51 protein-coding genes (2 of these 51 cut by a window edge) are annotated in these 57,671 nt (G+C 57.2%); 15 read left to right on the forward strand and 36 right to left on the reverse strand.

The features are described from left to right. The 3 genes in view from HMPREF1628_RS01880 to HMPREF1628_RS08805 are tightly spaced (at most 42 nt apart) and all read right to left on the reverse strand, a layout consistent with a single transcriptional unit that may run on beyond the window. Nucleotides 1–537: the 5' portion of a DeoR/GlpR family DNA-binding transcription regulator gene (locus HMPREF1628_RS01880; protein ID WP_156956821.1), read on the reverse strand. It extends 276 nt beyond the left edge of the window; 537 of the gene's 813 nt are visible here — the first part of the coding sequence; its start codon is at nt 535–537; the stop codon falls past the left edge of the window. Next, the gene (locus HMPREF1628_RS01885) at nt 534–1,238 is read right to left on the reverse strand and encodes a histidine phosphatase family protein (RefSeq protein ID WP_232219351.1); all 705 of its coding nucleotides are present in this window, start codon (nt 1,236–1,238) and stop codon (nt 534–536) included. The genes HMPREF1628_RS01880 and HMPREF1628_RS01885 overlap by 4 nt, the downstream gene beginning before the upstream one ends. A 42-nt stretch (nt 1,239–1,280) precedes the next feature. Next, a complete protein-coding gene (locus HMPREF1628_RS08805; RefSeq protein ID WP_005504750.1) occupies nt 1,281–1,379 on the reverse strand; it encodes a 30S ribosomal protein bS22 in 99 nt (32 codons plus the stop codon). A gap of 222 nt (nt 1,380–1,601) precedes the next feature. Between HMPREF1628_RS08805 and HMPREF1628_RS01890 the strand changes: the two genes are divergently transcribed. Beyond that, nucleotides 1,602–3,062, forward strand: a complete 1,461-nt coding sequence (locus HMPREF1628_RS01890; RefSeq protein WP_034507169.1) for a TrkH family potassium uptake protein — start codon at nt 1,602–1,604, stop codon at nt 3,060–3,062. 79 nt (nt 3,063–3,141) lie between these two features. Continuing rightward, nucleotides 3,142–3,813, forward strand: coding sequence for a potassium channel family protein (locus tag HMPREF1628_RS01895; protein WP_034507172.1), 672 nt, complete (start codon nt 3,142–3,144; stop codon nt 3,811–3,813). A gap of 119 nt (nt 3,814–3,932) precedes the next feature. Here HMPREF1628_RS01895 and ppk2 read toward each other — a convergent pair whose 3' ends face one another. Beyond that, nucleotides 3,933–4,817, reverse strand: a complete 885-nt coding sequence (gene ppk2 / locus HMPREF1628_RS01900; RefSeq protein ID WP_034507175.1) for a polyphosphate kinase 2 — start codon at nt 4,815–4,817, stop codon at nt 3,933–3,935. A 159-nt stretch (nt 4,818–4,976) separates the two neighbouring features. On the opposite strand from ppk2, the gene radA reads away from it, so the two are divergent. Together radA and disA are read left to right on the forward strand one after the other, a co-directional pair. Then, the gene (gene radA / locus HMPREF1628_RS01905; RefSeq protein WP_034507177.1) at nt 4,977–6,389 is read left to right on the forward strand and encodes a DNA repair protein RadA; all 1,413 of its coding nucleotides are present in this window, start codon (nt 4,977–4,979) and stop codon (nt 6,387–6,389) included. Next, complete coding sequence (gene disA / locus HMPREF1628_RS01910) at nt 6,386–7,465, forward strand: DNA integrity scanning diadenylate cyclase DisA (RefSeq protein WP_084703155.1); 1,080 nt, start codon at nt 6,386–6,388, stop codon at nt 7,463–7,465. Before radA ends, disA begins: the two co-directional genes overlap by 4 nt. Before the next feature lie 28 nt (nt 7,466–7,493). Here the strand turns inward: disA and HMPREF1628_RS01915 are convergent, their stop codons facing one another. The 9 genes from HMPREF1628_RS01915 to dacB form a co-directional block, all read right to left on the reverse strand. Then, nucleotides 7,494–8,144, reverse strand: a complete 651-nt coding sequence (locus tag HMPREF1628_RS01915) for a hypothetical protein (RefSeq protein WP_156956823.1) — start codon at nt 8,142–8,144, stop codon at nt 7,494–7,496. 239 nt (nt 8,145–8,383) lie between these two features. Further along, entirely contained in the window at nt 8,384–8,845 is a 462-nt protein-coding gene (locus HMPREF1628_RS01920; protein WP_034507182.1) for a DUF3180 family protein, read from the reverse strand. Continuing rightward, on the reverse strand, nt 8,842–11,001 hold the full coding sequence (folK, locus tag HMPREF1628_RS08585) for a 2-amino-4-hydroxy-6-hydroxymethyldihydropteridine diphosphokinase (protein ID WP_198030381.1): 2,160 nt from the start codon (nt 10,999–11,001) through the stop codon (nt 8,842–8,844). Before folK ends, HMPREF1628_RS01920 begins: the two co-directional genes overlap by 4 nt. Before the next feature lie 28 nt (nt 11,002–11,029). Next, on the reverse strand, nt 11,030–11,875 hold the full coding sequence (gene folP, locus HMPREF1628_RS01930) for a dihydropteroate synthase (RefSeq protein WP_034507184.1): 846 nt from the start codon (nt 11,873–11,875) through the stop codon (nt 11,030–11,032). Next, nucleotides 11,875–12,444, reverse strand: a complete 570-nt coding sequence (gene folE / locus HMPREF1628_RS01935; protein WP_034507186.1) for a GTP cyclohydrolase I FolE — start codon at nt 12,442–12,444, stop codon at nt 11,875–11,877. The genes folP and folE overlap by 1 nt, the downstream gene beginning before the upstream one ends. Before the next feature lie 2 nt (nt 12,445–12,446). Beyond that, nucleotides 12,447–14,474 (reverse strand): ATP-dependent zinc metalloprotease FtsH, encoded by a 2,028-nt coding sequence (ftsH, locus tag HMPREF1628_RS01940; RefSeq protein WP_034507189.1) that lies wholly within the window; start codon nt 14,472–14,474, stop codon nt 12,447–12,449. 35 nt (nt 14,475–14,509) lie between these two features. Further along, a complete protein-coding gene (gene hpt, locus HMPREF1628_RS01945; protein WP_016444230.1) occupies nt 14,510–15,061 on the reverse strand; it encodes a hypoxanthine phosphoribosyltransferase in 552 nt (183 codons plus the stop codon). Between the two features lie 50 nt (nt 15,062–15,111). After that, entirely contained in the window at nt 15,112–16,251 is a 1,140-nt protein-coding gene (tilS, locus tag HMPREF1628_RS01950) for a tRNA lysidine(34) synthetase TilS (protein WP_052038767.1), read from the reverse strand. Nucleotides 16,252–16,254: 3 nt separating this feature from the next. Beyond that, nucleotides 16,255–17,535, reverse strand: coding sequence for a D-alanyl-D-alanine carboxypeptidase/D-alanyl-D-alanine endopeptidase (gene dacB, locus HMPREF1628_RS01955; protein ID WP_198030382.1), 1,281 nt, complete (start codon nt 17,533–17,535; stop codon nt 16,255–16,257). A gap of 197 nt (nt 17,536–17,732) precedes the next feature. Here dacB and HMPREF1628_RS01960 point away from each other — a divergent pair, with 197 nt between their 5' ends. Continuing rightward, nucleotides 17,733–18,221 carry an inorganic diphosphatase gene (locus HMPREF1628_RS01960; protein ID WP_034507196.1) on the forward strand — a complete coding sequence of 163 codons (489 nt, stop codon included), beginning with the start codon at nt 17,733–17,735 and terminating at the stop codon, nt 18,219–18,221. Between the two features lie 128 nt (nt 18,222–18,349). Here the strand turns inward: HMPREF1628_RS01960 and HMPREF1628_RS01965 are convergent, their stop codons facing one another. After that, nucleotides 18,350–19,747, reverse strand: coding sequence for a C40 family peptidase (locus tag HMPREF1628_RS01965; protein WP_034507200.1), 1,398 nt, complete (start codon nt 19,745–19,747; stop codon nt 18,350–18,352). Nucleotides 19,748–19,984: 237 nt separating this feature from the next. On the opposite strand from HMPREF1628_RS01965, the gene HMPREF1628_RS01970 reads away from it, so the two are divergent. Then, nucleotides 19,985–21,139 (forward strand): alpha/beta hydrolase, encoded by a 1,155-nt coding sequence (locus tag HMPREF1628_RS01970; protein ID WP_034507203.1) that lies wholly within the window; start codon nt 19,985–19,987, stop codon nt 21,137–21,139. A 33-nt stretch (nt 21,140–21,172) separates the two neighbouring features. Here the strand turns inward: HMPREF1628_RS01970 and HMPREF1628_RS01975 are convergent, their stop codons facing one another. The 4 genes from HMPREF1628_RS01975 to HMPREF1628_RS01990 all read right to left on the reverse strand — a co-directional run bounded on the left by HMPREF1628_RS01975 (nt 21,173) and on the right by HMPREF1628_RS01990 (nt 27,757). After that, a complete protein-coding gene (locus HMPREF1628_RS01975; RefSeq protein ID WP_052038768.1) occupies nt 21,173–22,420 on the reverse strand; it encodes a hypothetical protein in 1,248 nt (415 codons plus the stop codon). Nucleotides 22,421–22,482: 62 nt separating this feature from the next. Continuing rightward, nucleotides 22,483–25,551 (reverse strand): FAD-binding and (Fe-S)-binding domain-containing protein, encoded by a 3,069-nt coding sequence (locus HMPREF1628_RS01980; RefSeq protein WP_034507205.1) that lies wholly within the window; start codon nt 25,549–25,551, stop codon nt 22,483–22,485. A 113-nt stretch (nt 25,552–25,664) separates the two neighbouring features. Then, nucleotides 25,665–26,096 carry an NUDIX hydrolase gene (locus HMPREF1628_RS01985; RefSeq protein ID WP_198030383.1) on the reverse strand — a complete coding sequence of 144 codons (432 nt, stop codon included), beginning with the start codon at nt 26,094–26,096 and terminating at the stop codon, nt 25,665–25,667. A 107-nt stretch (nt 26,097–26,203) separates the two neighbouring features. Continuing rightward, entirely contained in the window at nt 26,204–27,757 is a 1,554-nt protein-coding gene (locus HMPREF1628_RS01990; RefSeq protein ID WP_034507209.1) for a hypothetical protein, read from the reverse strand. 199 nt (nt 27,758–27,956) lie between these two features. On the opposite strand from HMPREF1628_RS01990, the gene HMPREF1628_RS01995 reads away from it, so the two are divergent. From HMPREF1628_RS01995 to HMPREF1628_RS02020, 6 genes are all read left to right on the forward strand, one after another. Beyond that, a complete protein-coding gene (locus HMPREF1628_RS01995; RefSeq protein ID WP_034507212.1) occupies nt 27,957–30,182 on the forward strand; it encodes an alpha-galactosidase in 2,226 nt (741 codons plus the stop codon). A gap of 32 nt (nt 30,183–30,214) precedes the next feature. Further along, a complete protein-coding gene (locus tag HMPREF1628_RS02000) occupies nt 30,215–31,486 on the forward strand; it encodes an ABC transporter substrate-binding protein (RefSeq protein ID WP_034507215.1) in 1,272 nt (423 codons plus the stop codon). A 68-nt stretch (nt 31,487–31,554) separates the two neighbouring features. Then, nucleotides 31,555–32,457, forward strand: a complete 903-nt coding sequence (locus HMPREF1628_RS02005; RefSeq protein ID WP_052038769.1) for a carbohydrate ABC transporter permease — start codon at nt 31,555–31,557, stop codon at nt 32,455–32,457. Next, nucleotides 32,457–33,290 (forward strand): carbohydrate ABC transporter permease, encoded by an 834-nt coding sequence (locus HMPREF1628_RS02010; RefSeq protein WP_052038770.1) that lies wholly within the window; start codon nt 32,457–32,459, stop codon nt 33,288–33,290. The genes HMPREF1628_RS02005 and HMPREF1628_RS02010 overlap by 1 nt, the downstream gene beginning before the upstream one ends. A 21-nt stretch (nt 33,291–33,311) precedes the next feature. Next, entirely contained in the window at nt 33,312–34,334 is a 1,023-nt protein-coding gene (locus tag HMPREF1628_RS02015) for a LacI family DNA-binding transcriptional regulator (protein ID WP_034507219.1), read from the forward strand. Next, a complete protein-coding gene (locus HMPREF1628_RS02020; RefSeq protein ID WP_034507221.1) occupies nt 34,334–34,972 on the forward strand; it encodes a sugar O-acetyltransferase in 639 nt (212 codons plus the stop codon). Before HMPREF1628_RS02015 ends, HMPREF1628_RS02020 begins: the two co-directional genes overlap by 1 nt. A 47-nt stretch (nt 34,973–35,019) precedes the next feature. Here the strand turns inward: HMPREF1628_RS02020 and HMPREF1628_RS08955 are convergent, their stop codons facing one another. The 10 genes from HMPREF1628_RS08955 to HMPREF1628_RS02065 form a co-directional block, all read right to left on the reverse strand. After that, nucleotides 35,020–35,271 carry a hypothetical protein gene (locus HMPREF1628_RS08955; RefSeq protein ID WP_156956827.1) on the reverse strand — a complete coding sequence of 84 codons (252 nt, stop codon included), beginning with the start codon at nt 35,269–35,271 and terminating at the stop codon, nt 35,020–35,022. Further along, entirely contained in the window at nt 35,268–37,493 is a 2,226-nt protein-coding gene (gene feoB / locus HMPREF1628_RS02025) for a ferrous iron transport protein B (protein WP_034507223.1), read from the reverse strand. Before feoB ends, HMPREF1628_RS08955 begins: the two co-directional genes overlap by 4 nt. After that, nucleotides 37,490–37,714 (reverse strand): FeoA family protein, encoded by a 225-nt coding sequence (locus tag HMPREF1628_RS02030; protein ID WP_083309375.1) that lies wholly within the window; start codon nt 37,712–37,714, stop codon nt 37,490–37,492. The genes feoB and HMPREF1628_RS02030 overlap by 4 nt, the downstream gene beginning before the upstream one ends. Nucleotides 37,715–38,005: 291 nt before the next feature. Next, a complete protein-coding gene (gene ppdK / locus HMPREF1628_RS02035; protein WP_034507225.1) occupies nt 38,006–40,708 on the reverse strand; it encodes a pyruvate, phosphate dikinase in 2,703 nt (900 codons plus the stop codon). Nucleotides 40,709–40,915: 207 nt separating this feature from the next. Next, complete coding sequence (locus tag HMPREF1628_RS02040) at nt 40,916–43,381, reverse strand: ATP-dependent Clp protease ATP-binding subunit (RefSeq protein WP_034507227.1); 2,466 nt, start codon at nt 43,379–43,381, stop codon at nt 40,916–40,918. A gap of 91 nt (nt 43,382–43,472) precedes the next feature. Next, nucleotides 43,473–43,901 (reverse strand): D-aminoacyl-tRNA deacylase, encoded by a 429-nt coding sequence (gene dtd / locus HMPREF1628_RS02045; protein ID WP_034507230.1) that lies wholly within the window; start codon nt 43,899–43,901, stop codon nt 43,473–43,475. Beyond that, on the reverse strand, nt 43,898–45,097 hold the full coding sequence (gene ygfZ, locus HMPREF1628_RS02050; RefSeq protein WP_034507233.1) for a CAF17-like 4Fe-4S cluster assembly/insertion protein YgfZ: 1,200 nt from the start codon (nt 45,095–45,097) through the stop codon (nt 43,898–43,900). The genes dtd and ygfZ overlap by 4 nt, the downstream gene beginning before the upstream one ends. A 2-nt stretch (nt 45,098–45,099) precedes the next feature. After that, nucleotides 45,100–45,675, reverse strand: coding sequence for a heme-binding beta-barrel domain-containing protein (locus HMPREF1628_RS02055; protein WP_034507235.1), 576 nt, complete (start codon nt 45,673–45,675; stop codon nt 45,100–45,102). A 97-nt stretch (nt 45,676–45,772) separates the two neighbouring features. Then, nucleotides 45,773–46,789 carry a hypothetical protein gene (locus tag HMPREF1628_RS02060; protein ID WP_156956829.1) on the reverse strand — a complete coding sequence of 339 codons (1,017 nt, stop codon included), beginning with the start codon at nt 46,787–46,789 and terminating at the stop codon, nt 45,773–45,775. A 249-nt stretch (nt 46,790–47,038) separates the two neighbouring features. Then, a complete protein-coding gene (locus HMPREF1628_RS02065) occupies nt 47,039–47,614 on the reverse strand; it encodes an Lrp/AsnC family transcriptional regulator (RefSeq protein WP_052038772.1) in 576 nt (191 codons plus the stop codon). Nucleotides 47,615–47,952: 338 nt separating this feature from the next. Between HMPREF1628_RS02065 and HMPREF1628_RS02070 the strand changes: the two genes are divergently transcribed. From HMPREF1628_RS02070 to HMPREF1628_RS02080, 3 genes are read left to right on the forward strand one after another with little or no spacing between them, the layout of a single operon-like run. Next, nucleotides 47,953–48,573, forward strand: coding sequence for a DUF47 domain-containing protein (locus HMPREF1628_RS02070; protein ID WP_034507239.1), 621 nt, complete (start codon nt 47,953–47,955; stop codon nt 48,571–48,573). A gap of 3 nt (nt 48,574–48,576) precedes the next feature. Then, nucleotides 48,577–49,629: an inorganic phosphate transporter gene (locus HMPREF1628_RS02075; protein WP_034507242.1), complete on the forward strand. Its 1,053-nt coding sequence runs from the start codon at nt 48,577–48,579 to the stop codon at nt 49,627–49,629. Between the two features lie 7 nt (nt 49,630–49,636). After that, nucleotides 49,637–50,092, forward strand: a complete 456-nt coding sequence (locus HMPREF1628_RS02080) for a septum formation family protein (protein WP_034507244.1) — start codon at nt 49,637–49,639, stop codon at nt 50,090–50,092. Nucleotides 50,093–50,181: 89 nt separating this feature from the next. Here the strand turns inward: HMPREF1628_RS02080 and pstB are convergent, their stop codons facing one another. From pstB to HMPREF1628_RS02120, 8 genes are all read right to left on the reverse strand, one after another. Next, nucleotides 50,182–50,961: a phosphate ABC transporter ATP-binding protein PstB gene (pstB, locus tag HMPREF1628_RS02085; RefSeq protein WP_034507247.1), complete on the reverse strand. Its 780-nt coding sequence runs from the start codon at nt 50,959–50,961 to the stop codon at nt 50,182–50,184. Between the two features lie 12 nt (nt 50,962–50,973). Beyond that, nucleotides 50,974–51,927 (reverse strand): phosphate ABC transporter permease PstA, encoded by a 954-nt coding sequence (gene pstA, locus HMPREF1628_RS02090; RefSeq protein WP_034507250.1) that lies wholly within the window; start codon nt 51,925–51,927, stop codon nt 50,974–50,976. Next, nucleotides 51,927–52,856, reverse strand: a complete 930-nt coding sequence (gene pstC / locus HMPREF1628_RS02095; protein ID WP_034507253.1) for a phosphate ABC transporter permease subunit PstC — start codon at nt 52,854–52,856, stop codon at nt 51,927–51,929. Before pstC ends, pstA begins: the two co-directional genes overlap by 1 nt. Then, complete coding sequence (gene pstS, locus HMPREF1628_RS02100) at nt 52,857–53,972, reverse strand: phosphate ABC transporter substrate-binding protein PstS (protein WP_034507256.1); 1,116 nt, start codon at nt 53,970–53,972, stop codon at nt 52,857–52,859. It lies immediately after the preceding gene. A gap of 155 nt (nt 53,973–54,127) precedes the next feature. Beyond that, nucleotides 54,128–55,165: an NUDIX hydrolase gene (locus HMPREF1628_RS02105; protein ID WP_232219352.1), complete on the reverse strand. Its 1,038-nt coding sequence runs from the start codon at nt 55,163–55,165 to the stop codon at nt 54,128–54,130. 191 nt (nt 55,166–55,356) lie between these two features. Then, on the reverse strand, nt 55,357–56,592 hold the full coding sequence (locus HMPREF1628_RS02110; protein WP_034507258.1) for an Nramp family divalent metal transporter: 1,236 nt from the start codon (nt 56,590–56,592) through the stop codon (nt 55,357–55,359). A gap of 103 nt (nt 56,593–56,695) precedes the next feature. Further along, the gene (locus HMPREF1628_RS02115; protein WP_034507259.1) at nt 56,696–57,601 is read right to left on the reverse strand and encodes a glycine betaine ABC transporter substrate-binding protein; all 906 of its coding nucleotides are present in this window, start codon (nt 57,599–57,601) and stop codon (nt 56,696–56,698) included. Between the two features lie 54 nt (nt 57,602–57,655). After that, on the reverse strand, nt 57,656–57,671 hold the 3' portion of the coding sequence (locus HMPREF1628_RS02120) for an ABC transporter permease (protein WP_034507261.1). The gene runs 659 nt beyond the window's last position; only the last 16 of its 675 coding nucleotides appear in the window; its start codon lies beyond the right edge, outside the window; its stop codon occupies nt 57,656–57,658.

Consider the following 57,671-nt stretch of genomic DNA (forward strand, 5'->3'; position numbering starts at 1 on the left):
GGCCTCCAAATTGCTAATGGTTACGGGCCCCATGGTGGCAGCGGCCCAAGACTGGTATTCACCGCCCAGCACGAGCAGAGAATGACGTGATTCCTCTTCCAACTCACGGGCAACAAGTAAAGAGTTGGTGATAACCGAAATCGGGGCGCTTTCTGCCAGCTCTCGCAATACCCACACTCCAGACGTCGAATCGTCTAGCATCACCGAACTGCCCGGGGGAATAAGCGCCACAACCGCCTTGGCAATCTGCTTTTTTGAGGTGGCTTCCTGCTTCAAACGATACGAGGCCGTGGCCTCATGCAAGCCCGAGGCTGCCGCCACAACCTTCCCGCGATGCTTATGCAAGATCCCAGCGCCCTCAAGGGCCGCCACATCGCGGTACACCGTCATCAGTGACACACCGGTGTAGGTGGCAAGGTCTTCAACCGAGACTTCACCGTGCTCAATGACGCGTTTCGCTATCGCGCGCCTGCGCTGACTCTGATCGCCCAGGTGCCGGTTCATCTTCGAAATCAGCTTCGATTCGCCCTCGCTCACTTTTGTCCTTTTCCTGTTGCAACCCCAGCGTCGGAACTGCCCGGAACCATATCCGCGGCCCGCTTTAGAAGTTTGCCAGCTGGTTCCCAGTACGTCACTGATTTCAAAGTTGCATCTTCGAACTGCAGGCTGGTTAGCGAGGCCAACGAGCATTCACGCTTTCGCGGATCGTGCCACAGTGGGCGTCCCTCCACGAACGAACGCAGGGTCCAAATCGGAAGCTGATGAGAAACCATCAGCACCTCCCCACCCTCGAACTGCGAAAGCACATCCGAGGTGGCGGCACTCATGCGAGAAACCAAATCCGAATACGGTTCTGACCAAGAGGGCTTCAACGGGTTCACGTAGCGCTTCCAATACTTCGGATGAGCCAGAATCAGACGGTTACGGTTCACAGCCTCGCCCTCGAACGTATTCCACGCCTCCACCAGACGCTGGTCGCTCAAAATCGGCAGATCGTACGCGCGGGCCGTGGGCAGAGCCGTCTGCTGCGCGCGAAGGAGCGGCGATGAGACCACGCCCGTAATCTCGTGGCCACTATCCACAAGAACTCTGGCTACCTCACTTGCCATCTGCCGGCCAAGTTCAGTCAAACCAAAGCCGGGCATCCTCCCGTACAAAATCGCTTCGGGATTATCCACTTCCCCGTGGCGCATCAAATGAATAACGGTTCGCAAAGCCGGCCTCCGATATCGTGACATATAGAAAAGGCCCCGCAAGTCGGGGCTTTTTCAAATGAAGAACTACTTCTTGTTGCGGCGCTGGTGGCGCGTCTTGCGAAGCAACTTGCGGTGCTTCTTCTTCGACATACGCTTGCGACGCTTCTTAATCACGGAGCCCATACGGCCCTCCTAAAACTATGGCCTTACCTTTAACCAAACATAGAGAATCTATAGAAAATTCGCCCAATTTGTCAAACAAAGCCCACCCGTTATGACCCAGCTAACGGTAATCAGGCAAAAGCGCGCGCGATTCCCCCGCTCAATAACTGGTTTTCAACGGCGTGTGAACATTCCTCCTATAAATTAGTAAAGTTAGCGCATAAGTGTTTGAAGGAGGCAGCCTTGGATCCCTTTGCGCCTGGCGGCGAAACCGCCCCGCGGGACACCCCTGCCCCCAGCTATCCAAACATTGCGCCAACCGCGATCTATCAGGCGCACGAGCCCACACTCCGCGAGCGGTTTCGAGGCAAAATCGACCATTGGGCGAAAGCCTACCCGGCGCGCCTGGCGATGATAGTTTTTGCCTCCATCATCGCGGTAACTACCGCGTTGCTCAGCCTGCCAGTCGCAACCCAATCCGGGCAGCGCGCCCCCTTCGCAGACGCCCTGTTTAACGCGACGTCTGCAGTTGCCGTTACCGGACTTGCCAGCGTAGATACTGCGAACTACTGGTCACTATTTGGCCAGATCGTGCTGGCAACCGCGATCTCAATCGGTGGCATGGGAGTTATGACCATGGCATCGATACTTGGCCTCGCGGTGTCTCGCCACCTTGGCCTCACCCAACGCATGCTGGCCGCAACAGAAACCAAAACAGCTGCGCTTGGCCAAGTTGGTTCGCTACTCCGCATGGTTATCCTGACCGCTTTCGCCATGGACTTCCTACTATTCGCAGTACTGTTCCCCCGCTTCCTCGCCCTGGGCTACGAGTTCACCGAGGCCCTCTGGTACGCCATCTTCATGGCCATCTCAATCTTCAACAATGCCGGATTCGTAGTCATTCCCGAAGGCCTGGAACAGTTCACCTCGGACCTGTGGGTCATTGCGCCGATCGTCGTAGGAACCGCGGTGGGCGCGCTTGGCTTCCCGGTCATCATGGATCTGACCCGAAACTGGAAGCAGCCCCGCCACCTCACGCTTCACAGCAAGCTCACGATCACCACCTACATCACGCTTGCCATCGCCGGATCACTGATTATCGGGGCTCTCGAATGGAACAACACAGGCGGCATGGGCGTGCTGTCCGTGCAAGACCGGATCGCGCACTCCGTGCTCGCCGGAGTAAACGGACGCTCCTCGGGAATCTCCATTTTGGACGAGGGGCAAATGCGCGCGACCACCTGGTGGATTCAAGACGCGCTCATGTTCATCGGCGGCGGCTCCGCATCAACGGGTGGCGGCATCAAGGTGACCACTCTAGCGGTCCTCGCCCTCGCCGTCCTCGCAGAAGCGCGCGGTGACCGCGACATTGAAGCATTCGGACGCCGCATCTCCTCTTCAACTGTGCGTCTCGCAGTTGCGGTCACAATGATCGGCGCATTCCTCGTTGGCGTCGCCACGATGATCCTCCTAGCCATCACGCCATACTCGCTGGACCGCCTGCTATTTGAAGCCATAAGCGCATTCGGTACGTGCGGCCTATCCACCGGCATCACCGCGAGCCTGCCCGACGCGGGCAAACACACCCTTTCTGCGCTCATGTACCTGGGGCGAACCGGCCCCATGACCATTGCTGCTGCCCTAGCCCTGCGCGAACGCCGCCGCGTGATTCGCCAACCGCAAGAAAACCCGATTATCGGCTAGAAGCCCCTTCACGCCTTACACTTGAGTGGAACTGATATGAACTTGCGAAACTGCAAACGCAAAGTTTTAGGGAGGAAACGTGGCTGAATCCGATTGGAAACAATCGTCCGGCACGCTCGTAATCGGCCTAGGGCGCTTTGGATCCGCTGTAGCGGCCACGCTTGGGCGGCTGAAGCGTGAGATCATGGCCGTCGAATCAGACCCGCGCAAAGTGCAGATCTTCGCCGGCCGTATTCCACTTGTGGAGGCCGATGCCACCAACATGGAGGCGCTTGAGCAGCTCGGCGCACGCGAGTTCTCCTCCGCCGTGGTCGGCGTGGGCTCCTCCCTCGAAGCATCGGTGCTTATCACCGCTAACCTAGTGGACCTAGGGATCCCCTCCATCTGGGCAAAAGCAACCTCGCGCGAACACGGCCGCATTCTGCGCCGCATCGGCGCCCACCACGTTGTCTACCCCGAGTTTGACGCTGGCCAGCGCACCGCCCACCTAGTTGGCGGCCGCATGCTTGACTACATCGAAATGGACAAGCAGGGCTTTGCCATCATGAAAATGCGCCCGCCAAAAGAAGTGCAGGGCTTCACCCTGGAAGAATCTGACGTTCGCGCCAAGTACGGCGTCAACGTACTTGGAGTTCTGCGCCCCGGCCGTGCTTTCGAATACGCGTCCTCCGACACGCGTATTGACCGCGAAGACATCATCATCGTCTCTGGCGATGGCTCACTTTTGGAGTACTTTGCCAACCGGCCGTAGAGCTATTTCCCCGGCTAAAGTAATCACCTCGTAAATGAAAGTGGCGGCTTCCCTCGAAACCCTAAGGAAACCGCCACTGTTCTTAATGCCTCTAACCCATCGCAGATAGCCGGCGCTGGCTAGTCCGCATCTTCTTTGGCTTTTGCCTTCCGGGCCTTCACGCGATCCTTTTCAAGATTCGCAGCCACGTCCTCCACGTAAATGTACTTGCCGCGGTCAAGACGCTCATATTCCTTCTGCCCTGCCGGATTTGGTCGAGGTGGAATCTCCACCGGATCGGGCTCAATACGCTTCCACGGAATCTCATTCAACAGATCGTTAATAACGTTGATGCGCGAACGCTTCTTATCTTCCGACTCAACTGTGCGCCAACGCGCCCACGGCGTATCCGTTGCTGCAAACATAGCGTCTTTCGCGCGCGAGTACTCCTCCCACCTCGTAATCGATTCCACGTCAATCGGGGAGAGCTTCCAGCGCCGCATCGGATCGGATGAACGGGAGCGGAACCGCGCCTCCTGCTCATCTGCGGACACCGAGAACCAGTACTTAATCACGCGAATACCATCATCTACCAGCATGCGTTCAAACTCGGGAGCCTGACGCAAGAACCGGTGGTATTCCTCCGGCGAGCAAAAGCCCATCACGCGCTCCACGCCCGCACGGTTATACCAGGAGCGGTCAAAAATAACGATCTCCCCAGCTGACGGCAGATGCTGAACGTAGCGCTGGAAGTACCACTGCGTACTCTCTCGCTCCGTCGGCTTTGGAAGTGCAACCACGCGCGCGTGGCGCGGATTCAAGTACTGGGTGACGCGCTTAATCGCAGAGCCCTTGCCCGCGGCGTCGCGCCCCTCAAACAGGATGATGATGCGTTCACCCTTTGCAATAACCCACTGCTGCATCTCAACAAGTTCAGCCTGGAGCCGCTTCAGCTCCTTCTCGTAAGCCTTCTTATCGAGCTTAGGCAGATTATCGTTTCGCGAAATACTATCGGTGCTTGACATGCCTCAACTCTAACGCGCGCAGCCCACGCCCTGTCCGGTTTGGCAAGATTACATAGCCCTGCCCCTTGTTTTGGTGGTTTCAATCCACAAAGTAAGAGCGGCCAGATTTCTTGTCCGTACCCACTGCTAACCTTTTATTAGCGAAAGAAAGAAGAGGCCGTGGCGAAGAAACCTACCGAACACTTTGAGTGCAGCGAATGCGGCTGGACCACCACCAAATGGGTGGGCCAGTGCCGCGAGTGCAGCGCGTGGGGCACCTTGGAACAAACCCAAGTTTTGGAGGCTGCGCCGCAAGCTGGAGGCGCAAAGGCACTCACCCCATCTTCTCCCGCTGCTCCGATCTCGAAGGTATCCGCCGAGGTTGCGCGCTACCGCTCCACCGGGGTTTCCGAGTTCAACAGGGTTCTTGGGGGCGGCATTGTTCCCGGTGCCGTGGTTCTACTGGCAGGCGAGCCAGGGGTTGGTAAGTCCACGCTCCTGCTTGACGTCGCCGCTCGTTCCGCTGCAGATGCCGTGGGCAATGGGCCCGTTCTCTATATTTCTGCAGAGGAATCAGCATCTCAGATTCGCCTGCGCGCCGAACGCATCGGGGCGCTTCACGACAACCTGTTGCTGGCTGCAGAAGCAAACCTTGAGACCATCTTGGGACACGTCGACTCCACAAACCCCTGCTTGCTGATAGTGGACTCTGTGCAAACCATTTACACGCTCGACATGGAGGGCTCTGCGGGCGGGGTATCTCAAGTGCGCGCGGTTGCGGCCCGTCTCATCAGAGCCGCAAAAGAACGCAACCTACCCGTCATCCTGGTTGGCCATGTCACCAAAGACGGCGGCATTGCCGGCCCGCGCATTCTTGAACACCTGGTGGACGTAGTCTGTCAGTTCGAAGGTGACCGCCACGCGCGACTACGCCTACTTCGCGCAGTCAAGAACCGCTACGGACCCACCGACGAAGTGGGGTGCTTTGACCTGCGTGACTCCGGAATCGTGGGCCTGCCCGACCCGTCCGGCCTATTCCTTTCCCACACCGAAACAACTACGCCCGGCACGTGCATCACCGTCACCCTGGAGGGGCGCCGCCCCATGCCAACCGAAGTGCAAGCCCTAGTTGCCCACACCAACGCGGGCAGTCCGCGGCGAACCACCTCAGGAATTGACCATTCGCGCGTAGCCATGATGCTTGCCGTGTGCCAAGCCCGCCTGGGCGTGGACACCTCCACCACCGACGTGTACGTGTCCACCGTCGGCGGGGCAAAAACCTCCGAACCGGCCGCCGACATGGCCACCGCTCTCGCCATCATGTCCGCCGCGTGGAACAGGCCCATCAAAACCGAGCTTGTAGCCATCGGAGAAGTAGGACTGACCGGCGAGATTCGAGCAACAGCCGGCGTGCAACGCCGCCTAACCGAAGCTGCGAGACTAGGATTTAAACAGGCCATCGTTCCCAGCACTGGAAGCGAAGACCTCAAAGCAGTTAATGGACTCATCATCTATCCGGTGACCGATCTGGCAACGGCCGCCAAAGTCGGACTCACCCCACCAGACAACGCAGGGCGCAAAAGAAAAGAATGACCATGACAACCGCAGAACACGAAACCATGCGCAAAGCCCTTAAGGCACTCGCCCCTGGCACCGACCTACGCGAAGGCCTTGAACGCATCCAACGCGGGCACACCGGTGCCCTCATCGTGCTCGGCTATAATAAAGATGTAGAAGCCCTATGTTCGGGCGGCTTCGAACTCGACGTCGCATTCTCCGGCCCGCGCCTGCGTGAACTTTCAAAAATGGATGGCGCAGTCATCATCTCTTCCGACTACAAACGCATCCGCCGCGCCAATGTGCAACTAATCCCCCACGCCGCCGTACCTACCGTGGAATCTGGCATGCGTCACCGCACCGCTGAACGCACCGCGCGGCAAACCGGACTGCCCGTCATCTCCCTCTCCGCCTCCATGCGCGTCATCACCGTCTACGTGGGCTCGCTCAGGCGCAGCCTAGAGGAACCCGAAGCCCTGCTCTCACGCGCCAACCTAGCCCTTGACACGCTAGACCGGTACTCGCAACGCCTTGAGGAAGACCTGGCCACCCTCACCGTGCTCGAGCAACGCGAAACCGTTACGGTTCGCGACGTCGCCACCACCCTCCATCGTATGGAAATGATCAGGCGCATTCACACTGAGATTTCTGGCTACCTTGAAGAACTGGGCACCGAAGGCCGCCTCATCGAGCTGCAGCTCGATGATCTCCTCCGCGGTTCCGCATCCGAACGCGCCCTCCTAATACGCGATTACATCCGCCAGCCCGAACGCATCAGCGAAGCCGAAACGGAACTGTCCAACCTCGATAGCGAAGGCATGGTTGACCTCGCCCGCATTGCTGCAGCAATCGGCCAGCCCGTAGTTGACGCATCCGACTTTGACCGTGTTGTATCCCCCCGTGGCTATCGTTCCCTCACCATGGTTCCGCGCCTGCCCTGGAACATCATCGAACAGCTCATTAAAAAGTGGGACACGCTCACTAAACTGCGTGAGGCCACCGTAGAAGAACTGCAAACCATCGAGGGCGTCGGCCCCTATCGAGCCAGCCTCATCTGCAAGTCACTCAACAGGCAACATGCAGCGGCATCAGCCGAAGCCGTCGGCTGGTAACTACAGGCCCATCGGATGGTAACTGCGACTATTCTTCTTGCGGCTCCACAACCTGCACCAGCAGGTCGGCCTTAGCAACACCCAAGTAGCCCACGTGCAACACGTACGTGCCCGCGGCGCCCACACTGCCCGCCTCACAACTCTCATAATCGTGGCCATCCCAGGACAGCGTTGTATTCCAGCTACGGTTCGGGCCAATCAAAAGTGGAAGCGACGCGTCCGGCGAAGCACACTTCAAGGTGTCAACCAACTCATAGGAACCCGATGTTACCCGCACGCCAAGTGACTTCGCTGACCCATCTGCAAGACACGCGTCCGCGCCCCGATTCGTCACCGTAACCGCTGCATTCCACGGGCCGCCAACGGGGATAGACCGATCATAATTAGTGATCTTAAAGTCCAGATCCGCAGCGCGACACTCTGCAATGGGCTTCACCGCGTCCTGTTCTTGCACAGCCTGCAAGCTCTGCTGGCGTTGCTCCAAGCTCTTCGTAGCCGAAGCACTCAGGAAATAGATTCCCAATCCCAAAGCCGCCAAAATTAGGAGCACCACAGCGATCAAATGCCCCCGCGTCAGCGCCACACCGGGCCGCGCAACCCGCGCCGAGCGCGATCCCCCCTTAGCGCTACGAGTAGTGGCCTGAGACTTGTTCGACTGCGCGGGTAGCTTTCTCGACACTGCGGGGCGTTGGCCAGCGGCCGCGCCACCTTTAGCACTCCGCGGCGTTCCACTCGCGGGCCTGCGAGCCGAGGAGCTACCGCTCCTGCCAGACGAGGACTGGGACCTCGAAAATGAATTACCGGACGGAGACCTGCGCGAGGTTGAGGGGCGTGAGGATTTTGCGGACCTGCTACCACTACTTTGGGGCCAAACTTCCCAGTCGCCTCGGCCTTTGCCGTTACCATTCTTTGGAACCACTAGCTAACACCCTGCTCTACACCAGACGAACCCGCATCTTCGTCATCATCCAAATGACACCAACGCTCAACCACGAACGCCACCACCAGTAACGCCGCGGCCCCTAAGGCCGACAAAATAGCGCCCAACATTGACGTTTGCACGTACTCGGCGTGCGCGTTACGGAGCATCGCCAGCACCGCTCCAAAAAAGAATCCGATCGCGGCGGCAGATACCCACGCCGCCGAATACGCGAACATCGCAACGTTCATCGCTCCCGTGGCACTAATGCGCCGAGGCTCTCCCTTTCGAAGCGCGTGCACCCGGCGTCCAAAATAGAACAGCACCGCGGCAATGCCCAAGAAAAGAAGTCCCGTGTACGCAGTGATCATGAGCGTTGGGAGTATCACCGCTACCGCCGCCCCCACGGCCGTGGCAGCGGCAAATAGGATGACGATACTGGATACACTCAGCGGCTTCACGACGTCTCATTCTCTTCGCCTCGCTTCACAATCGGGATGGTGCCCGTAACTGTTGGGCGAACGATCGTGCGACGCGACGGTCGGACAGGCTCCTCAGACAACGGGATGAGGCCAGATGCGAAATCCTCTGCCAACCCCGACTCAAGGCGTGGCCTGTGCGCAGAAGCGTCATCCTCCTGGCGCTCATCAGCGCGGTGTAGCTCGTCAGGCTCGTCGATAGTCCTCTGCTCAGGTATCCGATCCCAGTGAGGCAAGCCGATATCGCGGTCATTAACAGACCTCATCTGTTGTGCACTATCACCAGAGATTTGATGCTGACCCGCAACAGGAGTTGACGCAGATGGAGCGGACTGTGCTTCTCTTTGCTTTAGTGAAGGTCTCGTTGCTGACCCTTGGGAGGGGGCACGCGGAGGTAGCGGCATCCAGCGAGGTTTCGCCTTTGGTGCGGATTCCTCCTCCTCTAGAGAGGACACCCAAGCGACATGCCCATACATCTGGCCATCAGTTGGCGTGGCATCCTCTTGGTTCACCTCGTTCCTTCTGCCCCCGGTGGGTTTGTGGGTTATATCCGCCTTCTTCCGAAAACCCATTTGCGGCAATACACGCGTCCTGCCGTTATTCTCCTCACGCCCAACGCTAACGCCCAATACGGTTGCGCGGAAGATCGCATCATCACGGGCAGCGTCTTCAACCCACTGGGTTGCAACCTGTTCAATGTCCTGATCCGCGATTTCCGGCACCAAAACGTCCACGCGGCCATAGCGACCAACACGCGCATTCGGGTCGATCTGAAGCCAAGGCACCAGCACAAATGCACGCTCGTGGGCACGCGGATGCGGAAGTATAAGCTTTGGATCATCACTACGGAGCGATCCGTACGTGATGATGTCGAGGTCCAGGGTACGCGGCCCCCAATGCTCGGTGCGCACGCGCCCAAATGCGTTCTCGATCATCTGCGTAGCATTGAGCAGATCTAGCGGAGCCAGCGCGGTGCGTACCTGCGCGACGGCGTTGTAGTAGTCGGTCTGCGCCGCCTGACCGGGCGCGAGCATAGGCGCGGACCGGAACAGCGCCGACAAGCCAGTCACAGAAATATCCGGCATGGCATCGAGCATGAGGACGGCCTCTGCGAGTGTCTTCCACGGCGTTCCCAAGTTGGCGCCCAGAGCAATTATGGCAGTAACCGGCTCCGCCGGAGTTTTCGTCAGCCCCTCGTGATCTACATACGAGTTCATGAGCGTGGCGTGCAGCGGTGACGACAGGGCAGGCAGCGATGGTTTAACCGATTTCGATACCGGACGCGGATCTCCTACCTGCCAATCTTGCATGGACCGAGCAATGGGAGTGCAAGCTGGATTTTCCAGGTTTTGTTCCAGCTGCTTACGATGAGCGGCAAGCCACTGTTCGCGCTCCGCGCGGCGTTTCGCTGTGTTCATCATCTGCGCGTGCAAGGGAGAATCCGAGTCTGTCAGCCGCGGTTCAGCCGCTACTGTAGTTTCAACCTTCGGCGTGCGCGTATTGGTGGGGCTACGCTTTGCCTCGTGCTTCGCACTCCGAGCAGGCCGGGGAACCTTTACCTCATTCTTTGACTTATCTGCCTTCAACTGGTCGTACACGCTACCTGGACATTTAGGCAACGCGCTGACCTGGTGTTCTCGACCCACCTGGCCCGCAGAGTGCGCGTCAGCTCCGCTGCGCGCAACCGTTGGCTTAGCTTTTCCGCTCATAGCAAGCGAGCCGACCGCAGACATTGCTAATCCGGGCTCAGAAGAAGTTTTTCGCGTGCGGCTGATGGTCACGGAAACGTCAGAAAACTCAAGACCTATCGGAGCGTCAGGCTTGTGCACCACGACTTCAACAATTTGCACCACCTCATACATCAGCACAACTTGAGCGATCCTCTGCGCGAGCGTCTCAATTAGCGAAACCGGCGGCCCGGCAAGGACTGCGCTCACTTCGGCGGCGACCTCGGAATAGTCAACCGTTTGGGTCAAATCGTCGCCACGCGCTGCGCGCCGTGTGTCCAGGTACATGATCACGTCAACAGTGAACTTCTGGCCCTCGCGGCGTTCAAACGCATAAACGCCATGCCGCCCAGTGGTGGTGAGGCCCAAGATTTTGATTACGTCAAGGTCGCTCTTACCGCGATCCATCATGAGCCTCCCTTCTACCAATCGTTCCAAATTATTTCACAGATGCGCGATTCCACTGCTCGGCCGCGCGCAGGGCGGCCAAATTTCCTCTCGCTTCGTGAACCCGCACAGCCCACGGGCGCCACTTGGCGATCAGCGCGGTGAGGGCAACCGTCAGCTCATCCACATCCGCCAACTCGTCTGCACAGCTCTTAATGAAACGTTTCCGCGAGTGTCCAATCAGAAACGGAAATGGGGATCTGGCAATCATTTCGTCAAGGCCGCCCAGCAGCTGCCAGTCAGCCTCCATAGTTTTCGCAAACCCGAGGCCGGGATCCAGCACGATCCGCTCCGGCTTCACTCCGGCGGCCAACACGGCCTCAACCTGGCGGTCAAGCTCGCCAAGCACCGTATCAACGCTACCAGTTTCGAGGATGTCCTCATCCGGCGCTCCCGGAAGACCGCGCCAATGCTGAATAATGCACACCGCGTCCGTATCCGCCATAATCCGCGCCATCTGTGGGTCCCAGCAGGCACCGGACACGTCGTTAATGATGTGCGCACCGGCCTCACACATTGTTTGCGCAGTTGCCGCGTGGACCGTATCTACAGACACCACCACGCCCTCGCCTACCAGCGCGCGCACCACATCCGCGATGCGTGAGATTTCTTCACCGGCGCTGATGCGCTTCGAGTTTGGCCGGGTTGATTCACCTCCCACATCGATAATGTCCGCGCCCTGGCTTACCAGTTTCAGACCGCGCGATACCGCCCGGTCTGTAGCAAACCACTTTCCGCCGTCCGAGAACGAATCCGGCGTTACATTCACAATGCCCATCAGTAGCGTGCGGCCCTCAGGTAGCGAAACGCCGTGGAATTGGGGAGCTAGAAAGCTCATTACTTGCGTCCTTCCATCACCAAGGTCATGATTTCCTGGCGGGTTGCCGGCGAGTTCATCACGCCGCGCAATGCCGACGTGACAGTCCACGAACCCGGCTTGCGCACGCCGCGCATAGTCATGCACATGTGTTCGGCCTCAATAATCACGCAAGCGCCCTGTGGCTTCAGCTTAGTCACGAGAGCGTCCACGATCTGCGACGTGAGGCGCTCTTGCACCTGCGGGCGACGCGCGTAGCCCTCCACGAGGCGCGCGAGCTTAGACAGCCCCGTCACCGTGTTGTTAGCCGGGATGTAAGCCACATGCGCCTTGCCGTAGAACGGGAGCAGGTGGTGTTCACAAACCGAATAAAAATCGATGTCGCGAACCAGCACCATCTCTTCGTGTTCCACCCGAAAATGCGTCTCCAAGTGTACGGACGGATCCTCTTCCAAACCACCCACGATCTCTGCCCAAGCCCGGGACATGCGCGCCGGGGTGTCAACCAAACCCTCGCGGGAAGGGTCTTCCCCGATCGCTACCAGCAGGTCACGCACGGCACGCTCAACACCAGCCGCGTCATAAGCCATGGCTATTCGCCCAGTCTTTCCTGCGGACTCGCCTGCTGCGGGGTTTGCGGCTTCGCGGATGAATCCGAAATCCCCACCGGATCTCCCCACTTCGTCCCCTCAACCGCAGCATCCGCCTGGTAGTTCCACACGGGGCGTTCGGCTTGCTTAATGACGTCCTTGAAAATCTCTTCAAGCTCGTTCTCACTCAGCGTCTCTTCATCCAGTAGGCGCTGGGCCAGCGTGTCAAGCACGTGCCGGTTCCGCGTGAGGATCTGCCAAGCCTCGCGAGCCGCGTGGTCAAGTAGCGTCCGCACCTCCTGGTCAATCATCGCAGTGATCGCATCGGAAGTCTCGTGGTTTTGGCCTCCGGCCTGCGTAGCAAACGGCTCCGTGTCAGCAGCGCCAAGCTTCACCAGGCCCAAACGTTCAGACATGCCATAGTCCGTAACCATTGCGCGAGCCGTAGTCGTGGCCTTCTCAATATCGTTTGACGCGCCCGTAGATGGGTCTCGGAACACCAGCTCTTCCGCAACGCGGCCACCCAACGCATACACGAGGTCATCCAACAACTGGTTGCGCGTCTTCGAGTAGCGATCTTCCGTGGGCATCACCATCGTGTAACCGAGCGCGCGCCCGCGCGGCAAAATCGTCACCTTCGTCACGGGCGCCGTGTAACGAAGCGCCGCAGCACACAGGGCGTGACCGCCCTCGTGGTAGGCCGTGACAGCCTTATCGTGTTCGTTCATCACGCGCGTGCGCTTTTGCGGGCCCGCGATCACGCGATCGATGGCCTCATCCAAGGCCCGGTTATCAATCAGATCCGCATTTGAACGAGCCGTCAGCAACGCCGCCTCGTTAAGCACATTCGCCAGGTCAGCGCCCGTGAACCCCGGCGTGCGCTTCGCAATCTGGTACAAGTCCACATCCGCAGTCAAAGGCTTACCCTTCGCGTGAACCTTCAGAATTTCAAAGCGGCCTCGCATATCGGGAGCCTCAACCGCGATCTGACGGTCAAAACGACCCGGACGAAGCAAAGCTGGATCAAGAATATCGGGACGGTTGGTAGCCGCAATCATGAGGACGTTAGTGCGGTCATCAAAACCGTCCATCTCCACCAGCATCTGGTTTAGTGTCTGCTCCCGCTCATCATTGCCACCGCCAATACCGGAGCCACGGTGACGGCCCACCGCGTCGATCTCATCGACAAAAATGATTGCCGGAGCGGCCTTCTTCGCCTTATCAAAAAGGTCACGAACGCGCGACGCGCCCACGCCCACGTACAGTTCCATGAACTCAGAGCCAGACATTGAGAAGAACGGCACATTAGCTTCGCCCGCAACCGCCTTTGCCAGCAGCGTCTTACCCGTACCCGGAGGGCCATACAGCAGTACGCCGCGTGGCACCTTTGCCCCCACCGCCGTGAACTTCTCGGGGTGAGCCAGGAACTCGCGGATCTCCTGTAGCTCCTCCACCGCCTCGTCCTCGCCCGCAACATCTGCGAACGTGACCTCGGGATTCTCGCGGTTAAACTCCTTTGCCCGCGACTGGGCAAAACCGCCCATCATCCGGCCGCCCGCCGCTCGCGTAGTCAGCCAATAAAAGCCCGCCAACAACAGCAGGATCGGGATCATCAGCTGCAAAAGCGAACCAAACAGGCTTGGCTGCGGGTTCAAAACGTTATAGCCGGCCTTCGCATCTACTTTCTCCACCAGGCGGAGCATGCTCGGGCCCTGATCCTTTGAATACACGAAAGTGACCTGCTTACCGTGGTTCACTTCCCTGTCATCCTTTGAAGTCGGCTTATGCACGAAATCCTCAGTCAGCTTGAGCTCCACGCGTTGCGCCGGGTCATTCACCACCACGCGCTCAACCTTGTCAGAGCGCAGCAACTCCACGCCCTCATAAGTCTCAATCTGCGCCGGCTGGAACAGTCTCCACACCATCCAACCAACCAGGAAGAAGATCAACAACGGCACCGCAATGGCAGCCCAATTCGGCGAATCTTTCTTCTTCGACTTCGAATCCTTCTTGTGCACCGGTCGCTTCACGTAAGGACCCTTTCAAATAGCTTCGAGAAATTCTCTTAATTGTAAACGTGGGGAGCAAGAGTCCCAATGAACGGCAGGTTGCGGTACTTCTCCGCATAATCCAGGCCGTAACCAATCACAAACTCGTTCGGAATATCAAAGCCCACGTACTTCACATCAACTTCGACCTTAGCCGCCTCCGGTTTACGCAGCATCGTGGCGATCTCCACCGACGCCGGACCGCGCGAGGACAGGTTCGATTTCAACCAGGCAAGCGTGAGGCCCGAATCAATAATGTCTTCAACAATCAACACGTGCTTATCCGTCAGATCCGAATCAAGATCCTTCAAAATCCGCACAACACCCGAAGACTTCGTGCCCGAACCGTATGAAGACACAGCCATCCAATCCATTTCCAGCGGCGTAGAAATAGCGCGCGAAAGATCAGCCATCACCATAATCGCGCCACGCAAAACACCTACCAGAAGAATTTCCTTACCCTCGTAATCGCGATCAATCTCCGCCGCCATTTCTACCAGACGCGCATCGATCTGCTCCTTTGTGAACAAAATCTTTTCGAGGTCAGAACCCATGTCGGATGCTTGCATTTTCATCTCCCGTGAAAAGTTAGTGATTGGTACTTCCAGTCTTGCACAAATCAGCTGGTTTTCATTATTTTTATCAGCCGGCGAACACGGCCTTCTCGCTTGCAATCCGCGCCCCCGTGTGCTTGCGGTTCGCGACTGGGGGCACTGCCCGGATGTGACTGCTGAACGCCCTGGGAACCCGGTTGGTTACATCCCGATTCACGCTCGCGCCAAGCCTTGACACCGCCGGGCAAATCAATCGGATCGCCCCCCTCGAAACCTACAACCAACTTATCGAGAGCACTAATGTGGGCTTGCGTGAGCGGCGCCGCACCCGCGCGTTGCGCCGCATCCTTCAACACCCGCGAGCGCACCGCCAGCGGTAAGCCCGCTAAATCTTCAACCACTAGATCTTCACCCGGAAGCCAGCACCGGCCCGCCCACTCTTCCAGCGCGCTCGCATCCGCATCCAGAAGCTGCGCCGACCGCGCCAGTAGCGGCACGACATCGCGTCCGAGTGCTTCCCCCAGCGCGGGGATCACGCGATGGCGTACCGCTACCCGAGGCAGAGGCCCCCCATCCGCGCGCGCCCAACCACCCTGCAGACGGTTTGACGGATCCTGCACCGGCTCCAAACCGAGCTCGGCGCACATCCCCTCCGTGTCCCACCGCCGCACTCCGAGCAACGGGCGAACCCACGTGCGCGAGGACGGCGCGCCCTCGCGCACTACCTCCCGCATTCCCGACAGCGACCGCGCGCCCGAACCCCTGCCTAACCCGAGCAGCACAGACTCCGCCTGATCGTCCATCGTGTGACCCAAAAACACCACCGCGCCCGCGCCCGAGTTTTCCCGCAGCGCCAAGTAGCGTGCCTCGCGCGCTGCAGCCTCCACGCCCCCCTCGCTACCAACGTTTACGGTCACCACGCGGGCCGCGATCCCCCAGCGTGCCAACACCTGTCGGGTTTGCTCCGCCTCCGCCGCAGACTCCGCACGCAACCCGTGATCCACAATCACCGCGCGCACCTCAGCGCCCATCCGACCTCCCAAATCTGCCACTGCAAACGTGAGCGCCAAGGAATCCGGACCACCCGAACAGGCAACCACCCACTCGCCCGGTGTTAAACCGTTACGCTTCACCACATCCCGAAGCGCCAACGTCACCGCCCTCGTATGTTTAGGCGGCGTAGAACCAATCAACTGAGAAACCATGAACTATAACTTCGCGAGCGCAAGGGCAAAATCGTCAATTGCCGGGCGAGTAAACACCGCACCGTCCTCCATACCGCTTGACTGCACGTGGAATGCCAACACGCGACCCCGCTTCGTCATCACAAAACCGGCCAATGACGAAACCTCATCGAGAGTACCCGTCTTCGCATTCACCTGAGCCCCCGCGAGATCCCCCTCGAATCGCTTATTCAACGTTCCCGAAAAATGACCCACAGGTAAATCACGCACAATGTTAAAAGCGGCTGGCACACCCGTATCCTGCAGGTACAGCAGGGACTCCACGAGCGTTCGCGGACTCACCTTGTTCGCCACGTTCAACCCGGAACAATCCACCACGCTCAGCCCGCCGGCGTACACGCCGGTCTTTTTCACCTGCTCCACAAGATTTCGCGCGGCATCCTCCAGTGTTGATCCCGCGCCCTGCGCCACGCTGCTCAACCGACACAACTGTTCAGCAAGCGTATTATCCGAATCCATCAGCATCATGCGGGTCATCTGCGAGATTGGAACGGAATGCACCTGCGCAAGCAGCTCACCCTTCCCGTCATACGGCTCGCTCGACGCCTCCAGCTCCACCTGCACGCCCGCACTGTTCAGCGCCTCCTGAAGCGCCTGCGCCACCTGCGTTGCCGGATCATCGTAATAAGGCTGGTACCCGCCCCCCGGTATCTGTCCGCGATCAATCGCGAAAGGAGCAACATGCCCCACCCAATCCTCCAAGCCATTCGTCAAAGCCAACTCGCGCGTTGGCCCCTCAAAAATGTGCTCGTGAAACACCAGTTTTCCCGGGAAACGCTCGTTGCCCTCCAACGCCTTAACCGTGGCGGCAGCCAAATCAGCCACACCGGCCCTACCATTCGCCTTCGGCCCCCCAACGCCCGCAACTAGAAGTAGATCACCCTCACCCACTAGGTGAAGCGCTCCGGCCTCGTCAATGAAAACACGTGTGGAAAGAGTGGCGGCTGGATCCAAACTTTGCGCCGCGTTAATCGCCGTCAAAATTTTAATGGTCGAGGCCGGGGGCATCGGTGTCTGCCCATTTTCATCAAGCATAACCTCGCCGGTTAAAACGTCCGCAACATACACGCCCGGTGTGAATTTTTGCTCCTTACCAGCCCGCTCCAACGCCTCCCATGCGGGTGCAAGTTCACGAGGATCAACAGGTGGCGCATCCGCGGCCATCTGTGCGCTAATAGCATCGCTGAGCTGCACAGATTCCCTCAAAGGAGGCTCTTTACCAACAATCGGTTTTGTCTTAGTCAAAAAACCGGGCACAACATCGTTAAGATCGGCATAAACATATCCGGCTATGCACGCAATAGCTATGAAAACGCTTAGAATCACGGTAACAGTTCTTTTTAACACGTGCCCTCCAGTCACTTGACACCCTAAGTGTAAAGCGTTTTTCACGGCCCCTAGTCAGGTAATCTGGAGATCACACTAAGCGAAGGGAAGAAACAGTGGAATTCGACGTCACTATTGAGATTCCAAAAGGCAACCGTAATAAATACGAAGTTGACCACGAAACAGGGCGCATCCGCCTTGACCGCATGCTGTTCACCTCAACACGCTACCCCGATGACTACGGCTTCATTGATCACACGCTCGGCGAAGACGGCGACCCGCTAGACGCACTAGTCATCCTTGAAGAACCCACCTTCCCCGGCTGCGTAATCCGCTGCCGCGCACTCGGCATGTTCCGAATGCGTGACGAGGCCGGTGGCGACGACAAGGTCATCTGCATCCCATCCGGAGACCAGCGCGCATCATGGCGTACGGAAATCGATGACATTTCTGAATTCCACCGCCTTGAAATCCAACACTTCTTCGAGGTCTACAAAGACCTCGAGCCCGGCAAATCCGTTGAGGGCGCACACTGGGTTGGCCGTCAAGAAGCAGAAGCGGAGATTCGCCGCTCCTACCAGCGCGCCAAAGAAGCCGGCTTCTAAACCCGGCCGCGCGCAAAACAATTAGTTGGAGGTTCGCCCCAAGGGCGAACCTCCAACTAATTGTCTATAGAGCCACTTAGCAACCTCTGCGCTTGCCGCGCGGTATTACTAGCGGCGTAATCTGCTAATTATGGGCGTCCACCATACGGTACAAGGTCACCGTAACGAAGCGGATTCAACCGAACGTAGTCACCTGGAACCGTTGCCTCAACCATCATGCCTCCACCGGCATAAATCGCCACGTGGTAGATACCACTGGTTGAACCACCGGGACCATAGAACACGAGGTCACCCGGCTGCAGATTATTAATAGAAACGCGCTGGGTAGCCCAGTACTGCTGTTGGGACGTACGCGGCAACGACACACCTTGGCTGGCCCAAGCCGTCATGGCAAGACCCGAGCAGTCATAACCGCCAGAACCAGTTCCACCCCAGAGGTAAGGCACTCCGATGCGGGCCTTCGCAAAGGCCACAGCACCCGGGCCACCTGAGCTGGCCTGAGCAGCCTCAGCCGCACGACGAGCCTGCTCCGCGGCCTCGGCTGCACGACGAGCCTGCTCTGCAGCCTCGGCCTGGCGACGAGCCTCCTCGGCTGCACGCGCCTCCGCGGCACGCCTTTCCTCTTCAGACTTACGCTTAGCTTCGGCCTCTTCACGCGCACGCTGCGCAGCCGCTTCCTCTAGAGCCCTGGTGGAGTTTTCACTGGCCTGATCGCGCGCGGAGCTCTGATTAGCGTTCTCTGCTTGACGGGCAGACTCAGCCTGATTCACCAAGCCCTGACTGCGCTCGACGCGAGCCCTGTTAGCGGCCTCCTGGCGCGCATTTTGTGAACGCTCGATCTGCGCCTGTCGCTCTTGTTCCGCCGCAATCGAAGTGCTACGACGCTGCGCCAACTGCGCAATCAAACCATCACGACGCTGCTGCACCTGCGCAACCGCGGCCTGCCTATCATCAGCGAAAGCTTGGATCTCCTGCGAACGCTTCTCTACCTCAGCCTGTGCCTCCTGCACACGCTTCTCCGTAGCGGCTGCCTGATCTTCCATCGCCTTCGCAACCTGGTGCATAGCAGCCACGCGCTGGAGCTTCGCATCCGTAATCTGCGACACCGTGTCAACGATCTTGCCGCGGCGCTCCATGTCCGCCAGGCCATCCTTGGTCAAGAACGGAGCCAGGCGCTGGGCATTACCAGAGCCAGAGCGATAAGTAGTCTGGGTGAGGGCCGCGAGCGTTTCACGCTCGCCCTTGTATTTGTCCCACGAAGACGCCACAGCGTCTTTCGCGGCCTTCGCATCGGCCTGCGCCTGAGCCAACTGCGACTGAGCAACAGCAAGTTCTTCAGCAACCTGCTGCACCCTCACGTTAGCTTCGGCAGATTCGGCAGATACCTTTGCAAGTTCTACCTCGAGCTGCGCAACCGACAGATCGCTATAGTCATCGTCAGCGACAGCCAAACCCGGCAACACCAACACGAGACTTGCAGATACCGTAAGCGCAATCACCGCGCCTTTACCAAAGTACTTACTCACTGAACACGATCTCCAGTTACAAAACCCATCCACGAATGCAGACTGCTAATTACTCTTACCCAAGTTACCGCAACACCGCCCCTCATTTCCACAAATCGTAGCCGCAGTTACACAAATCCTCGGCGTGTCGCCTTGAATCTCAACATTTTTCGCTTTGAAAAGTTTGTTACATGACCGTTTCGAAATTGCCTAGCAGGCACCCACGTATTTTACGGAGTAAGAGTTTAAGCTCGTTGTATGGGCGATATTAATCCGAAAGCCGGTTTTGGCAAGTATCCTGTTCCCCGCGCGGGCCAGTGGAGCCCCGATGTGCTCGGTCCCGGCTTTAAAGCACAAACCCTGCAGCTTCTACCCGATGATGAGGGCGAAGTCCTCGCCACCATCGTGCGACATGACGCAGGCCGCGACCCCCACGCCCTCGAAGGCACCCCGAAAGAACCAATATTCAAAGCACTCTACATTCACGGGTGGAACGACTACTACCACCAGCGCGAACTCGCCCGGCAAGTAGCCCTAGCAGGGGGACAGTTCTTTGGCCTTGATCTGCGAAAATACGGACGATCTTGGAGAAAGAACCAAACCTTTGGCTGGACGCAAAACCTGGCTGACTACGACGAAGACATCGCCGAAGCCCTACTAATCATGGGCGAAGACCTGCCCATAGTTTTGATGGGGCACTCCACGGGCGGCCTCACCGCAACGCTGTGGGCGGCGCACCACCCAGGGCGCCTGGCAGGACTGTGGCTTAACTCAGCCTGGCTAGAACTCCAAACTTCCTCTATAGCGCGCGTGCCCACAAAACAAGCAGTACAACTAATTGCATCGCGCGAGTCCCGCCGGGTTCTTCCCACGGGTGGTAACGACTTTTACGGTATTTCTCTACGAGGGTGGAACAAAGACGACGGAGAGATGCCAAGCGACCTCGTGCCCTACAAAGATGATCCATCACTAGCCGGCTGGGGGCTTATTCCCGAGTGGAAAGCCACTGGACGGTCCATATACGCCGGCTGGCTTGCAGCCGTCATCACCGGTCACCAAGAAGTGGCAGGCGGGCTCGATATTGACTGCCCTGTTATGAATATTTCTTCCACGCACACTTATGAGGGCTCTGAATGGAGTTCCGACGTGCGCTACCAAGACACTGTGTTAGACGCGGACTTGATTGCCGAGCGCGGAGCGCGACTGGGCAAGAACGTCCTCATTCGCCGGTTTGGAGGCGTGCATGATCTGGCGCTTTCGATTCCTCCCGTTCGCCGGCAGCTGTGGAGCGCCACGCTCCAGTGGATTCGTTTCGCCGTTTTAGGGCAAGAAACCTTTGCGCAAACCGAATCAGCCGACCTGTTTCGCCTGCGAGTGCCAAAGCCTTCGGACGTGCAGATAGCACCAAAATAGGGCGTGGCACGAAAGGCCGCACACTAACGGAGATTAACCGCGACGGCGGCGACCCCGCCTGGGCTTACCCAAATGTAGATATTCGTCTCGAATCTCACGGTTGATCTCTTCAAGAGACTCCGCAAGCGTTGGGCCAAGCGCGTCACCTAGGCGCCAGTTTTGCCACCCGTCAAACCTACTATAACCGCTGACCATTGCTGCGGCCTCGTTTGGATCTTTTGTTGACCATCCCAGTGAAGAAATAAGACCACTTGGCGCCAGTGTTGCCGTGTGCAAACCGTTTTCGCTCTGACACACGAGCGCGGTGTCCTGCCCAAGAATTCCAGCAATCACCTCGAGGCCATCCACGTCCGGTTGAAGCTGTGGGACCTCTTGTGCAGACGGTTGCGGCTCGACTTGGCTCACCTGCGCCGATTCAGCCTTGAACGCAGGTTCCGGCGCGATCTCTGCCTCTGCTGTCCCGTGAGCAGACTTGACCTCTGGCTCTACAGGCGCTGGTCCCGCCTCTACTTCCGGTTCTACAGATTCGCGCGTAGCTTCTGACGAGGCAACCTCTTGTGAGGTGCCCTCCTCCCACGGGTCAAAGGACCGCGGGTCGGCCGAATGCCTACCGGTTGCTCCCTCAGCCTCCTCAACTGAATCCGTTTCATTGTTCTTGCGTTCAAGCTCCAGTGACTGCGGGGTGGATCTCAGAAGCAGGTTCGGGTTGTGCCCGTAAAGCCGCGGGCCTACCGCCTCAACGTCGATGAACTTGCGCCCATTCGACATTTCGCGCACCGAGATTTCGTGAACCTCCACGCCCGACGACGCCAACACGTCCAGTGCGGGGCGCACAGAATCACTAATTTTCCCAGCCACGAGGATCAACCGCGGGCCGGGCGCGGGAGACGGCGGCATGGCGTCGCGAAACTCGGTCCACCCAGCGCGAAAACCCGGCATACCCGACGGGTATTGCGCGGCAAGATCGTTCCACCCCAGCGAGGCGGTGTCAGCCAGACGAGACAAGGAATCGATCATGGTTTGCGAATCCAGTTGCTCAACCACCTCGATAGAGACAACCTGCCCGGACGCGTCCAAAGCCGTAAGACGCGGCTCGCCCCCATCTCGGCCTGCTCCTACCCCGCCGGCATCTTGCCAAAAAATGGGGAACAGCGCACGGCCAACGATCTGAAGCACCTGCTCGCGCACCGACGCCAAAATGTCGCTAGCTATTTCACCGGGCACACTTCGGCCGAAGTGGGCAGGGATCAAGTGACCGTCATCAAATTCGAAAAGCGCCATTATCGTTCCGTCCTAGTCTGAGCTGATTCTATTGTGTCATGAACGCGGTGTGGTTTGACACCTCATTTCTTAGCTTGCAGACATTCCGAGCTGGTCCATGGACCGTTTTGGTTTTGTCTGATTAAGGACGCGAGGTGCACTCCGCCGCGCCCCGCCAACTGCCCTGCCTGGGTGCGGCAAGAAAAACCGTCGGCCAAATAAATCGCATCCGGGTGCTGGGCGAGGGTGGGGAGCAAAGACTGCTGCGCTACCTTTAGCGAGGTCTCATAGTGGCCCGCCTCCATTCCAAAGTTTCCAGCCAGACCGCAACATCCAGAGAGCTTGATCAGTTTGGCACCCGCGCGGTTTAACAGGGTCTCGTCCGCGTCCCATCCCATCACCGAATAGTGGTGACAGTGAGGCTGGGCCACCACCTCTTTACCCATCAAGTTAGGCATCCAATCCGTTGAATCAGGTCCGATGGGAGCAGGCGCCGTGAGGAGTTCTGCCAGTGTGTAGACAGCTGAGCTCACTGCTTCTACCTCTGCGTCAATGTTCAGGTCCAAAGCGTCATCGCGAAGTACCGCAGTGCAAGACGGCTCCACCCCAACGATCGGGATGCCGCCCAGTGCAAACGGGGTTAGCTGCTCGACAAGCGCGGTGATTTTTTCGCGTGCCGTATCGAGCTGCCCAGTTGTAATCCAAGTTAAACCACAACAAAGATCCTGCGGTGGTAACAGCGGCGTGTATCCGGCTAATACCAAGACCTCAATCATGTCTCGGGCACCCTCGTCATTAATGGACTGCGAGAACGAATCTGCCCACAGCACAACATACTTCTTCCCGTTATCGGATCGAGGTACGGAGCTGGTTTTACGCGCGCAAGTATGCTTTGGCGCCCAGTTGTTAAACAGATGGCTTTGCAAATGCGGCATCTGCCTGCGAGCGTCAATGCCGGCAATTTTGAATGCGAGATTTCGTATCGGAGGAATCTTCATTGCGGTATTAGATATCGCCGCCATTCCGGGGATGGTGGCGGTTAGCCTGGTCCACACCGGCAGGCGCCCAAGAAGATAGTGCGAGGCGGGGCGCACCTTTCCCCGATAGCGCCGGTAGTAGACCTCGGACCGGTATTTCGCCATGTCAATCCCCGCCGGGCAATCCGCCGCACACGCCTTGCAAGCAAGACACAGGTCAAGAGCGCGCGTCACGCGCGGATCATCCCACGTTGCGATGAGCTCACCGTTGGCTAGTTCTTCGAGGACCCGCGCTCGGCCCCTCGTGGAATCAATTTCATTCTTGGTTGCATTGAACGAGGGGCACATGAACTCCCCGCCCCCACTGTTGTCCGCGCGGCATTTAGACACGCCAGTACAACGGTGCACTGCAGTGGTGAAGTCCGCATCGTCGTGACGGAACTGGAATCCGGTTGCCGCTGGAATCGGTTTAGCAGCGGGGCGGCGCAACCCGATCTCAAGATTGTCAGGCGCTATCTCTTTTTGTAGTTGTTCAAACGCATTGTGATCCGGGTGTGAACCCGCAGGCCCCACCAGAGGTTGCGGCCGCGTTAATACTCCCGGGTTCATCAAGTTCTCCGGATCAAACAGATGCTTTACAGCCGCAAAAAGTTGGAGCATCTGCGGGCTGTACATGTATTTGAGTAGCTCGGACCTCGAGCGCCCATCCCCGTGTTCGCCGGACACGGACCCTCCGTATTTGCCCAGCAGTTTTGCACTGTCGATCAAGAACTTTTTGGATTTGCCAACTCCGGCCTGCGAACCAAGCGGCATATCTAGCCGAACGTGTACGCAACCATCACCAAAATGCCCGTACAGCAGCCCGTTAATCCCGTAATTATCCATGAGGGCGGTGAAGTCCTCCAGGTAGTCACCTAGGTTTTCTGGAGGGACAGCCGCGTCCTCCCAACCGGGCCAAGCCTGCTCATTTCCGCCCACAACGTTGCCGTCACTGTCCAGTTCAACGGGCGTGCGGCCACCAAGGCCCGCGCCGTCAGCACGAATGCGCCACAACCGAGCCGCATCCTCCCCGGGTGGATAGATTGCAACAGCACTCGAGTTTGCACTACCAGCCATGGCTTGGGCACGCCTCATCGCATCATCGAGGTCTGCGCCGCCGATCTCGCACATGAGCCACCCCTCGCCCGCGGGAAGCTCAGGCACGGCGCCGGGGCCCTTGTGTACGCGCACAACATCAACGAGGCGCTTATCCAGTCCTTCAACAGCGAGGGGCTTATGCGCAAGGATTGCGGGCACGTCCCGCCCGGCCTCGATCATGTTCGAGTACCCGATGGCCACGAGGACGGGGGCGCGCGGAATATCTACCAGCTTTACCTCTACCTCAAGCACGCACGCAAGCGTGCCCTCGGTTCCAACCAGCATGCCCGCTAGGTTGCCATCGTTTTCGGGTAGCAGGTACTCCAGGGAATAGCCGGATACTTGCCGTCCAAACCGACCCATCTCGGTGCGGATGGGAGCCAAGTTCGCCTCGATCAATTCTTGCAGGCCGGGAACAACGGCGAGACTTCCTTGACTTGCAGTGAAGTGGCGACCATGCCCGTCCACAACTTCCAAAGACACAATGTTTTCGGACGTCTTACCCCACGCGGTAGCGTGCGGACCACACGCATTGTTGCCCACCATGCCGCCGATTGTGCACCGGTTTTGCGTGGACGGATCCGGCCCGAAACGTAGCCCGTATTGCCCGGCCGCTTTCTGTAGCGTTGCCTCAATGCAACCCGGCTCTACAATCGCCGTCTTCTTTTGCGGATCAACCGAGATCACGCGGTTCATATGACGCAAGAAATCGATCACGAGGCCTGGGCCAATCGCATTACCCGCGCATGACGTACCCGATCCGCGGGGCGTAATCGGCATGCCCAGCTCCCGCGCAGTGTTGATAGCCAGGATGACCTCCGCCTTATCTACCGGGGCAAAAACTACGCTAGGAACCACACGGTAATTGCCGGCGTCCGTCGAATACAGGGCCCGCGCCGTGGTAGTGAAGTCGAGTTCGCCGCGGACGCGTCCAGACAGGTGGGAAGCAAACTCGCGCAAAACTTCGGTATCCGGCTGGTTAGGATCCGGATTATTCGGATAAAGCGTTTGAAACGACGAAGCAGGAGCAGTAGGCATACCTTCAGTGTGTCATGACCTTGCCTTCTTTTGAGGAAATGTCCAGCCACAGAAAAGCATCGCACCTTACCTCTGGTAATCCGGCGCCTTTACAATCCGGGCCCTTTACACGGCTAAGCCCGCTGAGCCACCACCGCCAACGCACTCAAACTAATCGAGTCGCGCAGCTCACCTTCTCGGATCAGCTCCCCCAACTGCCCTTTCGAGAACCAGCGCTGCGCCTGAACCTCACCATCACAGGCATCTCTAGCTACGTCCTCGCCCGCCACTTCTACTAGCACAACAGCCACCTCGGACGCTAAGAAACCAGAATCTGGAAATACCATTCCCAAGAACTCGCCGGCCTCAGCGCGAATTCCTGTTTCTTCGTGTAACTCCCGCAAAGCCGTTGCGACCGGATCAGGGTCCGAAACCTCCGCCATGCCGCGAGGTAGCTCCCACAGCACTCGCCCAACCCGGATGCGCTCTTGGTGTACTAAAAGCACGCGGCCCGTATCGTGAGCAATCGGAACCGCTACAGCGCCAGCAAAAGAGGCCTCGCCCACGCTCACGCGGTAGTGCGTCTGAGGTTCCCCTGTGGGCGTACTGCCGCTCCTACTGTCAACACGGACCGGGAAATCCGGCGCACTCCACTCCAGTTTCCAGTCCGGCATTAATGCTCCCCCTCGTTACTCATCGTCAAAGTAGCCGTCATCGCAGATCCGCGAAGCCGGAAAAGTTCTGCCAAATCATCCCACGGTAAACCGGCAACAACACCCAAAATACCGGCAACCGCAACCGCAACAATCTGCGCGCCCGTTGACATATCCGTCATGTCCGTCATCAAACCCAACGCAGAAATCACAACCGCCAACACGGACATAGACAAAACACGCATGAGCGTCACGAACTTCCTATGCGAATGCGTATCGGGCGTACTCACAGCCTCGCGCACCGCATAGGCCATGTCAAACATTGCCTGCCGTTCACCGCGTTGAATCAGGTCTCGCGCAGACTCACGGGTTAGCGGATATAACTGCGCGAACACGGGAGGCGCAATCACAAGCATATGGTCAAGCATTTCTCCCTCAATACGAATCGTCTCTGCCCGACGCGAAGAGAAAACGCGGTCACGCACCCGCTGTAGCCGCGAGCGGCCCGGCAGTGTGAGGCCGTAGCGCGCGGCTAAGTCCTCGTTACTAGCATCGAATGAGTTGTCATAAAACGACAGGTACATTGCGCCGTCCTGGTTAGCAATGGCGCGATAGTAGGCGCGCGACCACATGTCCATCGCCATGCGCGCCTCGTGCCACGTGGTGTCCGTGGCGAGTGCGCGCGCGGAGCGGTCTCGCGTGCTTGGAGCCGGCTCGGCCTGTCCCTCATTCGCGGTCATCCACGCGAAAACATTGCCCGTCACTTCTTTGCGGAAATTTGACGTTTGTTCTAGGACGAATCGTGCCAAAGGCCTTGGTTGTTCATCCCCCAGTTGCTGCGCAAGCGTCTGCCGGAGCGTGCCCGGCACATCCAGAGTGACAGTACCCGTCCCTCGATTCCAGCGGTCAACCGCCACGAGGCCGTCAACGATGGCCTGCGCCCACTGATCTTGCACGCGGCGAATTAGCGCTTCAATGCGCTCATCTTCAAGCTCGTTCGCATAATTCGTGAGGCCCGCACCGCGCACCCATTGTTCACCAATCGCGTGGCACAGCCAGTCATTTGGAGCGGCATCGGCCATTGTTGCCATGCGTGCGGACGATGCCTGCAGGAACGCCGGCTCGCGCACTTTTTGAAGTTGCAGATCAACGTTGACGAGGTCACCTTGGCCGGCCTTTGTTCCCCGCATCGCCGGAACCCTCCGGTCATTGTCTTTGCCAGAGCTACTGGTAGCTTGGTCAGGCTCGGGCTGACATTTCACTTTGAGAGGAAGTACGGTTTCGGGACCTAGTCCCAGCTCCCTGGCAATGCCCTGCGGCCCGAGTGAGAGAAAGAAGATCCCGTCAAACAGCTGATTGCGATCGATCGTGAGGACGTCTCCGAGCAAGATCGCGGTCCGCAAAACTGCGATTAGGCGCCGCGTGGCTTCCACGCTGCCATGCTGGCGCCACATGCTGGCTTGGCGAACCGAATCGAAGTCCGCCACCTGGATTTGTCGGGGCTTCTCACTGGCCATGCCGCCAGTGAGCCCACCTCGAATATCTTTTTCATCCTGCACGCTTGTGTCGCTCACGTAGCAATAATGACAGGCCTAACAATCCGGCTCAAGGTGTGCCGGCACGTGGGATCAGGCGTGAAGCCTTTAAAGGAACTTGAGACTGAGAACAAACATAACGGTTTGGTAACTACTCTCTGAGGGCTGGTCTACGCGTGTAGATCGTGTTAGCTTTGTCACTGCAGAAGCGCTTTAACGCAGTTCAAAGGAGACCCGCGTGAAAGATAAAACAATCGACGCCGTTTATATGTGCGCCGGAGATACCGGATTTATTCTGGACAATTCCTTCGGCGGAATCCCCCAGGTTTGCTATTGGGGCCCAGCCTTAGGCACTCTCACCCCAGCTGACGTGAAAGCAGCGGTAATAAGCAACCGAGAGTCTTTGGACGGAAACGCCCCCGATGATCACGTTTCCTCCACCCTCATCCCACTTGAATCCGACGGCTGGCTGGGACGCCCCGCGCTTGCAGGACACCGCGCCGATGGAACTAGCTGGTCGCCCCGCTTTAAATGCGCGGCCATAGAACTCCCTGAGAATTGCCATATTGAAGACGGAGTCGCATTCGTCGACAACCAGCCCGTTGCGTTCTCTGCAACTTCAGAAGGTTCACAGCTCGCTCTGAAGATTTTCGTGGAGCCGTTCGAACAGGGCCCACTGCGTATCCGCGCGGAGCTAACCAACCTCTCTGAGTTCGATTACCACTTGGAAGAGCTGAGCATCTCACTTAACTTGCCACTCGAGGCTAATGAAATTTTCGACACCACCGGAAGGTGGGGCAAGGAACGTGTAGGTCAGCGTCGCCCGGTGGTTCTCGGTTGCGACCTGCGCGAAGGACGCCACGGGCGCACCGGATTTGACGCCCCAGGCTTCACTTTCGTTGGTCCCAAAGGCTTCTCGTTCCGCCAGGGCGAAGTTTGGGGCCTACACACCGCATGGTCTGGCAACCACCGCACCTGGGTAGAAAAGTCCATCGGCGCTCAGCAGATCATTGCCGGTTCGGAAGTACTCATGCCCGGTGAAATTACGCTGGGCAAGGACGAAACGTACTCAACTCCTTGGTTCTACGCCGTGCACGGTTACGGCCTAGATGACGTTGCCCAGCAGGTACACCGCTGGTTCCGCAGCCGCAAGAATCACCCTCAGACTGAGCGCCCCGTAACCCTTAACGTATGGGAAGCGGTCTACTTCAACCATGATCTTCCGAAGCTCCAGAAGCTCGCTCAAAAGGCTGCCGAAATTGGCGTGGAGCGCTTCGTCCTCGACGATGGCTGGTTCCTTGGCCGCCGCGATGACTTTAAGGGGCTTGGCGACTGGTACGTAGATGAAGATGTTTGGCCATACGGACTAACGCCACTGGCTGACATGGTGCACGACCTCGGAATGCAATTCGGACTCTGGTTTGAGCCGGAAATGATTAACGAGGATTCTAACCTGGCCCGCAAGCACCCGGACTGGATCATGGCCGCACAGGGTAGCACCGACGCGAAGGACCTACCGTTACAGTGGCGCCATCAGCAGGTTCTCAACATCGCAATCCCGGAAGCGTTTGAGTATGTTAAAGACCGCGTTGTGTCGCTAGTGCGCGAGTATTCGATCGACTACATCAAGTGGGATCACAACCGTGACCTGATTGAAGCGGGTAACACTCAGCTTGGCGGACGCGCTGGCGTATCTGCTCAAACACATGCTGTTTACCGCCTGTTTGATGAGATCAAGGCGGAATGCCCTGGCCTCGAAATTGAAAGCTGTTCTTCTGGAGGTGGCCGCGTAGATCTAGAGGTCCTACAGCACACCGACCGATTCTGGGTATCGGACTGCATCGATCCGGTTGAGCGTCAGGAGATGACCCGCTGGTACAACCAGGTGTCACCGCCGGAGCTCATGGGCACGCACGTGGCATCAACTGAATCGCACACCACTGGGCGCCACTCCACTATGGCCATGCGCGGTGGCACCGCTCTTTGGGGCCATTTTGGAATCGAGTGGGACATTCTTGAAGCCACCGACAGCGAGATGTCCGACCTGAAGGATTGGATTGCGTTCTACAAGCTGAACCGCGATTTCCTCCACTCTTCGGATATTGTTCGTTGCGAAACTCCCGATGAAACGATTTGGCTACACGGAGTAGTTGCAAAGGACAAGTCTCGCGCACTGTTCCAGATGGTTACGCGAGGACGCTCTGCTATCTCTCCGCGCGGAAGGCTACGCTTTAGCGGATTGAATGATTCGCGTACCTACACTATTCGTCCGGTAATCGTCGGCAATGAGCCTTCAGGGCTGGTCCCACCGCTATGGTTTGGGGAGCTTAGCCAAGCCGATAAAGATGGCCGGCGCTACTTTGATGGAATCACCACCACCGGTTCCATTCTCCAAAATTCTGGTGTGCAGACGCCCCGTCTACACACTGACCAGACGCTACTTTTCGAAATAGTCGAAAAGTAGGAAACCAATAAAGACGAAGGAGTCTTTTCACGATGAGAAAAGGGAAAATTTTCGTTGCAACCGTGGCAGCGTCAGCGCTGGCTCTTGGCCTAGCTGGCTGTTCGGGAGGCTCTGGCTCTGAGGCAGGCGGCAGCACTGACGGCGGATCCATCGACGTGTTCTTGAACATGCCTACCGGTTCGCCTCAGGAATCCAAGATCAAGGAGCTAAACGCCAAGTTTGAGAGCGAAACGAACTCAAAGGTAAATCTCACCATCGCGTCCTCTTCATTCGAAGATGACATGAAGGTCAAGATGGCTTCAGATTCAGTTCCAGACGTATTCTCAACGCACGGCTGGTCTGTTAACCGCTACAGCCCCTACTTGCGCCCATTGAACGACCAGCCTTGGGCAGAGTACGTCAGCAAGGGCCTCGACAAGGTCATGTACGACGCGGACGGAAACATCTACGCCCTTCCTCTTGAGTACTCAACCACGGGTCTCTTGGTCAACTACGAAATCCTCGACAAGGTAGGTGTTGACCCGGATTCGCTAAAGACCTGGGATGACGTCGACGCCGCAATGCAGAAGATCAAGGACGAGCTCAACATCTCTCCGATCACCGCATCCGGTAAAGAATCGAACGCTGGCGACATTGGCAACTACATTGCTTCTGGTGCATTCACGCCCGAGCAAAACGAAGCGTTTAAGAATGGCGATTTCAGCACCGAGCTTTGGGCTCAGGGCGTAACTTCGCACGTTCAGAAGTGGCAGGAAAAGGGATTCTTCAACCCTGACTACGTGTCCGCGACGCTTGACGACATGTCGCGTCAGCTAGCTGACAACACCGCAGCTTTTGCGATCTCGTGGCCGTTCGTTCTTTCCACGGCTTACGAGTACAACCCGGATGCAAACCTTGGCTTCATGCCGATGCCCGGCGTTGACGGACCGTACATGGTTGGTGGCGAAGGCGTGAGCGCATTCGGCGTTTCCAAGACCAGCCAGAACGAAGAGCTTGCTTTGAAGTACGTTGACTTCCTTGCACAGCCAGAAAACGCAAAGCCATTCCTTGAGGCCATGGGCGCTTACGCTGGCCTAACCAACGTTGAAGTAGACCTGGGCAACCTGCAGCCGAGCTTCGACAAGTACGTTGCTGGCGGCGAGATTCCGACTATGCCGTTCTTCGACCGTCTCTACCTGCCTAACGGCATGTGGAACACCATTATTACCACCACCGATGGCGTGATCAATGGTCAAATGACAGCGGAAGTTGCTGCCCAGCAGATGGCAGACCAGTACCAGACGCTGTACTCACAGCAGAAGTAAGCATCTGCTTAGAGGTGGGGTAAAATCGCCAGATTTTACCCCACCTCATTACCACGATTAGGTGAACCATGAGTGATACAAAAACAGCGGTGCGCAGATTCCTTAAAGGTTCTTCTGTGAACCTAATGTATGTTCCCGCTTTAACAATCTTCGCTATCTTCCTCGTATGGCCCGTGCTCCAGGGCGCATACCTTTCCACCACCAGCTGGGATGGATACTCTCCCACTCTTTCCAGTGCAGGATGGTCTAACTACACGAGGCTAGTAAGCGACCCCAACTTTCTTGTAGCAGTGCGCAACACGTTCATTTACGGAATTGGAAGCACGATACTGCAGCAGATCATTGGCCTCTTTCTAGCAGTGTTGCTAGAGCGTTCCGGCAAGATTTCCAACAGCGTGCGAGCCATTATCTACCTGCCGGTCCTCATCTCACCGGTCGTTATGGGCACCTTCTACTACCTCGTATTCCGATTCCGCCAGGGAGCGTTGAACGGGATCCTGGAAGCGTTTGGTGGTCAGCCCGTCGCATACCTTGCAAACTCTAACTTTGCTATCGCCGTAATCGTCTTCATCAACTCGTTCCAGTTCGTTGGTGTCTCCATGATCATCTACCTATCTGGACTGCAGTCGATCCCAACAGAGGTTCACGAAGCCGCCCAACTTGACGGTGTTAACGGCTGGCAACAGTTCAAAGACATCACCTGGCCAATGCTCCACCCGGCATTCGCAGCTTCCGTCGTTATCAACCTAATCGGCGGACTCAAGCTCTACGACATCATTAAGGTTCTAACCGATGGAGGTCCGGGCTTTGACACCAACTCCGTTTCAACGTTGATTGGACGCACCTACTTTGGCAGTCAGGCCGCCGGCTACGCAGCCGCGCAGGGCGTGGTGCTGTTCTTCATAATCGTTCTATTCACGGTTATTACAAACCGCTGGCTTGATAGGCGCGCTACGAGGGTGGGTCTGTGATGAGTGAAAATAAGAATTCTTTAAAAACTCCTAAGTTCATACTTTTCCTCCTGGTACTGGTCTGCCTTGTACAGTTAGTACCTTTCTACCTAGGCGTGGTTGCATCCTTTAAAGGTTCGCGAGATCAAAGCTCTGCGTGGGCGATTCCCTTTGGAGAATCCACATTTGAGAACTTTGTCATCGCCTGGGAGCGCGGACACGTAGGCCAAGCCATTTTAAACTCGGCCATTGTTACTATCCTTGCTACAGCCATCGTGGTAATTGTTGGCGCACTGGCCTCCTACCCGCTTGCGCGACGCCGGACAAAGTGGAATCAAACTATCCTCATGCTGACGCTTACCGTTATGATGATTCCCCCGCTGTCTATCCTTGTTCCCTTGATCCGTCTGCTAAAGAGCTTCGGCATGATGAACACCTACATGGGCCTGGTTTTGCCGTTGGCAGCTTTCGCTCTTCCCCAGGCGATCTTCCTGTACACGCAGTCCTTGCGCGGTATCACTGGAAGTTTGGAGGAAGCCGCGAAGATCGATGGAGCGGGAACGCTGCGAACCTTCTTCTCTATCGTTTTGCCGCTACTAAAGCCCGTGACAATCACGGTGGTTATCCTTACCGGCACTAACGTTTGGAACGAGTTTGCGCTGAGTAGCTACATCATGACTACAAATGAGATGCGCACGCTGGCTCCCACTATCGCATCCTTCTTCGGCGCGGCCGGATCCAACGTGAACGCAGCAATAGCCGGATCGTTCCTGGGTGTAATCCCCGTGCTAGTGGCATACCTGTTCTTGCAAAAGTACTTCATGAAGGGCATGCTTGCAGGCGCAGTAAAGTAAAGATTTCAAGGTGGTGGCAACGTGCGGGCTGGAACAAAAGGCCGAGTAACTCGAGATGAGGTGGCCGCTCGAGCCGGCGTCAGCTCCGCCGTTGTCAGCTACGTTGTAAACAACGGGCCCAGGCCCGTGGCTGAGAGCACCCGGCTCAGAGTGCTTGAAGCTATCCAAGAGCTTGGCTACCACCCCAGTGGCACGGCACGAGCACTACGGCTTGGAGCTAAGCAGACGTGCGGCGTTGTTATTCCCAACGTAAAGCACCTGTTTAACTCCGCCGTTGTGCACAGACTGGACCAAGAACTGTCGCGCCACAACCTCTCCATGCTGCTTTCCAACACGCATAACGATCCCGAAACTGAAAAAACCGTTATCAGCGAAATGCTCTCTTGGGGAGTGGACGGTCTTATCGTTATGGTCTCAGCGCTCGACGACGACGACTGGCGCCACCAAAAACTTCCCGTTCCAGCAATTCTTTTGGACCGCCAGATTGGCTTGGAACACTTCACCACCCTTGGCCCCGATTTTGCCGAGGGAGGCCGAATCGCTACCCAGCACCTCATCGACCATGGGCACGAACAAATCCTCGCAGTATTCGGAGGCTTGTTCCCCGGCGATAACACTAGGTTGGCCGGCTACCATCGGGCACTATCCGATGCGGGATTGCAACCCCTCACTCCCATCATGACGTCGTGGTCACTAGAGGGCGGATATGAGGCCGGAAAGCAGTTCCTACAGCTAGACTCGCGCCCATCAGCCGTATTCTGTTTTTCTGACGCACTAGCTATTGGCTTCCAAAAAGCCGTAACAGAAGCTGGCGTGCGCGTCCCTCAAGACGTTGCCATCATGGGCTTCGATGGCACGGACACCGTTAAGTATGTTCAACCTCGAATCACCACTGTAAGACAGCCCATTAACGAAATGCTTACCACCGCAGTCGAAACCCTCGTTAAGGAACCTTACGAGCCTTTACCAGAGCACATGATCTTCCCTGTGTCACTGGTGCCAGGAGAATCTTGCGGCTGCCCAAGAATAGAAGGAATAGACTAATGTCTACTTATTTTTCAGAAGAAGAAGTTCGCAGGCGCATTGAAGAGCGCGAGCTGTACTGCGATGCCTACGAGGGCTTGGAAGGACTCAAGAGTGAGCGGGACCGGGCTAAGCGCCTGGTTGCGCGTTTCAATCGAACAACCGTAGATGATGAGGCCCTACGTAAAGAACTCATTGCGGAACTGTTTGGGGAAAGTGCTTCAAATGCGTTCCTCGAGCCGCCTATTTCGGTTGCTTACGGGCACCGCACAACTTTTTCTGGCAACGCTTATGCCAATACGGGTTTGACGCTTGTAGACGACTATGAGATCAACATTGGCAAGAACGTTATGTTTGGTCCCAACGTGACTCTAACGTCCACTAACCACCCGATTCACCCTAAGTTGCGTGAGGATGGCACGCAGTTTTCTGCTCCCATCAACATTGAGGATGACGTGTGGATCGGTGCGCACGCTGTTGTACTTCCCGGAATCACCATTGGTAAGGGCTCTATTGTGGGCGCCGGAGCCGTGGTGACCAAGAACGTGCCGCCCATGTGCGTTGTGGCTGGGGTACCCGCAAGAATCATCAGGCGAATCACCGATGAAGACCTGGAGTGGGGGTACAGGGAGCCGGGAACTTTGGAGTTCGACGACTAGCTGCAACGCAGACTTATTCTGCCACGGCTAACGGAGCCGGCCACCTTCTAACCGACGGACAGCGGGCAACCTGCGCAGTGGACCTTCACCTCTTCGGAAGTTCCACCGCCGCAGGCTCCCAAGCCGGATGAACACAGCGATCCTGCGCTTTGCAAGCGCCCCGACCGGTTCAAGTGGTCGACCATCACTTGCGCAATCTCAACTCGCAGCCCCGCCCGCTGGGCGGCAGCCTCCAAAGTTGCACCTTGCCTAAGCTCATCCATCAGCCGGTAAAGAGGCGGCTGGTTCCGGACAATCACCAGAACAGCCTACCAACTTGGAACACCAGCACTGCCAGCAACCAGGCTGCAGCCAGCTGAACGATCATTGCCCCGATCGTCCAGCGCGCCCCAATTTGACGCTTTTGCTCCGCAACAGTAGCCAAACACGGCGTGTAGGTCAGAACGAACACCAGGAAGCCAAACGCTGCCAAAGACGCGTACTGCTCGCCCGCAGTCCTCTCAAATGATGCTGTTACCAACTCGGGCAGCGAACCAAGATCGTCGCCCCCGTCCTCCGCATCACCTGCCGCGGACTCATCCAGGTTGTAGGAAGTAACGATCGAAGAGATCAACGTTTCCTTCGCTACAAAGCCCGTCATCAACGCGCCAGTCATGTGCCAATCACCAAAACCAGCGGGCTGGAATACAGGTTCAAGAACGCGCGCGGTGGAACCGTACAAGGAGTTCTCCATCGGCAACTCCTCATCGGCAAAGGAGTAGCCCCTTGCCATCGGGATTGCGCTCATCAACCACACCACAAGAGTCATAACCACGATGATCTTGCCGGCGCCCTTCACAAACGCCCAAGCCCGGTTCCAAGTATTTTGCAAAATCACGAGAATACGCGGCATCTGGTAAGCCGGCAACACCAGCATCAGTGGCGCCCTCGACTCCCCCTTCGTGATGAACGGCTTCAGCACGAGCGCTCCGAGCACCACCATGAACAGCGACAAAACGTACATCAAGAACACGACATTGCCAGCGTTATCTTCAAAGAAGATTCGCGCGATCATCAAATAGATCGTGAGCCTAGCCGCGCAAGAGGTATAAGGAATGATTAGCGTTGTAACCAAGCGCTGCTTGGCGTTTGGTAGCGTACGAGTTGCCGCAAGCGACGGCAAGTTGCAACCAAAGCCCATAATCAGAGGCAAGATTACGCGCCCGTCCAGACCAATCATACGCATCACGCGATCCCCCAGGAACGCTGCGCGCGCCATGTAGCCAGAGTCTTCCAAGATCGCGATCGCCAAGAAGATCACGAACATAAGAGGAACGAACGAGGCAACTACGCCCAGACCAACTGCGAGGCCGTTAACAAACAGCGACTCAACCCAAGTGCCGGACAAGCCCACGCCTGCGAACGCAAACTTCAAGAGGTTAGCTAACGAGAAGGCACCCTCGTCGGTGCTGGAGAACAGCCCGTCGAAGAAGTCTTGCACGGGGCCGACCCAGCTGCCCGCAGCCTGGAACAAAAGCCACATGAGCAGGAAGAATACTGGGATACCAACCAGCGGATGAAGAAGGAGTGAATCAATCTTGTCTGAACGAGACGGTTTACGCGCAGAATCGCGTTTGCGTCCCGCCTGTTCCTCAACCCGCTCAACCCAGGCAAACAGTTTTGCCGCGCGATCGAACTCGGACGTATCAGCCAAGCGTGCCGCTTCCGCGGAAGAATCAGCCGGGCCCATACTTGTATTCTCTGCACGAGAGCATCCGCAATCTACCGCACTCGAGACCGGAGCGCCCTCACCAATACCCAAAATCTTCGGGGACTTCGACTTATCAATCTGTTCGAACGCCGCCTGTGCCGCCACCTGGTTAAAACCGGGAGCAGTTGGATCGGGCAGAATCGACTTTACGCGAGGCCGAGAAATCAGAGCGGAACGGATCATGTCTTCAACCGCGCGCACTCCCTGCTTCGTGCGCACATCCGCCGCCAGAATCGGGATGCCGAGCGTGTTTGAAAGTGCGGCCGCATCAACTACCTCACCCTCGTGCTCGACAACATCCGCCATCGTTATAACGCCAACCATCGGGCGCCCCGTTTGTGCTACCTGGCCAAGCAGGTACAAGCTACGCGTCATTGCCGAGGCATCCAGCATCATGACCACAAGGTCAATAGACTGGCCCGACGCCATGTCCGTAGCAGACCCTGTTGCACCTGCCAAGGTATCGACGACGACTTGTTCGTCCTCAGAATTGGCCACCAGCGAGTAGGTGCCGGGAAGATCAATAACACGTGCTCCCAGCGCCGTAGAACGACCCTGCATGAGCTCCACGGTTGTACCCGGAGCGTTCACAACCGCCTGATGAGCACCCGTAACCGCATTAAAGAAGGTGGACTTACCAACATTTGGGTTACCAACCAGCACCACGGTGTCACGGGGATGGCGAACATCCTTGACGTCTAAGAGAACAGACCTGGCCTGCGGGTTATCGCAAGACTGCGGATTTTTGGGCGAACACTTTGGGCAACTCACTTAACTAACTCCACGTCAATCAATTTTGAAGAACGATGGTCTACCGCGACTCGAGTTCCTCCGATATTTAGGACCATGCCTCCAAAGGCGGCGCGGTTTACGACTGTGAAATGCGCTCCTGAACGCAAGCCCAGTTCTTGCACCCGTAGCTGATAACACGGTTGGATTTCAACATTTTGCAGCTGGCCAGTATCGCCGCGCTTACACTCAGAAAGTTTCACACCGAAAAGATTAGATACGGCATACCTAACCTGCAACGACCGTTGCGTAAATCAACCCACCTCAAGAACGCCAAAATCGCTTTTTCGCGTGATTGCGGGCAAATTTATCAATGCTCCAAATGCCCATAGCCGTAACAATGCATGAACTACGCAACAATATACGATCGTAAATGCCTGTATTCATGAAACGTTTATGTTTCATAAATAGTGTTGGGGCTGGAGAAAGGTTTTAAAACTCTCTCCAGCCCCAACTACAAAGAAGCTGTCAGTTAAGCTCGTTAGAAGCCCTGATTAGCCCTCCATTACCGCTGCGCGGCCGGCCTCTAGACGAGCTACCGGAACGCGGAACGGCGAACAGGACACGTAGTTCAGATCCGTCTTGTGGAAGAAGTGGATCGAATCCGGGTCACCGCCGTGTTCACCGCAAATACCGAGCTTCAAGTTCGGCTTAGTGCTTCGACCGCGCTCTGCACCCATGCGAACGAGGGCGCCAACACCCTCCTGGTCAATGGTCTCAAACGGGGAGGCACCGAACACAGAATCCTGGATGTAGGTCGGGAAGATCGTGCCCTCCACGTCGTCACGCGAGAAGCCCCACACCGTCTGCGTGAGGTCGTTAGTGCCGAACGAGAAGAAGTCAGCCTCGGTAGCCAAGTCAGCAGCGGTGATAGCCGCGCGCGGAAGCTCAACCATGCAACCAAGCGGGAAGTCGTGCTCAACCCCGGCGGCAGCAATCTCGGCACGGATCAAAGCCTCAGCTTCTTCACGAACCTTGTGCAACTCGCGAACCGAACCAACGAGAGGAACCATGATCTCGGGACGAGGATCCAACCCCTCCTTCTTCAGCTTCAACGCGGCCTCAACAAGAGCGCGGATCTGAAGTGCGAACAAGCCCGGCAGCAAGATACCTAGACGAACACCGCGGGTACCGAGCATCGGGTTGGTCTCATGCAGACGACGAACCGCCTCAAGAATCGTGCGATCCTCGGGGGAAAGTTCCTCGCCCTGGGCGCGCTGCACCGCAGCCTTCACCTCAAGCTGGGTGAGGTCCGGAAGGAACTCGTGGAGTGGCGGGTCGATCAAACGAACCGTCATCTCCCGGCCATCCATCACGCGAAGCATGTCTTCAAAGTCAGCAAACTGGAGGCGTTCTAGCTCTGCAAGAGCGTCAGCGCGATCCTGCGAATCGGCAGGTGACAAAATCACGCGCTCCACCAGGGCGCGACGCTCACCGAGGAACATGTGCTCCGTACGGCAAAGACCAATGCCCTCCGCACCGAAGCTCAGCGCGCGAGCTGCATCGTCTGGCGTATCCGCGTTGGCACGGACAGAGAGGCGGCGCTTCTCATCGGCATGCGTCAAAATGCGGTCCACCGACTTAATCAGGTCTGCAACCATCTCGTCATCTGCGGCCGCTGCTAGACCAGCCTCAAGCCCCTCAGCAAGGTAGGTGGTCACAGCAGAATCCGTAACCGGAACATCACCGACGAACACCTCGCCGGTCATGCCATCAATACCAATCACATCACCATTGCGCAGAACCTGGTCCCCAACCCGGATGAACTTCTTCTTTTCCTTAACAACCAGTTCCTCAGCGCCAACAACAGCAGTCTTACCCATGCCGCGAGCAACCACGGCCGCGTGCGAGGTCTTACCACCGCGAGCGGTCAAAATACCCTCTGCGGCAACCATGCCCGGAAGGTCATCCGGGTTGGTCTCACGGCGAACCAAAATGACCTTGCGGCCTTCCGCAGCAGCGGCAACGGCGTCCTCGTTATTGAAAACAATCTCGCCAACAGCAGCGCCCGGCGAAGCAGCCATAGCCTTCGTCAGCAAGGTCTTCTTAGCCTTCGCGTCGAACTGCGGGAACATCAGCTGCGTAAGCTGTTCACCCGTCACGCGAGTAAGAGCCTCATCCATATCGATCAAGCCCTCGTCAACCAGCTGGGTGGCGATACGGAACGCGGCGGCAGCCGTACGCTTACCAACACGCGTCTGCAACATCCACAGCTTGCCGTGCTCAATCGTGAACTCAATATCGCACAGATCCTGGTAGTGCTTCTCGAGCTTATCCATGATTGCAATCAGCTCGTCGTAGGACTTCTTGTCATGCGTTGCAAGCTGAACCAAAGGCTCCGTGTTACGGATACCCGCAACTACGTCCTCGCCCTGGGCGTTCATCAGAATGTCGCCGTACACACCCGAGTGGCCGGTAGAGGGGTCACGCGTGAAGCAAACACCCGTGCCCGAATCCTCGCCCATGTTGCCAAACACCATGGTCTGAACGTTCACAGCCGTACCCAGATCGTCAGAAATGCGTTCGCGACGGCGGTAAATCTTTGCGCGCTCCGTGTTCCAAGACAGGAACACTGCCTCAATACAAAGATCAAGCTGCTCGCGCGGATCCTGCGGGAAGTCACGGCCCGCAGCTTCCTTAGTGATCTGCTTAAACTCGGCGACGAGCTCCTTCAGATCCTCTGCGGAAAGCTCGTGGTCAAAGTGAACGCCGCGCCTTTCCTTGATGTGGTCAAGCGCATCTAAGTAAAGAGCTCCATCGACGCCAAGCACGGTGTCGCCAAACATCTGCACCAGGCGACGGTAGGAGTCCCACGCAAAACGCTCGTTACCCGAAACCTTTGCAAGCCCCAGCACCGACTCATCGTTGAGACCGATGTTAAGCACCGTGTTCATCATGCCCGGCATCGAGAACTTAGCGCCGGAGCGAACTGACACCAGCAACGGGTTGTCCGGATCGCCGAGCTTGCGTCCCATCTTCTCCTCAACAGCAGCCAGATTCTCCGTGACTGCTGGCGCGAGCTCCGCGGGGACGCCACCCTGCTTCATGTACTCACGGCAAGCGTCCGTGGTAATCGTGAACCCAGGAGGAACCGGGAGTCCGAGCTTGGTCATCTCAGCAAGGTTTGCGCCCTTGCCGCCAAGCAAGTCCTTCATGTCCTTATCGCCTTCGGAGAAGCGGTAGACGTACTTGACCATTCGTGGCCTCTACTTTCTATAACCAATTTTCTACATAGCCACACCATTGCGGCTAGTGCTCGCACACTGCTTCAAGGGTAACAACTTGGGGCCAAGTTGCGTTAACTGAGCCGAAGCGCTGCAAAAATGCCCACCCCTTATGCAAGAATGACCTCCCGGCATTAATACCGGGAGGTCACGCGCATTATTTTGCTACCTAGTTTTGCGTTAGCGAACCGGAGCGAAAGTGAAGTGGCGCTCGCCTTCCTCACCTTCGGCATCAACGCGCACGGTATCGCCGCTCTTGATTTCGCCAAACAGGATCTTCTCAGACAGCATGTCTTCAATCTCGCGCTGAATAGCGCGACGTAGCGGACGAGCGCCGAGCACCGGGTCGAATCCCTTATCGGCAAGCAGCAAGCGTGCAGCCTCAGTCATCTCCAGCTTCATGTCCTGCTCGCGCATACGCTCATCAAGCCTTGCGATCATCAGATCAACGATCTTGACGATCTGATCCTTCTGAAGCGGCGGGAACACGATCGTTTCATCCACGCGGTTCAAGAACTCGGGGCGGAAGTGCTGCTTCAGTTCCTCGTTGACCTTCTGCTTCATGCGATCGTAATCATTCGCCTGCGTGCCCGTAGCCTGGAAGCCCGTCAGCACGCCCTTATTAATGTCGCGCGTACCGAGGTTCGTGGTCATGATGATGATCGTGTTCTTGAAATCAACCACGCGGCCCTGCGAATCGGTCAGGCGGCCTTCCTCCAAAATCTGTAGTAGCGAGTTGAAGATATCGGCGTGCGCCTTCTCCACCTCGTCAAACAGCACCACGGAGAACGGGCGGCGACGCACCTTCTCAGTAAGCTGGCCGCCCTCGTCGTAACCCACATAGCCCGGAGGTGCGCCAAACAGGCGCGAGGCGGTGTGCTTCTCGGAGAACTCCGACATATCCAACTGGATCAGGGCGTCCTCATCACCAAACAAGAACTCGGCAAGAGCCTTCGCCAGCTCCGTCTTACCCACACCCGTTGGACCCGCAAAAATAAACGAGCCTCCCGGACGCTTCGGATCCTTCAAACCAGAGTGGGTGCGACGAATCGACTGTGCCAGAGCACGCACCGCGTCATCCTGGCCAATAATGCGCTTATGAAGCTCAGATTCCATGTTGAGAATCTTGTGTGACTCAGCCTCGGTTAGCTTCACCACCGGAATGCCCGTAGACATTGCCAGGACCTCTGCGATCTCGGCCTCGCCAATCTCGCCAATCGTGTCCATATCACCAGCGCGCCACGAACGTTCCTTCTCTTCGCGCTGCTCCGTCAGCTTCTTCTCCTCATCACGAAGCGCGGCCGCGCGCTCAAAGTCCTGATCATCAATCGCGGACTCCTTATTGCGACGCACCTCAGAAATACGCTCATCAAGTTCGCGAAGCTCCGGCGGCGCCGTCATTCGACGAATGCGCATACGCGCGCCAGCCTCATCCACAAGGTCAATAGCCTTATCCGGCATGAAGCGATCCGAAATGTAACGATCAGCCATCTGCGCCGCGGCCGCAAGAGCCTCATCCGAAATAATGATGCGGTGATGGGCCTCGTAACGGTCACGCAGTCCCTTCAAGATAGCGATGGTCTCTTCAACCGAGGGCTCTTCTACCTTCACCGGTTGGAAACGCCGCTCCAAAGCCGCGTCCTTCTCAATGTACTTGCGGTACTCCTCCAACGTGGTTGCACCAATCGTCTGGAGCTCACCACGCGCCAACATAGGCTTCAAAATCTGAGCCGCATCAATCGCGCCCTCAGCTGCGCCAGCACCAACCAGCGTATGGATCTCGTCAATAAACAAAATAATGTCGCCGCGTGTGCGGATCTCTTTCAGCACCTTCTTCAAGCGCTCTTCAAAATCACCGCGGTAACGCGAACCCGCCACCAGCGAGCCCATATCGAGGCTGTAAATCTGCTTATCTCGGAGGGTCTCTGGAACATCACCGCGCACAATCGCCTGAGCAAGACCCTCAACCACCGCGGTCTTACCCACGCCAGGCTCACCGATCAACACCGGGTTGTTCTTAGTGCGACGCGACAGAATCTGCATTACGCGTTCCATCTCTTGCACGCGGCCAACCACCGGGTCAAGCGATCCCTCGCGAGCGGCGTTAGTGAGCGAGCGGCCAAACTGCTCCAGCAACGCCGAATTTGTCTGCGGCTCACGCGCCGGACCGCCCACACCCACGGCCTCACGCCCGCCCCCAGCCTGACGCTGGTAGCCGCGAAGCAACTGGATAACCGTCTCACGCAACTGGCCCAAATCCGCGCCAAGCTCAACGAGGACCTTCGTAGCCACGCCCTCGCCCTCACGGATCAAGCCGAGCAACATGTGCTCCGTACCGATGTAGTTATGGCCAAGCTGAAGTGCCTCACGCAAAGCGAACTCCAAAACCTTCTTCGCTCGCGGAGTAAACGGAATCGTGCCCTCCGGAGCGGAAGAGCCCTTCCCGATCATCTCCACAACCGTAGCCCGGACGGCCTCCGGCTCAATCCCGGTCATCTCCAGGGCCTTAGCAGCAACGCCTTCGCCCTCCTCAATCAAACCCAGCAACAAATGCTCAGTGCCGATGTAGTTGTGATTGAGTCCGCGCGCCTCATTCTGCGCTAAAACGACAACCCGGCGAGCGCGGTCGGTAAACCTCTCGAACATAGTCAGCCTTCCTAAGAATCTACTAACTACACAGTAGAGGCACTGCTACATAAAATCGCGTTTGTTCACCATAAGCGAGAAACGCGCAGGCTCATGCCTCCAGGAGTATCGTCACCGGCCCATCGTTTGTGAGCGAAACCTGCATATCCGCCCCAAACACGCCTGTTTCTACATGCAGGCCGTGCTTTGAGCGCAACTGCTCAACCACCGCCGCAACCAAAGGCTCCGCCACACCGCCCGGCGCTGCAGCCTGCCACGTGGGCCGCCGCCCCTTACGCGCATCCCCGTAGAGCGTGAACTGGGAAACCACCAGCACCTGCGCGTCCACATCAGTTGCAGACTTCTCATCATCCAATATACGAAGCGAAGCGATCTTGCGCGCGATCGTCTCCACCTGGGCCGGCCCATCATCATGCGTCACGCCAACCAGTACGCAAAGCCCCTGACCGGTGATCGCACCCACGACCTCGCCATCAACGGAGACTGACGCTCCTCTAACGCGCTGAATCACAGCCCTCACAGTGACCGGCCTCCAATACCAAAACCGCCCGGAGCGCCCGGATGGCCCGCACCCGGCATTTCGCGGCGCGCCCTGCGAAGATCCTCGCCCGGCCTCTCCTTAGGCGACGCCGACGAGCGCCCCAGCGGATCCACAACCACTTCTTGAGCCGCGGCGACCTCATCCTCATTCGTCTGCACGTCAAGCTGCACGTCCAGCGGAATCGCGCGGCGGATGACCGCGAGCGCCACCGGTCCCCAATCTGCATGACGCGCAACCGAGGTCACCTGGCCAACCTTTCGGCTTTTGAGCATCACATCCGCACCCGGCTTCACCACGCGCGATTGCGATCCGTCAAGTTGCAACAGCACCAGCCTTCGCGGCGGCTTCCCCATATTCACGATGCGCGCCACCGACTCCTGTCCCGAATAGCAGCCCTTATTCAAATGCACTGCGGTGCGTAGCCAGTCAAGCTCGTGCGGAACCGTCTTATCATCTACCTCGCGCCCAAAGCGCGGGCGCAAATCCTCGATCCGCAAGGCTTCCCAAGCGTTGCGGCCAGCCCAACTGCCGCGCTGGGCCCACGCGGACGCAAACCGTGCAAACTGCTCTCGGTCTACGCCATGTAGGGCTCGAGTGCGCCCTTGCGCGGGATGGGCGAAATCCTGCGGAGTGTAGCTCGCCCCACCCTCGGCCACGCCCGGCCACGGATCCACCCATGTGAACAGGTAGCCCGGCAAGTCCGCTACGGGCCGGCTCGCGACCTGGTGCAAATCATCCGCGCCCGTCTTTACGATGCTTCCAACCACCGCGATCTTGCTAGTCACGTTGCGCACTTCCACTCGCAACATGAACTGCATGCGCTGTAAGAACTCGGTTAAGTCCCCCGCCTGCGCGCCTTCCACGAGGAGCGTTGCGACCTGCCCGTCATCCACAATGCCAGCTGCAAAACTAATGCGCCCATTCGGATCCAAAAGGAGTAGCTCGCGAGACTCCCCCGGTTGCAGCGCATTCACCACCTGCGACGAGATGGTAGTTAGCCACGAAAGCCTATCTGGCCCCGAAACCTGCACCACCCCTAAGTCCGAGAGGTCAGAAAGCGCCTGCCCCGCCTCCAACTGCCACTGCTCGCCGCTCCAATCACCAAAGCGAGCCGGCACATCCTCATCAAACTCATCCGGCACGGCCCCGGGCATATCAAGCAGTGGAGAGCGCATCACTATTCCTTCTCAAATGTCTCGATCGGTTTTGCTTCCTTAATGCGGGCCACTCGGCCTGAGACCACGAAATCTCCCTTATCGGTATTCAAAGTCTCATTAAAGAAAATATCGGAGTTCACCAGGCCCAGCATCCGCTCGCCGAGCGATGCGGCCGGCGCCCCCTCCTTATGCACAACCGTATCAATCAGCAGGCGAATACGCGGTCCCTGCACCCTGCCCACCCAAAGCCCGGCAATACCGTCCGTGGACGCGGAAGTTACCTGCAGATAGTTATCCTCCCCATCGGTGTCTTTGAGCACCTTCCAGTAGGCGGTTTCCTCACTGGCAACGCCCGAGCGGGGCAGCAAATCAATGCCCTCCAACGCGCCTACCTGCGCATCTACCTCCACCACCGCATCCGTGTTAAACACAGCGAGGCGAGTAGACACCTGCTCGCCCACCACCTGGCAATCAAACTCAAACGTCACCAAGTTACTGCCATCCGGCGAGCTCTGGGTGCCCCAACCAACCCACGTGCCCAGTAGCCAAGTTAGGGGCGCAACCTGACTGGGAAGATTTTGCGGAATAACGATCATGTACCCAGGCTAAAGCCGCGTGCGGACAATTGTTTGAGGCGTGCGGACAAACCCACACATGCCGCCAAGTTCTCAAAAGAGAACCGGCACTGATGAGCTAGAGCAGAGCGCCCACTCGCACAATCACGTAGATAGGCATCACGGCGAGCAGGAACTTCATTGCCCCGCGGGCGAACGCTCCTGCCTCGGAAATACGGCAATTATGCTCACCAAACAGCATGTCTACTATCACGATCACGCCGCCCACTCCCAAACCTAGCAGTGCGGACATTAGCAAAAGCGACACCTGCGGCGGCACGGCTGACGACGTATTCGCTAATGCGAAAGAGAGCAGGCTGGCAGGCTCACCAACCACAAGCGCAATACCTGTAACCATAACGGCGCTAAGCGGCCCCAGAAGCAGCGCCCAAAACGCGTTTGCCCCCGCGCTTGCGCCCAGCTGATTACCCACCATGGTGACAATGAATGCGAGCGCAGCGGTGACCATAACGGCAGACCACAATTCTGACTCGCACAGCGTCACCCAAGCGCTACCGATCACCACTACAAATCCACCAAACACCGAGGCCGATAGTGAATGGAGGAGGTCTGTGCGTGGAAGTGGCCGGGTGGCCTCCATGACTGCCGCTACCAGCACCACCATGCCAAGCCCTACGGTTGCCCACGCAAAATCATCACTTACGCTAATGGCAATCACCGTGACGATCCCGACGATCAGGATCGTCACCAGCGACGTGTAACGCACTGGAGTTTGAACCAGATCATCCCAACCACGCGCGAAGACAACTATCGCAACCACGATCACAAGCATCACCACAGTCCTGGTGTCGAACACCAGGTTTGAAATCACGATGGACGCCGCCAGCAAAATAGCGATAGTGGCAGAAAGATAACGAGCGGGGATAGACAAGATTTGCTCTGCCCTGCCGCGAGATTTCGTTCCCGCGCGGCGCTGCGACACGCACGCCTTCTTCAAGCTCTTAGACACGCGCGCAGACTTAGACGAATCCGCCCCCTCCTTCGGGGCTGACAAACCCGGCGTGCCTAAGCGCGAAGCACGCCTATGCTTGCCCAAATCGTTCTTTGCCTGATCTTGCGTATTCTTGTCATCCACACCCAAATGCTCCCACACTTTCAACTAAGAATCCCCACCGCAACAGGCAATCGGGCGCGCTCCAACAAAACCAACGCGCACTACGGGGGCATTTTGAGGTGCGCAGTTCACAAAATGCATTAGTATTGAAATAGGCACCGAACCAACTATGCCCCGGGCTCCAACTTCTGCCGCTACGAGCGGCCTTCGCGCCAACAGGCGCATTTTGGTTCGGTGTCTTTTACTTTGCGTTGATGTCCGCTCGCAGCGCTAGTCTCCTGCACCTAACCCATCGCGAAAACCGCGCGCCGCATTTGACTCAAATTTCAAAACCCCAAGCAAATCAAGCGTTGCGGGCTGAACCTGTTGCGGAGCCAAATCAAAATCGCTGTCTTGCTCTTGCATTAAGAACACCGTTTCGGTGTCGCGTACACATTCCCATTGAGAAATGACATCCACCACCGCATGCTGGATCCCGGGCACATCGTCAGCGCGCAACCGCAACATAACGTCATACTCGCCAGTAGTCACCGCGTAATAGTCAAGCTCTGACAAGGCGCTAAGCTGCATACCGAACTGCTTCCATTTGCTCTGGTCAAGTGAGACGAATACGAATGCGCTCACCTTCTTGCCAATCAAGCTCGGATTAATATCGATCGTGAACCGCTCAATAACGCCGGCCTCAACCAAAGTATTTAGCCGCGCATACGCATTTGAACGAGAGATTCCCACGGCCTCTGCAAGCGCCGCAACAGACATTCGCGAGTCACGACGCAACTGACGAAGGATCTCCAAATAAGTTTCATCCAACTCGAATTCTGGATCTTTAGAATGCTCACCGCTCATATGACGATTCTAGCGAGACACAATGTCTAAAACCATAGGAATAATAAAACAAACTGCTACAAATACCGCGAGATTCAAAACATCGCTAGTGTCCACCAGCTTCACGTTCTTTTATCTTCGTTTTACCTTTGACCGTGACCGACAGATTGCAATCTATAGAATCACGCACCACCGCACAATCACCTAATCTCAAGGCCAAACAACTTATATGCGCCCTTTTGGGACCCTAAAAATGTTACAAAATGTTAAACGGCGGATTACTGAAATAGGTCAAATCGGTAAAGTACACTAATGTTGAATTTGCATGTGACCAACGACCGCGTATTGGAGTATGACAAGTGCGTTTTTCAAGGTCCAACGACGACAACATCTTCTTCACTCTTTTCACCAAACAAGCCACTTTTTTGGTATCTGCAGCTGAGCTACTAGCAAAAATCAGCGCTGCAACTCCGGAACGTCGCGTCGAGCTTCGCGACGAACTACACCGGCTTGAACAATCCTGTGACGAAGTAACCCACGAGATTGCAGCGCGACTCAACCAAACGTTTGTCACTCCGCTCGACCGCGACGACATCACCTACATCTCCAGCCGCCTCGACGACTGCATGGACTACATGGACGAGGCCGGTGACCTCATCGTCCTATACAAGGTTGGCGTGCTCCCTCCCGGCGTGGCAGAGCAACTGAACGTCATCCAGCGTTGCTGCGACCTCACCGCACAAGCGATGCCTCGTCTCAAGACCCTTGGCGGCCTACGCGACTACTGGGTTGAAATCAACCGCCTTGAGAACGACGGCGATCAGGCATACAGGAAGACCATCTCTGCACTTTTCGAAAGCGGACACGACGCCCTCGAAGTGATCAAGCTGAAGGACGTCATCGAAGTCCTCGAAAAAGCGATCGATTCCTTCGAAGCACTCGCAAACGGCGTTGAGACCATCGCGATCAAGGAGTCCTAAGCGGTGGATCTGAATCTCATCCTCGTCGTTGTTGTAATCGTCATTGCGCTTGGCTTTGACTACACCAACGGCTTCCACGACGCGGCAAACGCCATCGCAACATCCGTGTCCACCCGGGCGCTAACGCCCCGCGCGGCACTTGGCATGGCAGCGATCATGAATATCGTTGGCGCCCTGCTCGGCACCGAAGTTGCAAAAACTATCGGTGAAGGCATCATCGACATTCAACACTTCACCATCTCTACCGACCCGACCATGCAGTTACACGGGCTCGGGATCATCCTGGCCGCACTAATCGGCGCGATCACCTGGAACCTCATCACCTGGTGGTTTGGGCTACCGTCCTCGTCTTCACATGCCCTCATCGGCGGCCTTGTGGGCGCGGGCCTAGCGTCCTCCACCACCGTGTTGTGGGGCGGCATCACCATGCAGGTCATCATCCCGATGTTCCTCTCGCCGCTCGTGGGCTTCTTCCTGGCGTACATCATCATGCAGATCGCACTGTACCTTGTACGCAACTTCGCCTACCACCGAACCATGCGTAAGTTCCGCTTCGCGCAAACCGTGTCCGCTGCCGCAATGGCGCTTGGCCACGGCCTCCAGGACGCCCAAAAGACGATGGGTATCATCGTCATGGCCCTCCTTGCAGGTGGTTACGGCGAAACCCACAACGTGATCGTGAACGGTGAGCTCACCATCCCCACGTGGGTTAAACTCGCAGCGGCACTCGCAATCTCTGCAGGCACGTATTCCGGCGGCTGGCGCATCATGCGCACCCTCGGACGCCGCGTCATCGAGCTTGATCCGGCGCGCGGATTCGTTGCCGAAACCGTATCCGCGACCGTCCTATACTTCACGGCATTCGTAGTGCACGCTCCGATCTCCACCACGCACACCATCACCTCGGCCATCATGGGTGTGGGCGCCACCAAGCGACTATCCGCCGTCCGGTGGGGCGTGGCCGGAAACATCGTTATCGCCTGGTTCCTCACCCTCCCTGCGGCCGCCGCAGTGGCAGCAATAATCTACCGATTACTGCACCTAGTGTTACCGTAGAGAACTGATGAGAACCTTCAACCACAATGCGAAGCCCCGCTACATTGGCGGTGCCCTCGCTTTAGCGCTACTTTTGTCCGCCTGTTCCAACACCTCGGCGCTCGAACTCGAAGCGGGGAACTGTCTGGACCTGCCTGACAACGCCGAGCTGTCTGCAGGATTTGAACTGGCAACCGTCATAACGGTTTCCTGCACCAGCGAGCACGAAGCCCAGGTATATGCCGAAAAAGAACTAACCGGAGACGAGTTCCCCGGCACGGACGCCATTCAAAACCTCGCATCTGAGTTTTGCACCGCCGAGTTCAAAACGTTTGTAGGAAGCGAAATCGGCACCTCTACCCTAGATATTTACCCGCTGATGCCTACCGCAGAAAGCTGGGATCAAGCAGGAGACCGCACGCTTCTTTGCGTTGCTATCAGCCCCACGCCGGTTACCAACACGTTTGAAAACTCCGGCCTGTAGCTTATTCGCGCCAACGCGACCCGCAAATTCCGATAGCACAATAAAGCGAGGGCGAGGATGTAATCCTCGCCCTCTACCTTTTGAAAAATCTATCCAAAGCGTCCTGAAATGTAGTCTTCAGTCGCTTTCTCAGTTGGATTAGAGAAGATCTTTGACGTGTCGTCAATCTCCACCAAGCCGCCCGGCTCGCCCGCCGCGCGCAGGTTGAAGAAACCCGTGCGGTCCGAAACGCGCGCCGCCTGCTGCATGTTGTGAGTAACAATCACGATCGTGTAGTCATCCTTCAGCTCCATCATGAGGTCCTCGATTGCGAGGGTCGAGATGGGGTCAAGCGCGGATGCCGGCTCGTCCATCAGCAAAATATCGGGCGAAACCGCGATGGCGCGCGCGATGCAAAGCCTTTGCTGCTGACCGCCCGAAAGAGAAGATCCGGGGCTGTTCAAACGATCCTTGACCTCTGTCCAAAGATTAGCTCCACGCAAGGACTCTTCAACTAAGTCATCCTGATCCGACTTTGGCATCCTCTTGTTATTGAGCCTGATGCCCGCCAAAACATTCTCGCGGATACTCATCGTCGGGAAAGGGTTTGGACGCTGGAACACCATGCCAATGGAACGGCGAACCTGAACCGGATCCACATCCTTGTCGTAAATGTTCTTATCCCCAACCTTCACGCTTCCCGTCACGCGAGCGCCTGGGACGACCTCGTGCATCCTATTAAGCGTGCGGAGGAACGTAGTTTTTCCACATCCCGACGGACCAATCAACGCGGTGATTGACTTCGCGTGGATCCGCATATTCACATCTTTTACGGCCAAAAAATCGCCGTAGTAAATGTCTTCATTCTCAACAATGATCTCTTTAGCCATCGTTATTCTCTTTTAACTCCTGCCCTTAGGCGCAAAGTAGTACGCCACGATTCGAGCAATCAGGTTGAACAGCATTACCAGCAAAATCAGCACCAGGGCGGCAGCCCAAGCCCGATCGTAGTTGATCGTCTCCACACAGTTCTCCAGCGCACCACACGGGGCCAGACCCTGTGAATACTGGCGGTACACGTACACAGGAAGCGTCATGAGGCGCCCCTCGAACACGTTGTAGTTGATCGAATCAATCACGCCCACGGTCATAAGCAGCGGCGCGGTTTCACCAACAACGCGTGCGATTGCAAGCATCACTGCGGTTGTTAGGCCGGCAGCGGACGTACGGAGCACGACCTTCACAATCGTCAACCACTTCGGGACGCCAAGAGCGTAAGACGCTTCCCTAAGCTCGTTAGGTACTAGGCGCAGCATCTCTTCACTCGAGCGCACAACCGTTGGTATCATCAGCACCGACAGCGCTACCGCACCCATAATGCCCGCGCGATATGCCGGCGAAACGAGCAGGCCGAACAGTGCTGCGGCGAACAAGCCGGCGACGATCGAAGGGATACCCGTCATCACGTCCACGAAAAAAGTGGTTGCGCGCGCAAGCTTCGAGTTACCCGCATACTCAACCAGGTAAATCGCGGTTGCCAAACCGATTGGCACCGAGATGAGCGTGGCCCAGCCCGTGACCAGCAAAGTGCCAATAATCGCGTGGTAAATACCGCCCGCATCCATGCCGCCGTACACACCATTCATCGAGACGGTGAGGAAGTACGGAGACAGGCGCCCCCAACCGTTCTCCACCACAATCCACAGTAGTGAAACCAGCGGAATAATCGCGAAAGCAAATGCCAGCACCACCAGCACGACCGAGCTCTTGTCAGCCAGCTTACGGCGCCTATCCAAGGCGGGATTGCGCGAAGCGAACGGGTTAGGGCGCGCTGGGTTTTGAGTTTCGACAGACATTAGTTGGCCCCCGAGAACTCGGCGCGCTGAGCAATAATCCAACGCGCAAGCATATTAACGATCATCGTGATTGCAAACAGTGCCAGACCCGTAGCGATGAGGGCAGAAGTGTACGTGCCCGTGGCCTCGGGGAACTGTAGGGCAATGTTTGCCGCGATGGTGGAGTGCCTACCCGCCTGCAGAATGTTGAACGAGTAGCTCGACCCCACCGACAGCACCATTACAACCGCCATCGTCTCGCCAAGAGCGCGACCCAAACCGAGCATTGCAGCTGAAATAATGCCGGAGCGACCAAACGGCAATACCGCCATTTTCACAACTTCCCAACGCGTCGCACCAAGAGCCAATGCGGCCTCTTCGTGCGCCTTCGGGGTTTGCAAGAACACCTCGCGCGCAACCGCGGTGACGATCGGAAGGATCATCACCGCAAGGATCAAAGAAGCGGAGAAGATCACGCGGCCGGTTGTAGACACAGGACCTGCAAAAAGCGGGATCCATCCAAAGTATTTAGACAAGAACTCGTAGAACGGCACGAGCCTTGGAATAAGCCACATCGCGCCCCACAGGCCGTAAATAACCGAGGGGATTGCAGCCAAAAGGTCAACCATGTAACCGAGCGGCTGAGCAAGGTGCTTTGGCGCGTAATGGCTAATAAAGAGTGCGATTCCGATGGAGAGCGGCACGGCAAGCAACATGGCAAGGACAGCCGCCAGCACCGTACCGAAAATTTGCGGGCCAGTGAACTGCCAAATGTTTAGCTCTTCCGCACTGCCAACCGTTCGGATACGCACCGAAGAATCACTGATCGCCGGCCAGGCTCTCACAATCAGAAATGTGGCAACCGCCGCGAGGGTCACGAGAATCGTGACCGCCGCAGCAGTTGCCCCTGACCGGAAGATCTTGTTACCGATCTTCCCGGTGTTGTTCATTTACTTAGCCACCTGGATCATGTCGAGCGAGGACTTGATTTCGCCCTGCATGTTAGCGGAGATCGGAGCCGAACCAGCAGCCTCAGATGCCGCGGCCTGGCCCTCAGCGGAAGCCTGGAAGCCAATGAAGCTCTTCACAAGGTCAACCGTTTCCTGATCCTCGTAAGTGGAGCAGACGATCGAGTAAGAGACCAGAACCAGCGGGTAAGCCTTCGGATCCTCCGGCGTGCGGTTGATGGTCAAACCAAGATCGCCCTTAACGCCCGAATCTACGCGCTCAGCCGAGTCAACAGCAGCCGCTGCAGCCTCGTTCGAGAACTTCACGTAGCCATCACCAGCCTTCAGCGCGACCGTACCGAGTGAGCCAGCCTGCGACGCATCCGCGTAACCAATCGTGCCGGTACCAGCGGTCACAGCCTGTACAAGACCCGAGGTCTTGTCACCAGACTCGCCACCAGAAATCGGCCATGCCTTGCCGGCCTTGTGCGGCCACGCATCCGGGGCGGCCTTGCTCAAGTAGTCAGTGAAGTTCTGCGTGGTACCCGACTCGTCTGCGCGGTGAACCGGGGTGATTGCCAGATCCGGAAGCTCAACATCCGGGTTCTGCGAAGCAATCGCCTCGTCGTTCCACTTGGTGATCTCACCGGAGAACACCTTCGCGATGGTCTCGGCATCCATGTTCAGGGTATCGACGCCCTCAAGATTAAAAATAACCGCAACCGGGGAAATGTAGACCGGCAAGTTAAGAGCGTCCGAGCCACAGCGTTCCTTAGCGGCCGTAACCTCGTCATCCTTTAGGACGGCATCTGAGCCCGCCCAAGCAACCTGCTTACCAACAAACTGGGTAATGCCAGCACCCGAACCAACCGGATCGTAAGAAACGGTTACGCCCTGCTGCTGTGCCTGGTACTTAGCGATCCACGCATTCATAGCGGCTTCCTGAGAAGAAGCGCCCGCACCCGCAACGGAGCCAGAAAGCGTTGCGCCCTCAGCCATTCCCGTCGAGGTATCGCCCTCATTCTGGGCAACCGGGTTATCCGAACCGCAAGCGGCAAGACCAAAAGCGATCGTGCCCGCTCCAAAAGCTAGAGCTACTCTAGAGAGTCGAAGGTTCATCACGTCAAATAGTCCTCTTCAATAAAGTATTCCCAGACGCAAACGCGCGGGAGAAGCTGCTTTCTGCAACCGCTAGAAAAAGTATCGACGCAAAGTTAAGGCCGGACGCGAACTAGGTAAACGAACGGTGAATTGTTAAAGCACACGCGGCCAACTTAAAACCGTTTGATGGTCCTTTGTGTTTCAAACGCCACAATTTTCGGAGTTTTCGCATTCGCGGCGGGGTAAGCCACGTGTGCAACCAGCATTTGTGCAGGCCGTAAATAAGGGTCTTCCGCTGGAATCAGGCGAGCCAACTGACTGGCCGCAATCGCCTGCAACGGCTCAAACATTGCCGGCAGTGCGGGCCTATGACCGCACACCACAACCGGCTGCGCCGGGCGCTGCACCAGGCGCTCAATCACCTTCGCCGCCTCATCCGGCGCGGCCTGCGCATGCTCCTGCGTAAGCTCCTGTGCAGTAACCAGATTAAGACCTGCCACCGCCGCGTACGGCTCCAACGAAGACCTACACCTCACCCACGGACTGGACAGTAGCCTCGAAACACCAAGCGCCGAGAAAATATCCACCAGATCCAGCGCCTCTACAACGCCGGTGCGATTCAGCGGCCTCTTTGCCTCCGCGCCATCCCACTGCGCCCGCGTCAGCGCCGCCCCGTGACGGACAATCGCAAGAGTTGCCGTTACCAGCCGGCCGGACTCCGCCCTCGCAATCACATCATCCAACAAGCGCCTATCACCACGACGCGTAAGCATGTCCAGCGCCGTGCGCGGATCCACCCAGCGCGTCAAATCAATCTCTTTAGCGGGTGCAGGAACCACCGGAATGCGCGAACGCTCCACTCCCCCGTGCATCACCGGCGTACCAATCCAGTAGTGCACTTCCTTTGTCTGCCCTGAACCAAGGCGGTAACGCTGCGTGTTCAGCGGGGCGTGCATTTGCACGAGTACGCCCGTTTCTTCCTCCACCTCGCGAACACCCGCCGCAATGAGGGGCTCGTTTATCTCCGCCTTGCCCTTCGGCCAAGACCAGTCATCATAACGAGGCCGATGGACGATCAATACCTCGATCTCATCTGCCCTGTACTCTCGGCCGAACTCCACCGGCACATGCCGGTCTCGCGGTCGCCAAACAATAGCGCCCGCAGACCTAACAATCCGGCTAGGCACTGGGCTGGGTCGAAATTTAGCCACGGTGAACTTTCAAAACTTACATACCACTAAACGCGTTGCCACTGCGGTGGCAAGAGCCTTCAAGGTTGCGGATACGGACAAATCTGATTCGATTCTACCGGTTTTCACTCTGAGCTGTAAGAGAGTCCGTGCCCCGGCTATGCCATCAGCTTGCGTGGCGCGGACAGGGAGACGATAGGTGACACTCGCGTTTAAGCGGGCATGTCCACGCCCGTGAAGGTTAGATAAATGAGGGCGAAGTTCAGCGCTACAATCAGGGCGGAAACCGCCGCCATTGCTATCTTCATTGCCGTGCCGTCGCGATAATCCCCCATAACGTCCTTACTGGCCGTGTACCAGGTGAGCGGAATGATCGCGAACGGAATACCAAACGAAAGCGCAACCTGCGAAATCACCAGCGCCCACGAGGGATTTGGGTACACCCAAAGCACAATCAATGCAGGGATTAGGGTAACCAAGCGCCTCGCCCACAGCGGAACTCGCACATGTAGCAGGCCGCCCATTATCTCCGAGCCCGCATACGCTCCCACCGACGTTGACGCAAGGCTGGATGCCAGCAAACCCACCGCGAACACCACGCCGATACCCGGGCCCAACACGGCCTCGATCGCGGCGTGGGCCCCCTCGATCGAATCGGTTCCCGCATGTCCGCCCAGCGCGGACGCGGCAAGCAACAGCAACCCCAGGTTCACCGCTCCCGCAATAATCAGGGCGAACACCACGTCCGTCCTCGTTGCACGAAGCAAAATCTTCAAATTCCGATTCTTCTTATTGAACCGGTGATTCACCAAAGACGAGTGCAAATAAATCGCATGAGGCATAACGGTTGCGCCCAGCATCGACGCGGCGATCAACACCGAGTTCGTGTCACTAAAACGCGGAACGAGGCCGGAAACCACGCCGCTTGCCGAGGGCGGCTCTATAAACAACCCCGCTAAGAAACCGCCGGTGATAACTACCAGCAAGGCAACCACGATGGCCTCGAACTGGCGCTGGCGCTGCGCATTTTGGAAAATCAGCAACGACATCGACACGGCGCCCACAATCAAACCGCCCACAATCAGCGGCAAATCGAACAGCAACTGCAATGCGATAGCGCCGCCAATTATCTCCGCCAGATCAGTGGCTGCAGCAATCGTTTCGGCCTGCATCCAAAACGCGATGCGGCGCCGTTTGGGTAGACGATCGCCCAGAATCTCAGGCAGTGAGCGACCGGTAACCAGGCCGAGCTTAGCACTCTGATACTGCACCAGCACAGCCATCAGATTCGCGAGCACCAGCACCCACACCAGCATGTAGGAATACGTAGCGCCCGCCGAGATATTCGCAGCCACGTTACCGGGGTCAACATAGGCGACAGCGGCAACAAAAGCCGGCCCCAACATGGGCCAAAGCCTGTGCTTGCGAACTTTCTTAGCGGGCGCCACAGCGACCTCTTCCCACCCGAAGCCTAACGAATAACCCTCATCGTATTTCGGCTAACCGAAATCCTCAAGTGGTAAGGCCGCACAAAGCGTTAAATGCCCTTATCTACAGGTTTTGCTCAATCCATTCGCGAGCGATCACATCAGCGGACTCCTGATCCTGCGACGAACGCACATTCAGATCCAGCAAACCATCGGCAGTGAGCTTTGCCTGCACCTTGTTAAGCACCTCGACAGCCTTCGGATCAAGATCAGACACCGTTAGCGGCACCACGTGCGACGAGAGGAACATGCCCTGCGGATCGTCCAAAACCACAAGATCATTCACCTTAATATCCGGGCTGGCCGAGAAAATATTCGCCAACTGCACGTCACCATCAAGTAGCGCCTTCACCGTCAACGGGCCGCCCTTGTCCTCAATCGGTGCGAAATCAACATCCACACCGTAATGCTTCTTCAAGCCCTTCGGGCCATTCGGACGGTTCTCAAACTCAGAGCTACCAGCAACAACGATCTTGCCGTCATAGTTCTTCAAATCAGCAAGCGACGTGATTCCGTTTTCTTCTGAGAACTTGCGCGAGACCACGTATGAATCCTGATCCGTAGCCTCGGCCTGATCCAGCACCTGCAAGCCCTGCGGAGCAGTCTTCTTCAACTCCTCATAAATCGCATCCTTGCCGGTTACCTCATGATCCGGATTCCAGAACTGTAGCAGCGGCCCCGTGTACTCAGGACGAACGTCAATGGATCCGTCTTCCATTTCCTTATTCAAAACCTCGCGCGCACCGATCTTGAAGTCACGCTTCACGGCGAATCCCTCGGCCTCAAGCGCCTGCGCGTAAATCTCCGCGATGATCTCATTCGAGTAGTAATTCGACGAGCCGATCACGATCGCATCTTCGGCAGGCTTTGACGCCTCGCCCTGCTCAAACGAAGACGAACCGCCGCACGCCGCGAGCGACGCCGTCAAACCAACCGCCAACGCGGCGCCCAGAACACGTTTCAAAGACATAAACACTCCTACTATCGATACCTTCAACAAACCAAAGCGGGCGGCAACTCTTGCCTACGCTAAACCGGTG

This window comes from Actinomyces sp. S4-C9, assembly GCF_000758775.1.
In the GTDB taxonomy this organism is placed as follows: domain Bacteria; phylum Actinomycetota; class Actinomycetes; order Actinomycetales; family Actinomycetaceae; genus Gleimia; species Gleimia europaea.

Excerpts from the sequence above, each read along its gene's own strand:
- HMPREF1628_RS01885 (WP_232219351.1), bottom strand. The coding sequence starts at position 1,238 with ATGTCACGATATCGGAGGCCGGCTTTGCGAACCGTTATTCATTTGATG.
- HMPREF1628_RS08805 (WP_005504750.1), bottom strand. The coding sequence starts at position 1,379 with ATGGGCTCCGTGATTAAGAAGCGTCGCAAGCGTATGTCGAAGAAGAAG.
- ppk2 (WP_034507175.1), bottom strand. The coding sequence starts at position 4,817 with ATGTCAAGCACCGATAGTATTTCGCGAAACGATAATCTGCCTAAGCTC.
- disA (WP_084703155.1), top strand. The coding sequence starts at position 6,386 with ATGACCATGACAACCGCAGAACACGAAACCATGCGCAAAGCCCTTAAG.
- folK (WP_198030381.1), bottom strand. The coding sequence starts at position 11,001 with ATGATGGATCGCGGTAAGAGCGACCTTGACGTAATCAAAATCTTGGGC.
- folP (WP_034507184.1), bottom strand. The coding sequence starts at position 11,875 with ATGAGCTTTCTAGCTCCCCAATTCCACGGCGTTTCGCTACCTGAGGGC.
- folE (WP_034507186.1), bottom strand. The coding sequence starts at position 12,444 with ATGGCTTATGACGCGGCTGGTGTTGAGCGTGCCGTGCGTGACCTGCTG.
- hpt (WP_016444230.1), bottom strand. The coding sequence starts at position 15,061 with ATGCAAGCATCCGACATGGGTTCTGACCTCGAAAAGATTTTGTTCACA.
- tilS (WP_052038767.1), bottom strand. The coding sequence starts at position 16,251 with ATGGTTTCTCAGTTGATTGGTTCTACGCCGCCTAAACATACGAGGGCG.
- HMPREF1628_RS01970 (WP_034507203.1), top strand. The coding sequence starts at position 19,985 with ATGGGCGATATTAATCCGAAAGCCGGTTTTGGCAAGTATCCTGTTCCC.
- HMPREF1628_RS01975 (WP_052038768.1), bottom strand. The coding sequence starts at position 22,420 with ATGGCGCTTTTCGAATTTGATGACGGTCACTTGATCCCTGCCCACTTC.
- HMPREF1628_RS01980 (WP_034507205.1), bottom strand. The coding sequence starts at position 25,551 with ATGCCTACTGCTCCTGCTTCGTCGTTTCAAACGCTTTATCCGAATAAT.
- HMPREF1628_RS02000 (WP_034507215.1), top strand. The coding sequence starts at position 30,215 with ATGAGAAAAGGGAAAATTTTCGTTGCAACCGTGGCAGCGTCAGCGCTG.
- HMPREF1628_RS02005 (WP_052038769.1), top strand. The coding sequence starts at position 31,555 with ATGAGTGATACAAAAACAGCGGTGCGCAGATTCCTTAAAGGTTCTTCT.
- HMPREF1628_RS02010 (WP_052038770.1), top strand. The coding sequence starts at position 32,457 with ATGAGTGAAAATAAGAATTCTTTAAAAACTCCTAAGTTCATACTTTTC.
- HMPREF1628_RS02020 (WP_034507221.1), top strand. The coding sequence starts at position 34,334 with ATGTCTACTTATTTTTCAGAAGAAGAAGTTCGCAGGCGCATTGAAGAG.
- ppdK (WP_034507225.1), bottom strand. The coding sequence starts at position 40,708 with ATGGTCAAGTACGTCTACCGCTTCTCCGAAGGCGATAAGGACATGAAG.
- HMPREF1628_RS02040 (WP_034507227.1), bottom strand. The coding sequence starts at position 43,381 with ATGTTCGAGAGGTTTACCGACCGCGCTCGCCGGGTTGTCGTTTTAGCG.
- ygfZ (WP_034507233.1), bottom strand. The coding sequence starts at position 45,097 with ATGCGCTCTCCACTGCTTGATATGCCCGGGGCCGTGCCGGATGAGTTT.
- HMPREF1628_RS02055 (WP_034507235.1), bottom strand. The coding sequence starts at position 45,675 with ATGATCGTTATTCCGCAAAATCTTCCCAGTCAGGTTGCGCCCCTAACT.
- HMPREF1628_RS02065 (WP_052038772.1), bottom strand. The coding sequence starts at position 47,614 with ATGAGCGGTGAGCATTCTAAAGATCCAGAATTCGAGTTGGATGAAACT.
- HMPREF1628_RS02080 (WP_034507244.1), top strand. The coding sequence starts at position 49,637 with ATGAGAACCTTCAACCACAATGCGAAGCCCCGCTACATTGGCGGTGCC.
- pstB (WP_034507247.1), bottom strand. The coding sequence starts at position 50,961 with ATGGCTAAAGAGATCATTGTTGAGAATGAAGACATTTACTACGGCGAT.
- pstA (WP_034507250.1), bottom strand. The coding sequence starts at position 51,927 with ATGTCTGTCGAAACTCAAAACCCAGCGCGCCCTAACCCGTTCGCTTCG.
- pstC (WP_034507253.1), bottom strand. The coding sequence starts at position 52,856 with ATGAACAACACCGGGAAGATCGGTAACAAGATCTTCCGGTCAGGGGCA.
- pstS (WP_034507256.1), bottom strand. The coding sequence starts at position 53,972 with ATGAACCTTCGACTCTCTAGAGTAGCTCTAGCTTTTGGAGCGGGCACG.
- HMPREF1628_RS02115 (WP_034507259.1), bottom strand. The coding sequence starts at position 57,601 with ATGTCTTTGAAACGTGTTCTGGGCGCCGCGTTGGCGGTTGGTTTGACG.